Annotated in this window: 43 protein-coding genes and 1 pseudogene (1 of these 44 only partly in view); 19 read left to right on the plus strand and 25 right to left on the minus strand. The window is 58.3% G+C overall.

What is annotated here, in order from left to right:
* Positions 1-1,875, plus strand: the 3' portion of a protein-coding gene (pknB, locus tag HGAS_RS04270) for a Stk1 family PASTA domain-containing Ser/Thr kinase (protein WP_019126631.1). Its footprint begins 123 nt before the window's first position; the window shows 1,875 of its 1,998 coding nt (coding positions 124-1,998); its start codon lies beyond the left edge, outside the window; its stop codon occupies positions 1,873-1,875.
* Positions 1,876-2,010: 135 nt separating this feature from the next.
* Here the strand turns inward: pknB and HGAS_RS08840 are convergent, their stop codons facing one another.
* From HGAS_RS08840 to HGAS_RS04285, 3 genes are read right to left on the minus strand one after another with little or no spacing between them, the layout of a single operon-like run.
* A complete protein-coding gene (locus HGAS_RS08840) occupies positions 2,011-2,163 on the minus strand; it encodes a hypothetical protein (RefSeq protein WP_019126632.1) in 153 nt (50 codons plus the stop codon).
* 14 nt (positions 2,164-2,177) lie between these two features.
* Positions 2,178-2,924, minus strand: a complete 747-nt coding sequence (locus HGAS_RS04280) for a class E sortase (RefSeq protein WP_009408019.1) — start codon at positions 2,922-2,924, stop codon at positions 2,178-2,180.
* Positions 2,917-3,645 carry a DUF881 domain-containing protein gene (locus HGAS_RS04285; RefSeq protein WP_019126633.1) on the minus strand — a complete coding sequence of 243 codons (729 nt, stop codon included), beginning with the start codon at positions 3,643-3,645 and terminating at the stop codon, positions 2,917-2,919. Before HGAS_RS04285 ends, HGAS_RS04280 begins: the two co-directional genes overlap by 8 nt.
* Positions 3,646-3,977: 332 nt before the next feature.
* Here HGAS_RS04285 and HGAS_RS08895 point away from each other — a divergent pair.
* Positions 3,978-4,229, plus strand: a pseudogene (locus tag HGAS_RS08895) (cell division protein CrgA); the annotation flags it as partial.
* A 576-nt stretch (positions 4,230-4,805) separates the two neighbouring features.
* On the opposite strand, the gene HGAS_RS04295 reads toward HGAS_RS08895, so the two are convergent.
* Genes HGAS_RS04295 through HGAS_RS04305 form a run of 3 tightly spaced genes read right to left on the minus strand, consistent with a single transcriptional unit; the run spans position 4,806 to position 7,023 of the window.
* Positions 4,806-5,567 (minus strand): Rossmann-like domain-containing protein, encoded by a 762-nt coding sequence (locus tag HGAS_RS04295; RefSeq protein WP_019126635.1) that lies wholly within the window; start codon positions 5,565-5,567, stop codon positions 4,806-4,808.
* 11 nt (positions 5,568-5,578) lie between these two features.
* The gene (locus tag HGAS_RS04300; protein WP_019126636.1) at positions 5,579-6,481 is read right to left on the minus strand and encodes a rhomboid family intramembrane serine protease; all 903 of its coding nucleotides are present in this window, start codon (positions 6,479-6,481) and stop codon (positions 5,579-5,581) included.
* A 20-nt stretch (positions 6,482-6,501) separates the two neighbouring features.
* Positions 6,502-7,023 carry a peptidylprolyl isomerase gene (locus HGAS_RS04305; protein ID WP_019126637.1) on the minus strand — a complete coding sequence of 174 codons (522 nt, stop codon included), beginning with the start codon at positions 7,021-7,023 and terminating at the stop codon, positions 6,502-6,504.
* 151 nt (positions 7,024-7,174) lie between these two features.
* Here HGAS_RS04305 and HGAS_RS04310 point away from each other — a divergent pair, with 151 nt between their 5' ends.
* On the plus strand, positions 7,175-7,774 hold the full coding sequence (locus tag HGAS_RS04310) for a hypothetical protein (RefSeq protein ID WP_019126638.1): 600 nt from the start codon (positions 7,175-7,177) through the stop codon (positions 7,772-7,774).
* A 116-nt stretch (positions 7,775-7,890) separates the two neighbouring features.
* Here the strand turns inward: HGAS_RS04310 and HGAS_RS04315 are convergent, their stop codons facing one another.
* Together HGAS_RS04315 and HGAS_RS04320 are read right to left on the minus strand one after the other, a co-directional pair.
* The gene (locus HGAS_RS04315) at positions 7,891-8,271 is read right to left on the minus strand and encodes a hypothetical protein (protein ID WP_019126639.1); all 381 of its coding nucleotides are present in this window, start codon (positions 8,269-8,271) and stop codon (positions 7,891-7,893) included.
* Between the two features lie 75 nt (positions 8,272-8,346).
* Complete coding sequence (locus tag HGAS_RS04320) at positions 8,347-9,282, minus strand: HAD hydrolase family protein (RefSeq protein WP_019126640.1); 936 nt, start codon at positions 9,280-9,282, stop codon at positions 8,347-8,349.
* A 152-nt stretch (positions 9,283-9,434) separates the two neighbouring features.
* Here HGAS_RS04320 and HGAS_RS04325 point away from each other — a divergent pair, with 152 nt between their 5' ends.
* From HGAS_RS04325 to HGAS_RS04355, 7 genes are all read left to right on the plus strand, one after another.
* Complete coding sequence (locus tag HGAS_RS04325) at positions 9,435-10,892, plus strand: adenosylhomocysteinase (protein ID WP_019126641.1); 1,458 nt, start codon at positions 9,435-9,437, stop codon at positions 10,890-10,892.
* Between the two features lie 4 nt (positions 10,893-10,896).
* Entirely contained in the window at positions 10,897-12,273 is a 1,377-nt protein-coding gene (locus HGAS_RS04330) for an amidohydrolase family protein (RefSeq protein ID WP_019126642.1), read from the plus strand.
* A complete protein-coding gene (locus tag HGAS_RS04335) occupies positions 12,270-12,746 on the plus strand; it encodes a cupin domain-containing protein (RefSeq protein ID WP_019126643.1) in 477 nt (158 codons plus the stop codon). Before HGAS_RS04330 ends, HGAS_RS04335 begins: the two co-directional genes overlap by 4 nt.
* A gap of 176 nt (positions 12,747-12,922) precedes the next feature.
* Entirely contained in the window at positions 12,923-13,222 is a 300-nt protein-coding gene (locus HGAS_RS08475) for a hypothetical protein (protein ID WP_019126644.1), read from the plus strand.
* A gap of 225 nt (positions 13,223-13,447) precedes the next feature.
* Positions 13,448-14,329, plus strand: a complete 882-nt coding sequence (locus tag HGAS_RS04345) for an ABC transporter substrate-binding protein (RefSeq protein WP_019126645.1) — start codon at positions 13,448-13,450, stop codon at positions 14,327-14,329.
* 126 nt (positions 14,330-14,455) lie between these two features.
* The gene (locus HGAS_RS04350) at positions 14,456-15,304 is read left to right on the plus strand and encodes an amino acid ABC transporter permease (RefSeq protein ID WP_026066631.1); all 849 of its coding nucleotides are present in this window, start codon (positions 14,456-14,458) and stop codon (positions 15,302-15,304) included.
* Positions 15,304-16,086 (plus strand): amino acid ABC transporter ATP-binding protein, encoded by a 783-nt coding sequence (locus HGAS_RS04355; RefSeq protein WP_019126647.1) that lies wholly within the window; start codon positions 15,304-15,306, stop codon positions 16,084-16,086. The genes HGAS_RS04350 and HGAS_RS04355 overlap by 1 nt, the downstream gene beginning before the upstream one ends.
* Positions 16,087-16,159: 73 nt before the next feature.
* Here the strand turns inward: HGAS_RS04355 and HGAS_RS04360 are convergent, their stop codons facing one another.
* The 13 genes from HGAS_RS04360 to HGAS_RS08480 form a co-directional block, all read right to left on the minus strand.
* Positions 16,160-17,095: an alpha/beta fold hydrolase gene (locus tag HGAS_RS04360; RefSeq protein WP_019126648.1), complete on the minus strand. Its 936-nt coding sequence runs from the start codon at positions 17,093-17,095 to the stop codon at positions 16,160-16,162.
* A gap of 93 nt (positions 17,096-17,188) precedes the next feature.
* Positions 17,189-19,093: an ABC transporter ATP-binding protein gene (locus HGAS_RS04365; protein ID WP_026066632.1), complete on the minus strand. Its 1,905-nt coding sequence runs from the start codon at positions 19,091-19,093 to the stop codon at positions 17,189-17,191.
* Positions 19,094-19,235: 142 nt separating this feature from the next.
* Complete coding sequence (locus tag HGAS_RS04370; RefSeq protein ID WP_026066633.1) at positions 19,236-20,984, minus strand: ABC transporter ATP-binding protein; 1,749 nt, start codon at positions 20,982-20,984, stop codon at positions 19,236-19,238.
* Positions 20,985-21,394: 410 nt separating this feature from the next.
* Entirely contained in the window at positions 21,395-22,024 is a 630-nt protein-coding gene (locus HGAS_RS04375; protein ID WP_019126651.1) for a hypothetical protein, read from the minus strand.
* A 2-nt stretch (positions 22,025-22,026) separates the two neighbouring features.
* Positions 22,027-23,706, minus strand: a complete 1,680-nt coding sequence (locus HGAS_RS04380) for an ABC transporter permease (RefSeq protein ID WP_019126652.1) — start codon at positions 23,704-23,706, stop codon at positions 22,027-22,029.
* A 40-nt stretch (positions 23,707-23,746) separates the two neighbouring features.
* Positions 23,747-24,571 (minus strand): molybdate ABC transporter substrate-binding protein, encoded by an 825-nt coding sequence (gene modA, locus HGAS_RS04385; protein WP_019126653.1) that lies wholly within the window; start codon positions 24,569-24,571, stop codon positions 23,747-23,749.
* A complete protein-coding gene (locus HGAS_RS04390) occupies positions 24,568-24,984 on the minus strand; it encodes a TOBE domain-containing protein (protein ID WP_019126654.1) in 417 nt (138 codons plus the stop codon). Before HGAS_RS04390 ends, modA begins: the two co-directional genes overlap by 4 nt.
* A gap of 90 nt (positions 24,985-25,074) precedes the next feature.
* Positions 25,075-25,812 (minus strand): helix-turn-helix transcriptional regulator, encoded by a 738-nt coding sequence (locus tag HGAS_RS04395; RefSeq protein ID WP_019126655.1) that lies wholly within the window; start codon positions 25,810-25,812, stop codon positions 25,075-25,077.
* Between the two features lie 321 nt (positions 25,813-26,133).
* Positions 26,134-26,910 carry a respiratory nitrate reductase subunit gamma gene (gene narI, locus HGAS_RS04400; RefSeq protein ID WP_019126656.1) on the minus strand — a complete coding sequence of 259 codons (777 nt, stop codon included), beginning with the start codon at positions 26,908-26,910 and terminating at the stop codon, positions 26,134-26,136.
* Positions 26,911-26,915: 5 nt separating this feature from the next.
* Positions 26,916-27,605, minus strand: a complete 690-nt coding sequence (narJ, locus tag HGAS_RS04405) for a nitrate reductase molybdenum cofactor assembly chaperone (protein WP_019126657.1) — start codon at positions 27,603-27,605, stop codon at positions 26,916-26,918.
* Positions 27,602-29,152: a nitrate reductase subunit beta gene (gene narH / locus HGAS_RS04410; RefSeq protein ID WP_019126658.1), complete on the minus strand. Its 1,551-nt coding sequence runs from the start codon at positions 29,150-29,152 to the stop codon at positions 27,602-27,604. The genes narJ and narH overlap by 4 nt, the downstream gene beginning before the upstream one ends.
* The gene (locus tag HGAS_RS04415) at positions 29,152-32,922 is read right to left on the minus strand and encodes a nitrate reductase subunit alpha (protein WP_019126659.1); all 3,771 of its coding nucleotides are present in this window, start codon (positions 32,920-32,922) and stop codon (positions 29,152-29,154) included. The genes narH and HGAS_RS04415 overlap by 1 nt, the downstream gene beginning before the upstream one ends.
* A gap of 68 nt (positions 32,923-32,990) precedes the next feature.
* Positions 32,991-34,364, minus strand: a complete 1,374-nt coding sequence (locus tag HGAS_RS08480; protein ID WP_019126660.1) for an MFS transporter — start codon at positions 34,362-34,364, stop codon at positions 32,991-32,993.
* A 164-nt stretch (positions 34,365-34,528) separates the two neighbouring features.
* Between HGAS_RS08480 and HGAS_RS04425 the strand changes: the two genes are divergently transcribed.
* The 3 genes from HGAS_RS04425 to HGAS_RS04435 are packed head-to-tail and all read left to right on the plus strand — an operon-like array spanning position 34,529 to position 36,424.
* Positions 34,529-35,098: a MogA/MoaB family molybdenum cofactor biosynthesis protein gene (locus tag HGAS_RS04425; RefSeq protein ID WP_019126661.1), complete on the plus strand. Its 570-nt coding sequence runs from the start codon at positions 34,529-34,531 to the stop codon at positions 35,096-35,098.
* A 4-nt stretch (positions 35,099-35,102) separates the two neighbouring features.
* Positions 35,103-36,113 carry a GTP 3',8-cyclase MoaA gene (moaA, locus tag HGAS_RS04430; protein WP_019126662.1) on the plus strand — a complete coding sequence of 337 codons (1,011 nt, stop codon included), beginning with the start codon at positions 35,103-35,105 and terminating at the stop codon, positions 36,111-36,113.
* A gap of 8 nt (positions 36,114-36,121) precedes the next feature.
* Complete coding sequence (locus HGAS_RS04435; protein ID WP_009408050.1) at positions 36,122-36,424, plus strand: MoaD/ThiS family protein; 303 nt, start codon at positions 36,122-36,124, stop codon at positions 36,422-36,424.
* Between the two features lie 97 nt (positions 36,425-36,521).
* Here the strand turns inward: HGAS_RS04435 and HGAS_RS04440 are convergent, their stop codons facing one another.
* Positions 36,522-36,947, minus strand: a complete 426-nt coding sequence (locus tag HGAS_RS04440) for a molybdenum cofactor biosynthesis protein MoaE (RefSeq protein WP_019126663.1) — start codon at positions 36,945-36,947, stop codon at positions 36,522-36,524.
* Positions 36,948-37,008: 61 nt separating this feature from the next.
* On the opposite strand from HGAS_RS04440, the gene HGAS_RS04445 reads away from it, so the two are divergent.
* From HGAS_RS04445 to mobA, 4 genes are read left to right on the plus strand one after another with little or no spacing between them, the layout of a single operon-like run.
* Positions 37,009-37,746: a HesA/MoeB/ThiF family protein gene (locus HGAS_RS04445; RefSeq protein WP_019126664.1), complete on the plus strand. Its 738-nt coding sequence runs from the start codon at positions 37,009-37,011 to the stop codon at positions 37,744-37,746.
* Positions 37,747-37,795: 49 nt separating this feature from the next.
* Positions 37,796-39,046, plus strand: coding sequence for a gephyrin-like molybdotransferase Glp (glp, locus tag HGAS_RS04450; RefSeq protein WP_019126665.1), 1,251 nt, complete (start codon positions 37,796-37,798; stop codon positions 39,044-39,046).
* A gap of 47 nt (positions 39,047-39,093) precedes the next feature.
* On the plus strand, positions 39,094-39,579 hold the full coding sequence (gene moaC, locus HGAS_RS04455) for a cyclic pyranopterin monophosphate synthase MoaC (RefSeq protein WP_019126666.1): 486 nt from the start codon (positions 39,094-39,096) through the stop codon (positions 39,577-39,579).
* Entirely contained in the window at positions 39,558-40,184 is a 627-nt protein-coding gene (gene mobA / locus HGAS_RS04460) for a molybdenum cofactor guanylyltransferase (RefSeq protein ID WP_026066637.1), read from the plus strand. Before moaC ends, mobA begins: the two co-directional genes overlap by 22 nt.
* A 72-nt stretch (positions 40,185-40,256) precedes the next feature.
* Here mobA and ndk read toward each other — a convergent pair whose 3' ends face one another.
* The 3 genes from ndk to HGAS_RS04475 form a co-directional block, all read right to left on the minus strand.
* Complete coding sequence (ndk, locus tag HGAS_RS04465; RefSeq protein WP_019126668.1) at positions 40,257-40,727, minus strand: nucleoside-diphosphate kinase; 471 nt, start codon at positions 40,725-40,727, stop codon at positions 40,257-40,259.
* Positions 40,728-41,026: 299 nt separating this feature from the next.
* A complete protein-coding gene (locus tag HGAS_RS04470; protein WP_019126669.1) occupies positions 41,027-41,692 on the minus strand; it encodes a hypothetical protein in 666 nt (221 codons plus the stop codon).
* Between the two features lie 109 nt (positions 41,693-41,801).
* Positions 41,802-42,602 (minus strand): NADPH-dependent oxidoreductase, encoded by an 801-nt coding sequence (locus HGAS_RS04475; protein WP_019126670.1) that lies wholly within the window; start codon positions 42,600-42,602, stop codon positions 41,802-41,804.
* 212 nt (positions 42,603-42,814) lie between these two features.
* Between HGAS_RS04475 and HGAS_RS04485 the strand changes: the two genes are divergently transcribed.
* Together HGAS_RS04485 and HGAS_RS04490 are read left to right on the plus strand one after the other, a co-directional pair.
* On the plus strand, positions 42,815-43,171 hold the full coding sequence (locus tag HGAS_RS04485; protein ID WP_019126672.1) for a pilus assembly protein N-terminal domain-containing protein: 357 nt from the start codon (positions 42,815-42,817) through the stop codon (positions 43,169-43,171).
* Positions 43,172-43,348: 177 nt separating this feature from the next.
* The gene (locus HGAS_RS04490) at positions 43,349-44,107 is read left to right on the plus strand and encodes a GntR family transcriptional regulator (RefSeq protein ID WP_019126673.1); all 759 of its coding nucleotides are present in this window, start codon (positions 43,349-43,351) and stop codon (positions 44,105-44,107) included.
* The last annotated feature ends 36 nt before the right edge of the window (positions 44,108-44,143 follow it).

The following is a 44,143-nucleotide window of genomic DNA, read 5'->3' on the forward strand; positions in this document are numbered from 1 at the left end:
AAGACTCTTCGCACCGACTTGGCGATGGATTCCGTCTTCCAGGCGCGCTTCCGTCGCGAGGCCCAGTCCGCAGCTTCGCTTAATCACCCAAACATCGTTGCGGTTTACGACACCGGTGAAGAGCCAACCATCCTCCCCGACGGCCGTCGAGTGTCGATTCCGTACATCGTCATGGAATACGTTGACGGGCGGCCGCTGAAGGACCTGCTCTCTGACGATGCCGGTCCCTTCCCCATTCCCGAGGTCGTCGACATTGTTGCCGGCGTTCTCTCTGCGCTGGAGTACTCGCATTCCGCTGGCCTGGTTCACCGCGATATCAAGCCCGGCAATGTCATGCTGACTTCCAAGGGCGAAGTCAAGGTCATGGACTTCGGTATTGCCCGCGCAATCGCCGATTCTCAGGCAACAATGACGCAGACGAACGCAGTTGTCGGCACCGCTCAATACCTTTCCCCCGAGCAGGCACAGGGTAAGCCCGTTGATGCGCGCTCAGATTTGTACTCAACGGGCGTCCTGCTCTTCGAGCTTCTCACCGGAAAACCCCCATTTACAGGGGATTCTGCGGTAGCCGTCGCCTACCAGCACGTGCAGACTCTCCCGCCGCTTCCTTCCTCTATCGCGCCCGATGTTCCGCCGGAAATGGACCGCGTCGTCATGAAGGCCTTGGCGAAGAACCCCGATGATCGCTATTCTTCAGCGGCTGCAATGAAGGCCGACCTTCTGCGCGCGGCTCATGGCTCTCATGTGAACGCGCCCGACACCGCGGTGTGGACGACCCAGGCGACGCAGACGCTTCCCGCTGTTGCTACGCCTCCGGCTTTCCCTGCAGCGTCCTCACCCTCCGAGGCCCAGGAGACCCAAATTCGACCTCGTGGGGCTGCGGCAACTGCGGTTCGTCAAAATGATGAGGAGCAAGAGGACGAGAAGAAGCGTCCTGCGGCTCTGATTGTGGGAATCATCGGTGTTGTTCTGGTTGCGGTTATTGGTATCGCGTGGCTTTTCCTGACGCATACTCAAACCGATTCGACGACAGAGGTGCCCAACGTTGTCGGCCAGACCCAGGCCGAGGCCATGAAGACCATTACGGATAAGGGCTTCGAGTGGGCTGTTGCGAACGAGCAGGTTGCTTCTGACAGCGTTCCTGCCGGTTCCGTTGTTTCAACCGATCCGAAGGCCGGAACCGCTGCCAAACCCGGTTCCCGCGTGATCGCAACGATTTCTTCGGGTCCTGCGTCCATTACTCTGCCGGACAACCTTGTCGGCATGACCCCAACGCAGGCTCAGCAAACTGTTGAAGCTTTGGGCTTGAAGTGGACTCTGTCCGACCAGAAGGAAGCCTCCGATTCGGTCGAAAGCGGAAAGATTGCACGCGTCAGTCCTTCTGCAGGCTCGAAGGTCCGCGCCGGATCAACCATTACCGGCTACGTGTCCTCTGGCTCTGAAAAGGTGACAATCCCCGATGTCACCGGCATGAGCCAGGATCAGGCTCGTACTGCACTGACTCAAGCCGGCCTGTCGGTTGGAAACGTCAATACCGTCGATGAGGGCGGTGCCCAGCAGGGCCGTGTCGTCTCGACCTCTCCGGCTGTGGGTTCCGAGGCCAAGCGCGGCGATACCATCGCCCTGAACATCGCTTCGGGTAACATCACCGTTCCTCAGAACCTGACGGGTGCAAACTACACCGAGGTCGCCTCTCAGCTTGAGGCCTTGGGATTGCGCGTGACCGTCATCCAGATGCCCGACCGTAACGCAGCCGCTGGTGTTGTCACCGGCGTGACGCCCAGTGAGGGTTCTGCGGTGCGACAGGGCAGCTCCATCACTCTCTACGTGTCACAGGGTGGGTCTTCGGCCTCCCCTAGCCCCTCAGGCCACTAAGGCTCACGAGGCCCGCTTCAGACTGACAAACAGTTTACTTGGGGGCCTCGTCCGAAGGGCTGACAATCTGAACTGAATACACTGTGGGGGGGCCGGCAATGCCGGCCCCCCCACTCTATGCTCATTTTCGGTCAATCAGACCGCAGCGCCACCCAAGCCAAAGAAACGCTCTGCCCATGGGAAGACATAGGCAAAAAGCACGGCGACAGCGAAAGCGGCAATCACCAGGCACAAGAAAACTCGGAACCACGTGGGTCCCGGAAGGTGGCGGAAAAACCATCCGTACATATTGAATTCCTTCCTTACTCCACGGGCTCATCAAGTAGTTCGGCGGGGACACCCGTACTCTTCGGTGTCCACGATTCCAGCTTGAGATGAACGATAAAACGCTCAGAGTTGCCGTACTCGGGGTTGCAGGTCGTCATTGTCATCAGACGTTCAGTCGGCTGCTTTGAGAAGGTGAGATCACCAGGAACCGGGGCAATGACACGGATATTGGTTTCATCGCTAGCGGGGACGATCTCATTGGACTGGTAGGTGTAGACCAGATAGACGTTATCGGTCTCGACAACAACCTTGTCATTGTCCTTGAGCAAGTCAATGAAACGGAATGAATTGCCGTATGAACGACGGTGCGCGGCAACCGAGAAGTTACCCACCTGGCCGGGCTGCGCGGTGTCCTTGTAGTGGCCGGCCCAGCCCTGATCAATCACGCTACCCGTCGTACCCTCACCCAAGGGGATCTTCATCCAGTTCCATGAAGGAACGTGGATCACTCCATAGAGTTCATCGATTGCCGGGTTCAGGGTGAACTCCGGCGGATCGTCGGTATGGCGCTCACCCAGGGTTCGGTTCGATGGGTGCTTGCTGGAGAAGTCTGCGACTGCTTGCGCGCGAGGGCCTTCTACCTTGTATGTCGTCCAGTACAACTGCCAAACGGCAAATAACCCCAAAATGACGGCAATCGTAATGAGGAGCTCGCCGATGACCGAGAGGAAGGTGACGCGATAGCGACGGGGGGCAGCCGCTTCTTTCACGTGTTCACCCATTCTCTTTCACCACCTGTGCGTATCGAAGGGATAGGTCTTGATCTGATGCCGGAAATTCCAGTTTGTCTGAAGTTTTCAACTCCCAGCCCAATCCGTAGCGTGCCACATAACGCTGATAGTTGACGACTCGAGGGTTCGTTTCGACTGAATTTCGGAGCTGATTCACATTTCCGATCGCCGAAATCTTGTAGGGCGGAGAGAAGGATGTCCCACCGACCAAAATGACGTTTCCAATGCAGCGCACAACGGTACGCGGGGCAATGCGTACACCTTGGACGGTCATCGCCTCTGCACCGCCTTCCCACATTGCATTCATGACATCGTCGATGTCTTGCTGGTGAATGACCAGATCATTGGGGTTGACGTTGTCCGGGATGCTGTCTGTAGGCGCATCTGAAAGGGTCACCGTAATACCCGGACCCGAGACGGGAACTTTAGAGAGCTCACCGACGTTATCGCTGCTCTGCTGGCCAGCTGCCGGAACATGGCCCGCAATCTGATCTTTCAGGCTGCGGACCCCGTCTTGGAGTTCTTTCACTTCGTTTTGACGGTTTGCGACAAGCCCGGCCAGATCAACAGCACTTTGTGAGCGGGTTTCCGCGTTTGAGCGTGCACTGGCGACAAAGAGCATTCCCGAGGCCGTGGTAACGATGAGAACAGACAGAGCCGAGCGCAGGGTACGACCCGTCGGGCGGGTAAGCGGTCGGCCGAAGAGTTTCACATCATCTCCTGTTGGCGAATAGGTGTACTTCTAGTATCCCTTGTTTAAGGGTGCAACGCCCAGTTGCTTTTGATGTTTGGCTCAGTCCCGCTAGGCTAGAGGAAGGCCGCCTGTCGCGGCGTTTCCCGGGAAGATCCCGACACTTGCCGCATGAAAGGAAAATCGTGGCTGAGCCGAAGAAGAGCGAAGAGCGCGAGGAAGAGAAGAAGGACGCACAGACCGAGGAGCGTTCCGAGAAGCGCGAAGAGCGTCACGCTCACGAGGAAGAGAAGAAGAAGGACTCGAAGCGCGAGGAACACGGCAAGCGTTCATCAAGCAAGAAGCGCGATCACGAATCTCGCGTTGAGAAGCGCGCAAAGGCCGAGTCGGATAATGAGATCCACGCGTGGACCGATGGCATTCCGCTCTCACCTGTGTGGTGGGCACCCGTCTTTACGACCCTGATGATTGTCGGTCTGCTGTGGATTGTTGTCTTCTACATTTCCGGAGCCACCTACCCGATTCCGAAGATCGGGCAGTGGAACTTGGCAGTGGGTGGCGGTATCGCCTTTGTCGGCTTCCTTATGACTATGCGTTGGCGCTGAGCATGTCGCCGAACGTGAATTCTCCTTTCTGATGAACTGAATTCACGGTTGAGTCTCAAGGGGGCTGGGACACCCGAAAGGGTGTCCCAGCCCCTTTGCTTTCACGCATCACAAGATTTTTCTTCGTCAGATCTTGGATATCGACGATTTTGGGCGATTTAGAGGCGTGAATCCACATCCACAGCCAAAAGTTATCCACAGGCAAATCCACAGCTGGGGACAAATACCATCGATGTAATTACCCAGCATCGATTCCCAGATTTACTAATGAATTTAGTTTCATGAAGATTGAATTGAAACTTCAGACTTGCGGTATATCAACGAAAACTCACTTTTTTGCCACAAAAACAACAAAATGATGTCCGGCAGCACACTTTTCAGCTTCGCACAATGATTTCGCGCTGTATCCACACGTTATCCACAACATCCACAGGCAAAATGAGCAAGCTTCCATTTAGCTTCCAGCTTTCGCCCAGAATGAGCTAAGAAGCGGCCAAAACGAAGCCATGCACGGACATGCAGCGGGTCACTACACTCCCCGCATCACCTCGATGTGGGGCAATAACTCCACGCAGACTAGGCGTGGAACTCGATACGCCGACCGGCCTCGTACATACCCCCAAGGCGCTGGCCACCCAAAGCGGGCTGGAAGGAAGCAATATCCGTCGTCGAGAAGGTCGTCAGCGAATTCATGCCATATTCGGCAAGCAAGGTCGCAGCGGGAGCCGAAGGGCCAACAATAATCGTCTGCGCACGTCGGGAAAGCTCAAGGAGACGCGGCATCGTCTTATTCACAAAGGCAGAGCCCGTAATGAAGACGTAGTCACAGGTGGGAAGAACATACTCTGCGGCGGTGTCTGGCAAATCTCCATCCAATACGTTGCGCTCAAAGATGAAGAGCTCAGATGCGGCAGAAAGGGCCGCAGCAGCGAAAGGGAAATGCCCAATAACAGCAACGCGCTTGCCGGCAACCTCAGTCGACCAGGGGTCAAAAAGGTTCTGCCAGTTATTCACCTGGCAAGGAACAAAACCTGCAGCTTCGGCCCGCGAGGGAAGCGCATACCAAGAATTCACAGCAGCCATCCCCAGTGCGGCCTCGGCGAAATTCCAACTCTTCGCATAGGCGGCAACCTCGCGCAGACTCATGCCAGAGGGGTCGGCGGGAAGACGGCGAGCAATCGACTCAACGGGCATGTGGAAGGCCATTCCCGCGCCGGCCTCGGAATTCTCAATGAAAGCCCACTTACCAAAACGTCCGCTAGCCGTGACTTGCACGGCTGGGTCGATCTGGTCAATCAGCCGATCATAGATCTCCCACGGATTCCACAGGTCCAGCATCGAAACTCCACTCAGATATTGAGAAGCACCATGTAGGTGACAACAAGGATGACAAGCTCCGCAAGGAACATCCCCGCGATACCAAGATACAAACGGCGGCGTTGTTTCTTCGCTGTCATCCCGGAACGCGGCTTACCCAAGGCAAGCATCCCCCAGGTTGCGAGCATCCCGAAAAGCAAACCACCAAGATGAGCCTGCCACGACACTCCTGAAACGATGAAGCCATACAGGAGGTTGACCGCAAGAAGGCCGACGACGGCGCGCACATCAATCCCAGCGGCACGCTGCAGAACGAAAACAGAGCCAAAAAGGCCGAAAATTGCGCCCGAGGCACCGACGGTCACCGTCAAGGCAGATGAGGGGTCAATCAGCACCCATCCCAAAACGCCGAGGGTTCCACCCAGAGCACTCAAAAGATAGAGACAGAAGTAGGGACCGCGTCCCAGCGCCGGCTCCAATGCCCGTCCAACTGCATAGAGCGAAACCATATTGAAGGCAATGTGCATGAGGTTCACATGCAAGAACGCCGTCGTCAGGATTCGCCACGGCTGATACAGGCCATGAATCGGTGTGAATCCCAGGTATTGGGTGATTACGCCCTTGGTGAGAATGTCGCCTACCCACAGAGCCACACACACGCCAATGATTGCGTAGGTGACGACAGGGGTTTGTGCACTGACCCGGACGCTCCCCCATTGACGAGGCCGGGCGGCGCGGGCGCTTCCGAAAAGGTTGCCTCGGCCTCGGCCCGCGCAGTCCACACAGATCGAACGGACTTCCGTAGGGACGACACACTGGGTGCACATGGGCCGATTGCAGCGCTTGCAGTAATCGACGCTGCGCACGCCGGGGTGGCGCGGGCACTCGGGTGCAGCGTAGGGATCAGAACGCTGACCGTACAGAGGCTGAGACATATAAACCTTCCAGTTTGTGGTCACTCAGTGATGTCGATCGATTCGATGACGACATCTTCGACGGGACGATCGTTACGACCGGTGCGAGTCGTGGCGATCGCATCGACAACTCGCTTGGAGTCTTCGTCGATGACTTCACCGAAAATGGTGTGGTTTCCGTTGAGCCACGGGGTGGGCGCAACGGTGATAAAGAACTGAGAGCCGTTGGTTCCCTTGCCCATACGCTTACCTGCGTTTGCCATGGCAAGCAGGTAGGGCTTGGAGAAGGTCAGATCCGGGTGAATCTCATCGTTGAACTGGTATCCGGGACCGCCGGTTCCGGTACCGAGGGGGTCACCGCCCTGAATCATGAAGCCGTCAATGACGCGGTGGAAAATCGTGCCGTTGAAAAGGGGGCGCGAGGTGGGCTGACCGTTAGTGGGGTCAATCCATTCGCGTTCACCCTGTGCAAGTGAGGTGAAGTTTTTGACGGTGTTGGGGGCTTGCTCGGGGAAAAGCTCGAGTCGAATATCGCCCTTATTGGTGTGAATTGTTGCTTCCATACCTCCATGGTTCCAGATTCAGGTGAAATCGGCACGCTATTTTGCTCGATATTCACTTGATGAAGCTGCATCTAATGGTCAAAGAGTGCACAATAGAAGGGTCCATGCGTTCGCTTAACGGACGCGAATTTTTTACAGATTCGGAGACATCATGGCAAGGACCCCGAACATCGACACCGAAAAGCTCAAGGCACAGGGCCTGCAGCTCCGCGACGCAGCGGCTGTGCACGCGGGACGTCTCGCCGTGCGAGCCGCCGATCTGGCAGAGCAGGGACTGGACTGGGCAGCTCCTCGCGCACAGGCTGCGCTCTCAAGCGCAATTGAGCGCGCGACTCCCCTTGTTGAGTCCGCAAGCGAACGTGCACAGTCTGTTGCCGACCGCGCTCAGCCCTTCCTTTCCGACATTCACGGCCACGTCGTGGACGACTACCTGCCTCGCCTGAACAAGGCAGTGTCCGAGTCCGCCACTGCTCTTGCTGCCGAGGGCGACCTGAGCTCGCGCGCACGCGCCGCTCGTTCCGCATCCGCAAAGGCCCTGACGACTCCGGCTCGTAAGAAGAAGTGCTGCAAGAAGGGCCGCCTGCTTCGCGCCCTCTGCTTCACCGCATTGACCGCTGCAGCTGCTGGTGCAGGCTACGTCCTGTGGAAGCGCAGCCAGCCGATCGAAGATCCGTGGGCCGAGGATTACTGGGCAGACCTCGAGGTCGAAGACTACAGCGCTGACCAGAACCAGGAAGCTTCTGCCGAGTAAGACAGAGCGCCTCTGAGAAGGCTTAACGTTTTGGGGGTCGCGACGCAATGCGTCGCGACCCCCAAACATTTCTCTGTCCAGATCTTCGCAGGCGAAGATACTCAGCTGAAAATGCGCTAACCGGCGATGAAGAAGAGCCCCACGAATCCAAGGATTCCCAACGCCAAGGAACTCACATTCAGAACGATCGCCCACACATTGAGCGTGCGCTGTGGCGCCGAGATCTGGACTGCGCGACTCGGAATCGATAAGACCACGCCGAGGATATTAATCGGGCCGATTAGGCCGACCCACATGATCAAGATCAGGATCCACACCCAGCCGGCACCTTCGGGATGTCCGCTCTTGATAGCGTTTTGGATGATCATGTAGGGGAACAAAAACGAACAAATGACAAGAATCCAGCCGATGACGCCAAGGATCAGCGGGAAACGCTTAAGTTTCGCTTCACCTTGTCCATACGGCGTTCCAAGCTTTTGACCAGCCGGCTGCGGCATGCTCACCTTCTCCTCCTCGTGGATATTTATTCCGACGACTGAGACTAGCGAAGGCTCGAGGCCCTGTAAAGGTGACTACTCAAGAAAAGAGCTGAGCACCCGCACAACCCCGGCCTCGTTATTCGAAGGCGCAACAAAGCGAGCTGCGGCAAGGATATCGGGGGACGCATTCGCCATCGCAAAGGAAAATTCAGCGCGCGACATCATGCCAAGGTCGTTTCCCGCATCTCCAAATACTGCGGTTTGTGCAGGTGAGACCTCAAGATACTTCTGCAGCTCGCTGATAGCTTGGCCCTTATCGACTCCACGCATCTGCAAATCAGCCCAGTTATCGCCAGAAAGCGCGAATTGATGACTTTCCTTGAAGCTTCCCAAAGTTCGTTCAGCCAAGGGCTTCACATCTCCTGCACTGCGCAGAGCAAGCTTGATGATTGCGTCATCCAATTCACCGCGTTCAATCTCATCAAGTACCTCAATCAGGTCTTCAACAACCTGAGTCCGCGCGTAATACGGCAAGATTGCATGCAAGAAAGACTCATCGCTGCGCTCGATATACGCTGACTTCTTCCCGCAGACGACAAGGCCACCGTCCCACTGTGCAGCTTCTACGTCCTGAGCTTTCCCGTCTTGAACATCGGTACGCGCAGCAAAGAAACCGCCCTGACGCACGTGATGACGGACTAACTCAACACAGCGGCGCACAGTCCCTAGGTCAAGGGGGCTTGAGGATATCTCTTCCCCATCACGCATAACAATCGCGCCATTTTCACCGATAAAAGTCATCCCCACGCGCCCCGGGAACATATTGATCAGAGTCCAAATTTGCCGACCTGACGCGGGCGCAAAAGTCACGCCACGCGCCTCCATAGAATCGAGGAGCTGCTCCAATCCCACGGGGAAGTTTTTCTGATCATCCAACAAAGTCCCATCCATATCGACCGCTGCCAGACGGATATCAGCATCCGCATATGTGGCGGGATTACTTGCCTGCGGCATTGACGCTTCGCGCATGTGTAGTACTTCCTCACGACCGAAAATGACGTCCTCCAGGGCACCCATTGAACAGAAAAGGACCTGAGACCAGACTAACAACCACGCCTTTCGTGGACCTAATACCGCCTACCCGTCAACCTTGTGAAGGCTCATCTGCTAGTTTGAACGGCATGACCCATGCGCAAGTGCTTCTGCGGGCATACGCCCGCGCAACAAATATGTTGATCGCGGGACGACGTTTCGTCACTTCAGACCCTGAGCTCGCTTCTCTTCTTGAGGCCTTCGGCGCTCAGGTCACTCCCGAGCCCAGCGGGGAAGGTGCCACCGGCCTCGAGACAGTATTTGATCTCTCAGACCAAGCACGCCCCCACCCGGGTGCAATCACCGTCGTAGCGCCCTCCGGCACCTTCGAGGGCGTCTACTCCCCCGACGGATCCCAAATTTCTGGGCCCGGGGACACCGAGCGCATTGCCTGGGCACGAATGCACATGCCCGTGACCGAGGCTGCGGTTCGCCGCATTGCCCACCTGCTCCCGAGCCGCCGCATCGGCCTCGCCCTAGTTTTGGAGCCCAAGACCGCTGCGCTTGCTTTGATGCTTTCCGAGGCCGGAGCCGAAGTTTCCGTTTTTGGGCACGCAAGTGAAACTCGCGATGACGTTGCCGACAAACTGCGCCGGGAGGGACTGAAGGTTTTCGCCGACTCCCAAGCAAGCCCCGAGCAGGAGGAAGTACTTGCCCGTGAGTTCCTTGCCGAAAACATCGAATATCTGTTGGACGACGGCTCTCATTTGATCCGCATGGCGCACGACCCCAAGCGCGCACCGACAGCACTGTCAGCCATGATCGGTGCGGCCGAGGAAACAACGTCAGGCCTGCGCCCACTGCGTCATTTCCCCTTGAGCATCCCCGTGATTGCCAGCAACGACGCGCGCTCAAAGACGCTCTTCGATAATGCCTACGGCACCGGCCAATCATGCTGGACAACTGTCCTTGACATCATTGACCCCGATGGCGTTGGCGCCCCAATTCCTGGGATGAAGGTCGGAATCATTGGCTATGGAGATGTCGGAAAGGGCTGCGCGCGCTTTGCTCGTGCCCTGGGGGCACGTGTCAGTGTCGTTGAGCTGGACCCCGTCCGCGCGCTCCAAGCACGCATGGATGGTTTCACCGTCGCTTCCCTCGGCGAGCTTGCCTCCACGGCGGGGCTTTTGATGTCCGCTACGGGAGAGCCCTCGACCATTCCCCTCAGTGCGCTTGAAGCTCTTCCCGAAGACGCGATCGTCACTGTCGCGGGCGGCGTGGTCGGTGAAGTTGAGGTCGAGCAGGCGCTGGCCGCGGGGTGGACCCTGAGCGAGGCGGGCGACCCCCATGTGCAAAGACTGGCCGATCCGAAGGGTAAGTCCCTGCGTCTTCTGGAAAAGGGTGAAGGCATCAACTACACAGCCGGCGAAGGAAACCCCATCGAGATCATGGACATGAGTTTCGGGGTTCAGGTTGCCGCCCTCACCGAGCTACTGACTCACGGAGACGAACTCGCACCCGGTCTCCATAACCTTCCCGTCCACGCTGATGATGCGGTATCTCGGGCTGCGCTTGATGCACTTCGTGGGACAGGCAATGCACAATAGTTCTATGACTTCGACGCTTTCCCAGGATGACGCAGAGATCCTCAGCCCACGCCCGCATTCCGACGTCGTCGAGGTCTACTCAGCTGGGCTCGTCATTCCGATCACGGCCCCATCCGTCTTGGACGGTGCTATTGCGGTTTCCGGCGGGCGAATCGAGCACGTCGGTTCGCGCGATTGGGTGCTCCACGCACTGGAGCAAGCTGGACGTTCTTTCGTCGAGTACCACGTGGACGGGGTACTCATGCCGGGCCTCGTCAACGCACACACCCACCTGCAGTACACGGGAATGGCGGAAGTTGGGGCAAAGCGTTACACGGGTTTCCCTTCCTGGGCGCAGGCTTTCGACGCGGTTTACGACCATACCGAATTCGATTGGAAGGCCGAAGCCGAGCGGGGTGCTCGCCTTTCGATCCGTTACGGGACAACCAGCGCTGCCGACGTTGTCACCGACCCCGAGGCCGCGAGCGCACTCCACGACTTGGGCCTGCACGGCGTCGCCTACTGGGAAGTCATGGGGTGGTCGAACGAGGATTGGGCGGCTCGCGGTCCGGCAAGCGTCAACGCTTCCTTGGATGCGATGCCCACTCCCCCGCAAATCGGTATTTCCCCGCACGCCCCGTATTCCTTGGATGCGGAACCCCTTTTGGATCTTCCCGACCTCGCACGTCGGCGTAACCTCCGTCTGCACATCCACTTGGGAGAGTCCCATTCCGAGGCCGAGTGGAAAGAAGGCCGGACCGCGCAGTTGGACGATTTGTGGCGCAGTGGAGCGTCGACCTCCTTCACAGAGATGCGTTCCTTGGGTGGGGGTTTCTCAGCAACACAATTCGTTGATCAACTGGGTGTCTTGGGGCCTGATTGTCATGTGGCACATGGCGTCTACATGACCGCGGATGACCGACGTCGCCTACGTTCTCGCAATACTGCTGTTGCTTTGTGTCCGCGCTCGAATCGTGTCATCGGCTTGGATGCGCCTCCCGTTGCCGCCTACCTGAATGAGGGCAACTTGTTGGCCGTGGGCACGGACTCTCTGTCATCCTCACCCAGTTTGGATGTCATGGAGGACGTTGCGCTGCTTTATAGGATTGCGCGCGCTCAGGGATATTCGGAAAGCGATTTGGCTCGCCGTCTTCTGCATGCCGCAACCTTGGGCGGGGCCGTCGCATTGGGATTGTCGACGGGTTCTCAACGCGTGGGCCAGCTTCAGTCTGGCGCGGTCGCAGACATGGTGTTTTTCGATGTACCCGTAACGACAATCGTCGACACCATCGAAGAGCTCGTCCAAACCGGTGCTTCCCGCCAGATTGCGACGATTATTGACGGAAACTTTCGCTGGGTTGATCCGCGTTTCAGCGATATTTTTGAGGGAGAAGTGCAATGACTACTCTCAGCCCACTCGCTTCCACGCTTGTCAAGCAACTTGACCTTGCACCCCACCCCGAGGGCGGTCACTTCCGTCGAACCTGGACCGCACCCACGCATGTGGAAACCCCTCGCGGCCAGCGAGCCACGGCCTCGGCAATCCTCTTCGTGCTGGATCGCGACGAGGAGGCTGCTTGGCATCTGGTGCACTCCGATGAGCTGTGGATTTGGTCGGGCCCGGGCGCGCTTGAGATTCACCTCGGCGGAGATGACGATGCTCCAAGTTCCGAGCCGGAGATCGTCATCTTAGGCTCGCCGGCTGCTGAGGAAGAGGAACTCTCCCCTTCTGAGCCTTCGAACCCCGTGCAATTCCTTGTCCCCGCCGGTTCGTGGCAGCGTACCTTTGCTCGAGGCCAAGCGGCGCTGGCCACTTGCGTTGTCTCGCCCGAATTCTCTTTTGAGGATTGGAAATTGGCTTCGGCTGGTCAGTGAAAGACTTCGTGTTTCAGAAGGATTCACAGTAGACGTGTCCTTTTAGGCGCAAATATACGTGATCTATCACTCAAGTATCCTTTAAACATTAAATATATCGACAAGAACACCTCCATGCCCTAGGCTGAAAGGACGTTCCGGTTAGAGCTGGAAACCCCACTATTGAAGGAGTCATCGTGGATCTGGAAAACCTGAAGAAGCAGGCCGAAGAAGGCTTTGAAGCTGCAAAGGATAAGGTCGGAGACGTCGTCGAGGCAGTTAAGGACAAGGTCGGAGACGTCGTCGAGGCAGTTAAGGACAAGGCCGAAGACGCGAAGGACAAGGCTGAAGACGCCGTCGACGCAGCTAAGGACAAGGCCGAAGACGCGAAGGACAAGGCTGAAGACGCCGTCGACGCAGCTAAGGACAAGGCCGAAGACGCGAAGGACAAGGCTGAAGACGCCGTCGAGGCAGCTAAGGACGAGCTTGGTAAGTGACCATTAGCGTCAAATAAATCAGAGGGCAGATCCAATTGGATCTGCCCTCGGTTATTAGATCAATCATAGCGAGGATTCACGCAGGCCATATCTCACATCTCAAGTTTGAGACTATCTCTTTCCATTACCGCGTAGTTGCCCTTAGCCTTAGAGCGTGGGTGCTTTACCCATGGGTTGACAAGCACTCAAAATTGTTCTGTCCCAATATCTTCATAGGGAGCACACGTGGTTCGTCCCAAGATCCGTTTCCGCAAGTCCGCACTCGTCGCAATCGCAGCAACTGCCGTCATGGCGCTGGGTGCATGCGCGGGCGGAACCACTTCCAGCAACACAACTTCCGCAACCGCCGATGCTAACGCAACCGGCGAAGCACTCCCCACCGTCACCAAGGGTAAGCTCACCATCGCCACCGGCGATCCCGCTTACACCCCTTGGGTTCTTAACGACGATCCGGCCTCCGGTGAAGGCTACGAGGCCGCAGTTGCCTACGCAGTCGCCGAGAAGCTGGGCTTCTCCAAGGATCAGGTCGTATGGAAGCGTACGACCTTCGATTCGGCAATCGCTCCTGGCGCAAAGGACTGGGACTTCAACATCCAGCAGTTCTCCATTACCGATGCTCGCAAGCAGGCAGTGGACTTCTCCAGCCCCTACTACACGACCTCCGAAGCAGTCGTCGCTGTGAAGGGTACCCCCGCTGCCGAGGCCAAGAGCCTCGAAGACCTGAAGAAGCTGAAGTTCGGCGTTCAGACCGGCACGACTTCTCAGAACTACGTGATGAACAAGCTCAAGCCCAGCACCGATCCGCTGATCTTCAACGGTTCCGCTGACGTGGTCCAGGCCCTCAAGGGCGGCCAGGTTGACGCAATCGTCGTGGACCTGCCCACCGCATTCAACGTCATCGCAACCCAGGTTGAGAACGGCACCGTGGTTGGCCAGTTCACCGCGAACGAGGATGGCAACAACTTCGGTCTGCTGCTTCCTAAGGGAAGCGCCCTGACCCCCGCGGTCACCAAGGCAGTCGACACGCTGCGCGATAACGGCACCCTGGCCGAACTTCAGAAGAAGTGGCTGGCCGACGCCGCATCCGCTCCGATCTTCGAGCAGTGATCTTCTTCTCCGGCTTGGGATTCGTCCCAAGCCGGAGAATTTTCATCCCCCTTGTCCTGATTGCTTCACGCATTCGAAACCCACGCAGAGGACCCCGTGCTCACCGATTCCCACTCAGCAGACCCAATGGCTGAATTCCCAGTCTCTGAGGTCGAGCGCCAGCGCCGTCGTTACCGGCGCGCACGCACCACTCGCTCACTCTTGATCTCCGCGATCTCCACTCTGATCATCGCGGCGCTCATCGTCGTTATCTTGGCCTCGTCTCCAGGCTGGAAGACAACCCAACAAACCTTCTTCAACTGGGAATACGCGAAGAGCTCCTTCCCCGCAGTCCTCTCTGGCATGTGGCTTAACATCCGCATGCTGCTGGTTGCAGCAACGGGCGTTGCGATTTTTGCAACCCTCCTTGCTGCAGCACGTACCTTGGGCGGACCGGTATTCTTCCCGATCCGTTTCCTTGCTGCCGCATACACGGACATCTTCCGAGGCGTGCCCTTCATTGTGGTCCTGTACATCATCGGTTTCGGTATTCCAGCTTTGAATCCCTCCCGGCGCATCGATGTGACGCTCCTGGGGACCATCGCCCTGGTCATCACCTACACCTCCTACGTTTCCGAGGTTCTGCGTGCTGGCCTCGAATCGATCCACCCCTCACAGCGCTACGCAGCGCGTTCGCTGGGCCTGACCCACGGACAGACCATGCGTCACATCATCGTGCCGCAGGCAGTTCGTAAGGTGACCCCGGCTCTGATGAACGACTTCATTTCCATGCAAAAAGACGTGGGCCTGATTTCTGTTCTGGGCGCAACTGACGCAATCCGCGCTGCACAGGTTCAGCAGGCAACGACCTACAACTTCACCTCCTACGTGGTTGCGGGCCTCCTTTTCATCGTCTTGTCTTTCCCCTTCATTCGCTTGTCCGATTGGTACACGGCGCGACTACGTAAGCGCGAGCAGATGGGAGGCACCGTCTGATGAGCACGGAAACCACCACCCCCGACGAAAGCTTGGCAACCTCCGCGGAGCACCCCGTCCTTTCTGTTCAGGGCGTCGTCAAGCGCTTCGGTTCTAACATCGTTTTGCGCCGCCTCGACCTTGACGTTCACCGTCACGAGGTCGTCGTACTCTTGGGAGCCTCGGGCTCGGGTAAGTCGACCCTCCTTCGCTGCGCCAATCTGCTTGAGCGCGTCGACGACGGCCAGATTTTCCTCTCCGGAATGGACATCACCGACCCCAGCGTCAACGCAGATAAAGTTCGCGCACAGATCGGTGTCGTCTTCCAGCACTACAACCTATTCCCACACATGTCAGTGATCGATAACGTGACACTGGCTGCGCGTAAGGTCCACGGATGGGCGCCTGAACGCGCAACAAAGCGTGGATTGGAATTGCTGGAACGTATTGGTCTTGCTCAAAAAGCCGAGGAATACCCCGACCGACTTTCAGGTGGTCAGCAGCAGCGCGTCGCTATTGTTCGCGCACTTGCAACCAACCCCGAGCTTCTTCTGCTTGACGAAATAACTTCAGCATTGGACCCCATGCTGGTTGGTGAAGTTCTTGACCTCGTCCGTGAAGTCAAGGATTCGGGTTCCACGATCCTCATGGCAACCCATGAAATCGGTTTCGCCCGTCAGGTAGCAGACCGCGTGGTGTTCTTGGAACGCGGAAAGATCGTTGAACAGGGTACCCCTGAGGAAGTCATCGATAATCCGAAGATGCCTCAGACTCAGGAATTCCTAGCTCGCGTCTTCCACTGAGCGTCCATATAGCACTGTGTCCCTCTTGTGAGCGGTTCCAAAGCCGCTTGCAAGAGGGACATTGTTTAAGCCCTCAGTTTCTCCCAGCCTCGACATCAGCCCAGAAGGCAGCACAAACATCCGCCAAAGCAGTCGGATTTTCTAATTGAGCGCTGTGTTTCGCGTCGGGTATCACCTCATAGCGCGCACCCAATAACATAGCTTCTTCACGATGCATCTGCTCCGGCCAAACCGTGTCCCCTACGCCGTGAGTAATCAAGACAGGAAGCCCACTTTGACGGAGGGGAAGCGATACATCTGGATAACGAGCCAAAATGAAAGCCGCTCCCATGAGCGAGTCCTCGCTGGTGGCCATCGCGCGCTCGGCAATCAGCTCATCCCTGGGATCACTGCTCAGGAACTGGGAAATGTACCATGCCGATAGTTTCTTTCCTGTTGTTGAGGACAAGAGACGCTGACGCAGGGGCGTCCAACGCATCGATTCAGGCGGCCGAGGGCCCGTAGAAAACAGCGTCACGGAACGGAATAGTTCAGGCGCAACCACTGCAGCCTGCCGGGCAATCACACCGCCAAATGAATGTCCCAGAAGGTGAATTGGCCGCTCGCTCGCGCCCATCGCGCGCGCAACCTCAATCAGGTCACCCACAAAGTCAGCCAAGCGGTAATTCTCAACGCCTTCGGGCGCCGCAGAATCTGCCTGCCCGCGCTGCGAATAAGCGCAGGCGCTTCGACCGCGCTCGGCCAGATACGGCAGGAATGGAGTGAAATCTTCCTTAGAGCCCGTAAACCCCGGAACTAGAAGCGCCGGAACAGACTCGAGCCGATCGCCAGCGCGAGGCCCCTCATGGACCAGCGACGCGCTCTCCACCTCGGGAGCAATGCCGGCCACGGCCTCGTCAATGAAAGCGCCAGTCAGCACTCCCACGGACGTAGGGATCCCCACACAGGTCACTCCCTGCGGAAGTTCCCCCGCAAAAGCTTCCTGCGGGACAGCACCGCGAATCTGCATTCCAACCCCCTAAAGGTGAAGCCGGCGGAAAACCGCCGGCCCCACACAGCATCTGCATCCCCTCAACGTATTCGTTGCAGGGGAACCATCCGATTACTCGAGCTCGAAAGCACCGGTGTACAGCTGGTAGTACACGCCTTTTTGAGCAATCAGTTCGTCGTGGCTTCCACGTTCAATAATACGGCCGTGGTCCAGAACCATAATGGCGTCGGAGTTACGGACTGTTGACAATCGGTGCGCAATGACGAAGACCGTACGGCCTTCCATGAGGTTATCCATACCCGCCTGGACCAGCGACTCGGTACGCGTATCAATCGATGAGGTCGCCTCGTCCAAGATCATTGCCGGCGGATCGGCAACCGCTGCACGCGCAATCGACAGCAACTGTGCCTGACCCTGCGAGAGGTTTGAGCCATTGCCGCTGAGCTCGGTCTGGTAGCCATCGGGAAGGCGCTCAATGAAGGAATGAGCATTCGCAAGCTTTGCTGCCGCGATGCATTCCTCATCGGTCGCATCCAGTCGCCCAAAGCGGATGTTATCCATGACGGTACCGGTAAAGAGCTTCACATCCTGAAGCACGACGCCCAGCGAGCGACGCAGATCAGACTTGTGGATCTTCCTGATGTTGATGCCGTCAAAGCGGATCTTGCCGTCATCGATATCGTAGAAACGATTGATCAGGTTAGTGATAGTCGTCTTGCCGGCGCCCGTTGCACCGACGAAAGCGATCTTCTGCCCAGGCTCTGCCCACAGCGAGATATCGTGAAGAATCGTCTTTTTCCCGTCGTAGGAGAAGTCGACGTCTTCCATGACCAGCTCACCGCGTAGACGCGTGTAGGTGACCGTTCCGTCGCTGTGCGGATGACGCCATGCCCATACACCCGTGCGTTCTTCAGTGGGATGGACATCGCCATTTTCATCGACCCGCGCGCGGACCAGGGTCACGTAGCCCTCGTCTTCTTCACTCTCTTGCTCCATCAAGGCAAAGACTCGGGAAGCACCCGCAAGACCCAGGGCGATCATCGGGACCTGCATCGAAGCCTGTCCCAGCGTCTGTGTAAAGTTACGGACCATCCCCAGGAAGGAAACAACGACGCCAACGGTGATTGCGCCCATACCCGCGAAGCCGAAATTCGGAGTCTGGAGCTCAACCATGATGCCGCCGACCAGGGCAACGGCAACATAAAGGATATTCCCGATATTGCCCAGGGTTGGCATGAGCATGTTGCCGTATTGGTTCGCACGTTCTGAATCGTTGAACAGTTGGTGGTTGTAGCTCAGGAAATCATGCTTAACAGCATCTTCGTGATTGAAGACTTTAATGACCTTCTGGCCATCCATCATCTCTTCGATGTAGCCCTCTTCTTCAGCCAGCGAGCGCTGCTGCGCAACCATGAACTTCGCTGAACCGCCGCCCATTTTCTTTGTCACGCCAAACATCGCGACAGTCGACGCCGCGACGAGAAGAGTGAGCCACAGCGAGTAACTGAGCATGGTGATTGTCAACGCGAGGATCGTGAGTACGGACTGGATCAGGGTCGGGATCGATTGGCCAATAAGCTGGCGAATCGCGTCAGTATCGTTCGTGTAGGTCGACATGACCGCACCGTGAGGGTGCGTATCGAAGAACTTCAGCGGAAGCGTCTCCATGCGATCGAACATGTCATCACGCATCTTCTTGAGCGTGCCCTGAGTGACGATTGCCATCAGACGCGTGTAGATGAAAGCGCACACAATACCCGAGCCAAAGATAATGCCCATGATCACAACCAGTCGCACTAGCTGCGACATCACGGCAGGGAGCCCCTGGCTCATACCGGGAATAATCACGGTATCAACGATCTGCTGGAGGAAGATCGCGCCAACCGCAGATGCGATACCAGAAATCACAATGCAGATGCCGACAACACTTAAGTGGATCTTATAGTTCGCCCACAGATAGGCCATCAGCCTTCCAAAAGGACGCGGCACTCCATCAAGCTTGTTGGGGTCTTTCATTCCCGAGGCCGCGCCTTCTTTTTGTTTTTGGCTTTCCTCGCGTGCTTTCTCAGCTTGATCCTGCGGAAGCACCTCTACCGATGCGGAAGCGTGAGTGGCAATCTGATCTGCTTGTTCTTCTTCGTAGCGTTCAACCGACATTTCAGGCCACCTCGCTTTCATTTGTACTGTTTTGAGTGTCGTAAAGTTCGCGGTACTCGCCACCCAAATCAAGGAGTTCCTGGTGAGTGCCGTGCTCCTTGATACGCCCGTCATCCAAAACGATGATTTGATCGGCATGCTGGACTGAAGAAATGCGCTGCGCAACGATGATTGTTGTCGTATCCGGGATTTCCGTTTCGAAAGCCTGACGAATCAGCGAATCGGTTCGTGTATCAACCGCACTAGTTGAGTCATCAAGGATCAAGATCTTGGGCTTCTTCAGCAAGGCGCGTGCGATGCACAGACGCTGCTTTTGGCCACCCGAAAGGTTCGACCCGCCCCTTTCGATCATGGTGTCATAGCCATCGGGGAACTGACGGACAAATTCGTCGGCCTGTGAAAGCTCGCAGGCTCGGATGATTTCTTCATCGGTTGCATCAGGGTTACCCCAACGGAGGTTTTCCTTGATCGTTCCAGAGAAAAGAATGTTCTTCTGAAGAACAACGGACACTGCATCACGCAGGGGTTCGAGTCGGTAGTCGCGCACATCGATCCCACCAACGGTGACCTTACCTTCCGTCACGTCATACAGTCGTGGAATCAACTGGATCAAGCTGGTCTTTCCCGAACCAGTTCCACCGACGACGCCCAGCGTCGAGCCTGCGGGGATATCCAAAGTGATGTTTTCAAGCGCGGGGCGTTCAGAGTCTTCGCGGTACTTAAAGGTCACGCCTTCAAAGGTGATATCACCGGTGGGTACTTCACGGATTCCATATTCGGGGGATGTCAATGGAGATTCGTACTGAAGCACCTCGGCAATACGGTGTGCGGACTCTGCAGCGATCGTCACCATAACGAAAATAAAGGCCAACATCATCATGGCCGTGAGGATCTGAATACCGTAGGTGATCAGTGCTGATAGTTGACCGGTGGTCAATTCACTGCCGCCTGACGCCACAATCATCTGCGCACCAATGAAGTCAACCAGCATGATCGCACCAAAGATGAAGAACATCATGACGGGGGTATTGAGAGCCATGATCTTCTCCGCGAAGGTGAAGTCTGCTCGTACTTCCTCTGAGCGCTTGGCGAAACGAGTCTTTTCATACTCTTCGTTGACGAAGGACTTCACAACTCGGATACCTGCGATGTTCTCTTGGACCGAGTTATTCAGAGCATCGTACTTCTTAAAGATTCGCCGGAATACCGGGAAAATGAAGATGATGATCCCGAACATGATTGCCGCTAGGAACGGCAGCATGATGAGAAAAATCAGGGACATGTGCCAGTTGATGCGAATTGTCATGACGATCGAGAAGACGACCATGAGCGGGACGCGGACGGCAACGCGAATAACCATGCCATAGGCGTTTTGGACGTTGGTCACGTCCGTTGTCATGCGGGTAACCAGGGAGGATGTCGAGAAACGATCGACGTCTCCGAAAGAGAAGTCCTGAACCTTGAAGAAGAGGTCTTGACGCAGGTGCTTTGCCAACCCCGCTGCTGCGGTCGCACCGAAGCGGGCGGCGAGGATGCCGAAGAGGAGGGAGAACATCGCCATGACCAGCATAAAAACGCCAAGGCGGACAACTGGAGTGAGCGCACCACCCTGAAGGTGATCGACCAAGGACGCCATAAGCAAGGGGAGGAAACACTCAAGAATGACTTCTCCCGTAACAAACAGCGGTGTCAGAAGCGAAGCGCGACGATACTCACGCACGCTTCTCAACAAAGTACGAACAGTCGACATCTAGCGCTGGACCCCCGAAAAGTTACTGCGTGTAATAGGAACCTACCCGTAGACCTTCAAAAGAATGCATCTTTGCGGCCGGGGTAGGCGGATTAATCATTTGATGTAGATCTCCCCATGTTAGCCGCCTTTCCTAACGGCGGCGATACCACCTAGGCAATGACGCGATGGGCGAAATCTAACGCTGCACAAGCACAAGGTTTCATAGCTGATTCATAGCTTTAACCCACATCAAGTACAGATTACGCCCGTAGATTTTCAGTATCAGACATCGGGGGTCGCAAGGCCCCGTCTCCTTTTACCTGTTGAGGGACGCTGTTTAGAACGCATATTGTGTTGATGGGATGCACGTGGGGCCGGCTTTGCCGGCCCCACAGTGTTTTTGTAGCCGCACGAAGACCAACAAAGACCTATCCGCGGACCTCAGTGACGCTTGTGATCACACGTGTTCGGGGATACATCGAAACTGTAAATTCATCCTCGTAGGCGCAGTGCTTTCGAAGCTGTCTATATGCATGAGTATTCGTGTAGTTCGTACCGTCAGTGAACTTCACATTGATCTCTTCGCCCGTCTCCTTCAGCAAGGTGACATAGGTGATGAATATGCGAACCTTTGAGCCTCTCTTTCGCATAACGGTTGAGGTCTCTTCTCTATGCGCCAGGCAACGCACGCTCAGTTCCTCACTCCCCGACACCGCATCTGCCACCACCTGAGCGGATAAGACGGACCCCATTCCAATAAGACCGCAGTCAATGGTTACCAGCGCAACACATAACACCTTGGACATCCGTGGAGACAAGCGACGCCGAAACCTCACCGCATCTTGCACACTTCCCTGTGCACAGCGTTTAATCACCGGAATCAACACGATCGCAACAACAATGGGCGTCGCGCACACCAGAGCCCAGCTCAGCAAAGCGAAAGACCATAATTTTGGAGACTCCAGGTAGAAGAGTGGCCCCGCGATCACAGCGATAATGAAAACCCACAGGTGGACCGAAGCGCGCCGGCTCATTGAACGAAGCGACAGCGTTTTCACCTTTACTCCTGTCCGAGCGCCCTCTCTAATGCACTCAGCCCCATTGCCAACAGCGCCGAATCGCTCTCATCCGCACGCGACATCGACTGGTTGATCAACTCTCGCCACGGCCCTTCGCGAAGCAGGCGGCCACCCTTCAAGACGATGATATGCGCATCGAGTGCCGCAGCATCCTCAATCTGGTGTGTCACCATGATGACAGTTCGCCCAAGGAATCGTTGCGCAATCAACTCACGCAGGCCACGTGCGGCCTCGACATCGAGCGCCGCCATCGGTTCATCGAGCAACAAGACATCGGGGGCAACAACCAGCGCACGAGCCAAAGCGGTCCTCTGCGCTTGCCCACCAGACACCTGCGCCGGACGACGCTGCGCAAAAGGCGCCAACCCCACAGAGGCCAGGGCCTCCTGTGCGCGGGACTCGGCCTCGGCAGAGGAAACGCCAGCGCAACGTAATGGGAAGGCAACATTGGCAAGCAGGCTCATGTGGGGGAACAAAACGGGCTTCTGCTCTAAGGTTGCAATCTTTGGCCGACGACCTGAGACACCATCTGGCCACTCCCAGGTGCAGGCCATCTGCGGCGCATCGAGGGCACCAGAAAGCACCGATAAGAGAGTGCTCTTTCCCGCGCCGTTATGTCCCATCAAGGCCGTGACGACACCGCCTTGGCAGGTAAGGTCAACGTCGATGTGCCTCTCGGGAAGCGTTCCAGCAATCCGCACGCCGGGGGCAGGGACGCGCGGAAGCTGAGCCTGCGCGTCTGCCTTCTCATTCCCGAGGCCGTGGCTGGGCTCCGTAGCCAAGTGCGAGGCCGCGGGAACTTTCGCCTCGTCGGCGGAAGCATCGGGAGAAAGCGAAGAAGCTTGCCCCCCGCTCAGAAGGCGCGAATACCACCACTGCGAAAAGGCCGAAGCACCGCCAACCAAGACAAGTGCGACAAAGACCAAGATGACAGACAGCATCAGGGCCATATCGGTTGATTCTTCGCGCTGAAGGTAGATTTCCAAAGGAAGAGTACGGGTTACTCCGGCAAGGGAACCCGCAAATGTAATGGTTGCGCCGAACTCTCCCAGGGCTCGCGAGAAGGCCAAGGCCGTCGAAGACACCAGAGCTGGGATCATCAACGGCAGGGTGACAGACCACAGCGTCCGAGAAGGCGAGGCTCCCAGCCCACTCGCAACGCGTTCCTCATTGAAACCGCGAGTACGCAATGCACCTTCAAGTGAAGAGACAAAGAAAGGAAGGGATACGAAGGTCTGCGCCATAATGACCGCGACCGTCGTGAAAGCAATATTGATGCCGAAGATTTGCAAGTAAGCACCGATCAGGCCTCGGCGACCCCAGGTGATCAAGAGCGCCAAGCCCGCAACGACCGGAGGAAGAACCATGGGCAAGGTGACCATGGAGCGCAAAACTCGCGACCACCATGTATCGCGGGCTCGGGCGCACACCAGCGCTAAAGGAAGCCCGACGATAATGCAGGCAAGGGTCGAGGCTAGGCAGGTGCGAAGCGAAAGCGCAAGGGCCTGGGAAGCCAGCGCTTGAGTGAATAGATGGGGAAATTGAACCCAATCAATGCGTATGAGAAGCGCGATGAACGGAACAAGAAGAAATAGAACAGCACAGGATGCAGGGAGTGCGATCCAACGCGGGATCCCCGCATGCCTGTGCTTGTTCGTCATGAGATTATTCCGAAACTACAGTGCGTAGTCGAAGACGATTTCAGCCCTTATCCGCGGAAGTCGGTGCGGAGAAGCCATACTTCTTCAGCACTGCCTGTCCCTTTTCGGAAAGAACAGCGTCAATGAACTTCTGTCCGGCTTCCTTGTTCTTTGTGGAAACGGTCAGAGCGATGGGGTACGAGTTCACGACCTCATTCGCGCGGGCGATTTCAACGACCTCGACCTTATCGCCAGCAGCCTTTGCGTCGGTTGCGTAGACCAGGCCGGCATCGGCTTCGCCGCTCTCAACCTTGGCGCGCACATCCGTCACCTTCTGCTCCTCAGAGACGGGGCTAAGGGTGACGCCAAGCTTATCGGCCAATTGCTTGGTCGCATTGCCACAGGGGACGCCCTGCGCACAGACAACGAGCTTCTTGCCGTCAAGAGAGGAATCAAGTCCGGTGATCTTGGCAGGATTTCCCTTGGGGACAATCAGTGTCAGGACATTAGATGCGAAGGGCGTCGGCGTATCCACAAGCTTCGCATCGCTTGCCTTAGTCATGTTCTTCTGGTCTGCAGAAGCAAAAACATCGGCGGGTGCGCCTTCCTTCATCTGGTCAACCAGGGTGGATGAGCCCTGGAAGTTGAAGGTCACCTTGATGTTCGGATCGCTTTCTTTGAGGACCGTATCAGCGATCTCGGGGAATGCCTTGTTCAGCGAGGCAGCCGCGAAAACGTTGAGTTCAACCGGTGCTGCGGCTTCTGTCGAAGCAGATGCCGAGGCGCTTGCAGACTTATCTGCAGATGCGCTGTTTCCGCCTGAGCAAGCGGTAAGTGCAAGAAGGCTAGCCGCGGCTACCGCGACGATTCCCTTGTAGTGCTTCACAGGTTTCCTCCATTTGGTACCTGAAGAGAGACGTTTGTTGCCTTAATTTGTGCCATAGCGATGGAACCCACTTCGATTCCCAGCTCGCGGACGCTCTCGGTCGAAACCAAGGAAACGACACGGTAGGGTCCGCACTGCAGATCAACCTGGCTCATCACCGGATCAGAGTGAACGGCAATAACCAGACCTTGGAGGTGGTTACGAACAGACTGAGTACCCTGCCCAAGAGCAAGCTGATGCACATCGGGTTGACTGTTAATCAAAGCCGCTACCGATGCGCCATCGATACGAAGCGGCCCCGAGTTCTCACCGCTATCTACACGGGTGACGAGCCCGTCATCAAGCCAGCGACGAACGGTGTCATCACTCACGCCAAGCAGAATTGCAATAGTCGAAACTTTGTAATGAGGCATGAATTAATTTTAACGGATTTTGCCGTTTTTTGTAATTAATCGACAAAAATAGACAAATTTCTCCGTAGACGCGGAACAGCGTCGAATGAATTATTCGCCCGAGGCCTTTCGCACCGGGATATCCTCAAAGAAAACCTGGCAGCCGCAGCTATTGCCGAAGGGCACCAGAGTCATGCTCATACCACCATCACTGAGCTCTTCAACGATCTGACGAATAGCAGCACCATGCATCTTGCACACAATGCTTTGGATCTTATCGTTGCCGATATTGAGGTAGGGGCAGGATTGGATGGACAGACCACCATCTTCTGCATTTAACGCACGGAAACCGCGCGTTGAAAGGAAAACTCGAAGAAGCGAAAGTAGGGCTTCCTCATCGTCATGGGCGGCATCAAGCGCACCGGAAGAGCGGATGAGATCAACGTACTGTTGCCCCCAATTCCGCCCCATGATGTCAGCGAGCTGTTCGCCGCCATCCGAAGTTTGAGCCATTGCCGAGGCCGCGGCAAGAAGAAGTTCCGAAGACTGACGTTGAAGACGCGCTGCATCCCCGATGACCGCGATCTCATAGTACATCGCGGGGCGGCCTCGCCCTTCGGGATTGTGAGTTCGACGCACAACTAAGCCCTGTTCGACCAAAGGAACAAGAGTCTCACGAACCGAGTTCTTATGGATTCCCAAACGATCTGCGATTTCAACAACGGTTGCTTCGCGACCAATATCGGTAAGGGTGTGCAGAACCTTACGCTGCGCCGGGGATGCGGTCGCCAACTGGGTGATCATGTATTCGATACCAATCGGACCGGCTTTCACCTCGCCGTTAGTCACAGCTACTCCTTGTCTTGAGGGACTTGGTTGACATTCTAGTGCACAGACAACAACTAGCCGTCATTCGTTTCAAATACTGGGGCCTGTATGCGCAGGTCAGCACATACAGGCCCCAGATCACATCACCACAGATCAGGCACCCGCACGCCCAATACCAACAGTCGGTCGCATTACGCGGGGTCTATCGGTGTATTCATACAGGTGAGAACGCGGGAACCACGATAAAGAGCCGGGGCGAGCATGCGCTCGCCCCCGGCTCGACCGTTGACCGCGCCAGGGCCTCGCCTGGGAGCGAGGGGCCGCGGCGGGCACGGCCATCGATCAGTCCGACATACCGCCGCGCGTCATCTCGTGCGTGCGGCGCTCGTCGCGCGACCGGTAGATCACCGGGGGACGCGCCACGTAGCCGACCGGCGCGCTCACCGCGTGCACGAGGCGGGTGAACGGCCAGATGCAGAAGAGCAGCAGACCAGCGATGATGTGCAGCTTGAAGCTGAGGGGCACGTCGACCATCAGGTGCGCCTGCGGGTGCAGGTAGAAGATCGACCGGAACCAGACGGAGATCGTCTCGCGGTAGTCGTAGCCCTCGTGACCGCCGAGCACCTGGTTGAGCAGGGTCGCAGCCCCGCCCAGGAGCACCGGGATCGCCAGCATCACGTAGGTGACGATGTCCATGCGGGTCGTCGCCACGCGCACCGACTTGACCACCAGGCGGCGGTAGATCAGCAGCGCGAGGCCGACGATCGTCATGATTCCAGCGATCGTACCGGGGATCGTCGCCATCAGGTGGTAGACGTGCTGAGGCACGCCAGCCGCCTCGGTCCACGTCTTCGGGATCACGAGGCCGAGGATATGGCCCATGAACACGAAGAGGACGCCGAAGTGGAACAGCGGCGACGCCCAGCGCAGGATGGTCGGCTCATTCCACTGCGAGGAACGAGAGGTCCACCCGTACTGGTCGGTCTTGTAGCGCCACGCGAGGCCCACGATGAGGATCGCGAAGGACACGTAGGGCAGGACCACCCACAGGGCAATGTCCAGGAAGGACAGCGACTGCGTCTCGGCTGCAGACGCGGCATGCAAAAGTGCGGATTCCATGAACGTTACCGTCCCATCGTTGAATCGGAAGTCGGGAAGGGCGTCGCGGACAGATCGCCCACGCCCACCAGTTCGGTGGGCGGCCCCTGGCTAATGAGCTTACGGAAGCCCGCAATGGTCTTTTCGTCCGGCTCGGGCAGCGTCGCGACCAGCGCATCCAGCAGCGGCGCGTACGGGGAGTCCGCGGCGCGCAGCGCCGTGCGGATCACCTCGATGCCCTCGCGGTTGGAGCGCAGCAGGCCCTCGGCCGTGCCGGTCTCGTCGAAGGCCGCGAACTCCAGGACCACCGGCAGGTGATCGGGCAGCTCCTCGCGTTCCATCTCGAAACCGGCGCGGCGCAGGATCTCCTTGAAGGCCAGGATGGCCTGGCCGCGTCCGCGGGTGTCGCCGTGCGTGTAGTACGTCAGGCCGAGCGCGCAGCGTCGGCGCTGGTCGAACGTCTCCACGTAGGTGGTCTGCATGGCGCGCAGGCCAGCGGCGCGAGCGTAGCTCACGAACGTGGCCAGGGACGCCGAGGCCGGCTCCGGCAGGTCCGCCAGAGCCTCCTCAACCGCGTCCAGCTTGGTCTCGAAGTCATCCCCCGGGTAGTCCAGGAGGACCGAGACCGCCATCCGCACGCCGCGCGCGTCCTGCGGATCCATCTCCGTTTCCGGAGCGGCCGTAGGAATACGCGGAATGCCGACGAAAGTACTCATCGAATTACCTCAAGGGGGAGCATCTGGCGTCCCTCCGGCGACGAGCCACCCATCGGGCGGTTCGACGTGGCGGGGGCCAGACCGTGGAAGGCCTCGACATCGTAGGACACCGGGCAGCCCTCGAGCTCCTTGATGCCGCGCGGCATCTCGGGGTGGGCGGTCGGGATGACGAAGCGGTCATCGTACTTGGCGATAGACAGCAGTCGGTACATCTCCTTGACCTTCTCCGGGGTCATGCCCACGGAGGCCGGGATCTCCTCGTTCGTCGGGTTGTCGACGAACACGTCGCGCATGTAGGAGCGCATCGCGGCGAGGCGACGCAGCGCCAGCTCCACGGGAGCCGTGTCTCCGGCCGTGAACAGGCCGGCCAGGTACTCCAGCGGGATACGCATCTGCGAGATGGCGGACAGCAGGACCTTGTGGTCCTCGCCGTCGCTACCGGTCGCGGTCACCTGGTCGACGACCGGGGACAGCGGCGGCACGTACCAGACCATCGGCAGGGTACGGAACTCGGGGTGCAGCGGCAGGGCGACCTCGTACTCGGTGATGAGCTTCCAGATCGGGGACTGCTGGGCGGCCGTGATCCACGAGTGGGGAACGCCGTTGGCCTGAGCCTGGGCGACCACCTGCGGGTCGTTCGGGTCGAGCAGGATCTCGCGCTGGGCGCGGTACAGGTCGCGCTCGTCCTCCTGGGAGGCGGCCCAGGTGACGCGGTCCGCGTCGTAGAGCAGCACGCCCATGTAGCGCAGGCGACCCACGCAGGTCTCCGAGCAGATGGTCGGCTGGCCGACCTCGAGGCGCGGGTAGCACAGCGTGCACTTCTCGGCCTTGCCCGTGTTGTGGTTGAAGTAGACCTTCTTGTAGGGGCAAGCGGACACGCACATGCGCCAGCCGCGGCACTGATCCTGGTCGACCAGGACGATGCCATCCTCGGAGCGCTTGTACATCGCGCCCGAGGGGCACGCCGACACACAGGTCGGGTTCAGGCAGTGCTCGCAGATGCGAGGCAGGTAGAACATGTACGCGTCTTCGATGGTCTTGGCGACCTGGAGGTTCATCTGGTGCAGGACGGGGTCCTGATCCAGGGTCTCCATGGAGCCACCGAGGTCATCGTCCCAGTTCGGGCCCCACTCGGGCTTGTCGATGTGCTCGCCCGTGATCTTGGACTTCGCGCGGGCCGTCGGGATCGCGCGGGAGTTCGCGGGCGCCTGGAGCAGCATGTCGTACTCGTACGTCCACGGCTCGTAGTAGTCCTTCATGGTCGGCTGCGTCGGGTTCGCGAAGATCTTCGCGAGCGAGGCGACGCGTCCGCCCTGACGGGGAACGAGGCGGCCCGTGGCGGTGCGCTTCCAGCCACCCTTCCACTTCTTCTGGTCCTCCCAGCCGCGGGGGTAGCCCACGCCGGGACGGGTTTCGACGCTGTTGAACCAGATGTACTCGGTGCCCTCGCGGTTCGTCCACACCTGCTTACAGGTGACCGAACAGGTGTGGCAGCCAATGCACTTGTCGAGGTTCATCACCATCGCGATCTGAGCCATGACCTTCATCAGAACTGCACCTCCTGGGAGCGGCGGCGGATAACCGTGACCTCGTCGCGGTTATTGCCGGTGGGACCGTAGTAGTTGAACGCGTAGGCGAACTGCGCGTATCCGCCGGCCAGGTGGCTCGGCTTAATGAAGATTCGGGTCAGCGAGTTGTGCGTACCGCCGCGCTTGCCGGACTCCTCGTTCAGCGGGGTGTTGATCTGGCGATCCTGGGCGTGGTGCATGAACACCGTGCCCTCCGGGATGCGGTGGGAGACAACGGCGCGAGCCGACACGGTGCCGTTACGGTTCCTCGCCTCGATCCACTCGTTGTCGCGCACGCCGATCTTCTCGGCGTCCTGCGGGCTCATCCACACCGTCTGGCCACCACGACCCAGCGTCAGCATGTACGGGTTGTCGTAGTACTGGGAGTGGATGGCCCACTTGTTGTGGACCGTCAGGTAGCGCACCGCGACCTCGGCCTGACCCGGCTGACCGGGACGATGGTCGCCGACGGGGCGCTCACCGTAGATGTGCGCCAGGTCGAGCGGGGGACGGAAGATCGGCAGGGACTCGCCCATGTCCATCATCCAGTCGTGGTCGATGTAGAACTGCGGGCGACCCGTGAGCGTGTGCCACGGCTTGCGGCACTCGACGTTCTGCACGAAGGCGCTGTAGCGGCGTCCGCCGTGCTCGGAGCCCGACCACTCGGGGCTGGTGATGACGCTGCGCGGTTGCAGGACGGTGTCCTGGTAGGTGATCTTCTTTTCTTCGTCACCTTCGGCCAGGAACGCCATCTCGTTGCCGACGCGCTTTTCCAGCGTGCGGAAGCCCTGAACGGCCAGCGAGCCGTTCGTGGTGCCCGAGAAGCGCAGCGCCATGTTCGCCGCCTTGATGGCGGTGTCGCACAGCGGCATGCCCTCGCCGGCGTTGCCGTCCATGGGGGCGCGGCCGTTGAGGTCGCCGAGCTGCTCGTACGCCTCCTGCATGTTGTACGCCACACCCTTGGAGGCCAGGCCAGCCTTGGGCACGAGCGGTCCGATGCGGTCGTACTTGTAGCCGACCTGCGTGTAGTCGCGCTCGATCGCAACCAGCTTCGGCATGGTCTTGCCGGGCGTCCACGTCTGCTCGGGAACGACGCCATCCGCCATGGTCATGGCGTCCGGGGAGTCGTGCCCCAGCGGAACCGCGACGACGTCCGTCTGGGTGTCCAGGTGGCCGGGGGCCATGCGGCCGACGAGGCGAGCCAGGGTCTGGAACACCTCGAAGTCAGTGCGTGCCTCCCACGGCGGGTTCACGGCCTCGTCGAAGCAGTGCATAAAGGGGTGCATGTCCGTGGAGGACAGGTCGTGCTTCTCGTACCACGTGGCGGCGGGCAGCACCACGTCGGAGTGCAGCGTCGTCGAGGTGTTACGGAAGTCCGCGACCCACATGAGGTCGAGCTTGCCGGGGTGAGCCTCACGCCAGTTGACGGACGCGGGACGGTTGCCCTCTTCCAGCTCCTCGGCGTTGACCTCGTTGCCGGTACCCAGCATGTGACGCAGGAAGAACTCGGTGCCCTTCGCGGACGAGCCGAGCAGGTTCGTACGCCAGTTCGCGAGGATCTTCGGGACGTTGTGATGGGCGTCCGGGTCCTCGATCGCGAACTGGAGGCGACCCTCGCGCAGCTCCTGGGACACGTATTCCGCGGGGGCCATGCCGGCCTCGGCGGCCTCGCGGCCCAGCTGGGTCGAGCCCTTGGAGAACGTCGGGTAGCAGGGCATCCAGCCGCGCTGAACCGACTCGACGAGGGTGTCGACCAGCTGCTTGCCGTCCAGGTTCGAGGACTTGATCGGGTTTCCCATGGCCGAGGCCGCAGCACCGTCGTAGCGCCACTGGTCCGTGGTCATGTAGTACCAGCCGGTGGAGATCATCTGGCGCGGCGGGCGCGCCCAGTCCAGGGCGAAGGTGAAGGAGCCCCAACCCATGATCGGGCGGACCTTCTCCTGACCCACGTAGTGGGCCCAGCCGCCGCCGTTGCGGCCCTGGGTGCCACACATTTCCGTGAGCGCCAGGAACGTACGGTACATCTCGTCGGAGTGGTAGTAGTGGTTCGTGCCGGCGCCCATGAGGATCATGGAACGGCCCTGCGTCTCAACCGCGTTCTGCGCGAACTCGCGGCCGATCTTGATGGCTGCGGCGGCGGGAACCGACGTGAACTCCTCCTGCCACGCAGGGGTGCCCGGCGTGGAGGCGTCCATGTAGTCGGTGGGCCACTCACCCGGCAGACCCTCACGCTCGACGGCGTACTGGGCGAGCAGGATGTCGAACACGGTCGTCACGAGGCGACCGTTGACGCGGCGCGCGGGCACGCCACGCTTCACGTAGCCACCGCCGACCGAGGCCTGGCCGGGGGCCGCGGGCAGGTCGAAGCGCGGCAGGGCAATCTCGACGGCTTCCCACTCGTCCGTGTCCATGATGGACATGACGGGCTCGACGCCATCCAGGTTGAGGTTCCAGTGGCCGGCGCCCTCCTCACCGAAGCGATCGGCGAGCGTGCCGCCCGGGTCCTTGACCGTGCCGTCGGCCTCGATGACGAGGGGACGGAACTGGTTGTTCTCGGTGCGCTCGGTCGTGCCTGCGGGCATCTTGGCGGCCGTCAGGAACTTGCCGGGGACCAGGGTCGTCGGGGCGACGCCCTCGTGGGCACCCTCGCCGACCTCGTTAATCTCCACCAGGAACGGGGAGTCGGTGTAGCGCTTCATGTAATCGAGGAACATGGGCTCGCGCTTGCCGACGTGGAATTCCTTGAGGATGACGTGGCCCATCGCCTGCGCCAGGGCGCCGTCCGTGCCGGGCTGGACGCGCAACCAGTCGTCCGCGAACTTCGTGTTGTCCGCGAAGTCCGGGGACACGACGATGACCTTCTGGCCGTGGTAGCGGGCCTCGGCCATGAAGTGGGCGTCGGGGGTACGGGTCAGCGGCAGGTTCGAGCCCCACATGATGAGGTACTGCGAGTTGAACCAGTCGCCGGCCTCGGGCACGTCGGTCTGGTCGCCGAAGACCTGCGGCGAGGCCGGGGGCAGGTCCGCGTACCAGTCGTAGAAGGACAGCATGGTCGCGCCGATGAGCTCGTGGAAGCGGGCGCCCGCACCGTAGGAGATCATCGACATGGCGGGGATAACCGAGAAGCCGGCGATGCGGTCGGGGCCGTACTGCTTGATCGTGTGCACGTAGGCGGCGGCGACGATCTCCATCGCCTCTTCCCACGACACGCGGACCATGCCGCCGCGGCCACGCTGCGACTTGTAGGCGCGAGCCTTCTCCGGGTCCTCGACGACCGCGGCCCACGCGTCGACGGGATCCCCGAGGCGCTTCTTGGCCTCGCGGAACATGTCGAGCAGGACGCCGCGCACGTAGGGGTACTTGATACGGGTCGGCGAGTACTCGTACCACGAGAACGCCGCGCCACGCGGGCAGCCGCGGGGCTCGTACTCGGGCATGTCCGCGCCGGTCGACGGGTAGTCAGTCTGCTGGGTTTCCCAGGTGATGACGCCGTCCTTGACGAAGATCTTCCACGAGCAGGAGCCCGTGCAGTTCACGCCATGGGTGGAGCGCACGATCTTGTCGTAGCTCCAGCGGTCGCGGTAGAAGGAGTCGCCGTCGCGGCCGCCCTCGAGGAAGAGCTGGCGCGCGTCGGCGGACGCCTTGCCGCGACGCAGCCACGAGCCGAGCGCAAACAGGGTTGCGCCGGTCGCAGGCTTGACCTCGCCGCCGTAGGTCGGGAAGGTCATATCGGATTCGAGATTCGTCATGGGGTGCTCCTAAGAGTCGATTGACGAGGCAGTGGCAGGTCCGTCGGCACCACGCAGTGCCGGGTGGATCAGCCGGGGAACGGGGCGTTCTTGCGCGCGTACATGATCCAGCACAGGACCGAGCACAGGGCGCAGAAGATGGCGCAGCCCAGGAAGAAGGCCCATGCGCCACCGGTGCCGACCGCGGAGAGGGCGACGCCGACGAGGAAGGGGCCGAGGGATGCGATGGCGGAGGTGAAGCCGATGGCGCCGCCAGCCTGGCGGGCCGGCATGATCATCGGCATCTGCTTGAAGGTACCGGCGTTACCGAAGCCGGAGAACAGGAACATGGTGAGCATGAGCGCCATGAAGATGTAGAAGTCGGTCCAACCCGTGGGGTTGTACAGGACCCAGGCGATACCGGCCAGCGTAATGGCCATGCCGACGCCGGAGATGAAGGTCCAGATGGCGCCGCCCATGCGATCGCAGAAGATGCCCCAGGACATGCGGATGATCGAGCCGATGAGGGGGCCGAGGAAGGCGAAGGTCGCGCCCAGGACCGGCAGGCCGAGGGAGGACTCGCGGCCGAACTGGTTGTTGATGAGGAGAGCGAAGACGGCGGAGAAGCCGGAGAACAGGCCGAAGGTCATGACGTAGAGGATGGTCATGTACCAGGTGTTGGGGTTGGAGAAGATGTCCAGCTGCTGCTTGATGTTGGCCTTGACGGGAACGTCGCGCAGCCAGATGAAGGCGAGGATCGCAGCGACGAGGCACCACGGAACGAAGAAGATCGCTGCGTTGTAGACCCAGATGTTCTCACCGGCGTGGTCGCCGGATACCTGCCGCTGCGGGGCAAGCCAGGTCATACCGAAGAGGCTGAAGCCCATGAGGATGGGGCCGACCAGCTGGATGACGGACATGCCGAGGTTACCGATGCCACCCTGCAGGCCGAGCGCCGTGCCGGCGAGGCGCTTGGGGAAGAAGTAGCCGGTCGAGGGCATGTAGCCGGAGAACGAGCCGCCGCCGATTCCACACATGAAGGCCAGGGTCAGCAGGACCCAGTAGGGGGTCGTGTTGTCCTGGACCGCGAAGAACCAGCCGAGCATCGGAATGATGCACAGCAGGGAGGTGATGCCCACGAGCTTGCGTGTGCCGATGAGCGGGGGCAGGAACATGTAGATGAGGCGCAGGATGCCGGCGGCCAGACCCGGAAGGGCGGTCAGCCAGTAGAGCTGAGACTTATCCAGGTTGAAGCCGAGAAGCGTCAGCTTGGGCGCGATCGTGCTGGGCAGGAACCACACGCAGAAGGCCAGGATCAGCGAGTAGGTCGTGATCCACAGCGTGCGCCACGCGAGCTTCGAGTCCCACTTTTCGGGGTTGTTCGGCTCCCAATCCTGAAGGACATATTTACTGGCTCGCTTTTCCGCGGGTGCGGCCGACGATTCAGCATGTGAGGTAGTCATTGACACTCTCCCTTTCCTACCTAAACGCATACTTGTCGCTAATATATAAGGGACAACTCGTTCTAATTGAGAATTGCGTGAAATTACGCGAAAACGCTTGCAAGAACGTCGATTCCTGTCAACTGTAAAAACGCCATTTAAGGACCTATTTCGGGAGGTTTGTTTTGCGTAATAGCTCTGACGCTCAGCCGGTACGTCCCGACCCCCATGCGAAGATTCAGCAGAAGGGTTTGCAGAAAATGGAAGGAACTGTCGCAGGTGCGGTAATTACCGCTTCAGATCGTTGCTTCCGCGGAGAAACTGAAGATAAATCAGGACCTCTAGCTGCTGCTCTTTTGGCCGATTGGGGCGTTATTGTCGATCAGGTTCATGTTGTCCCCGATGGCATCGCTTCTGTGCGAAACGCGATTCTCGATGCAATGGCTCAGGGCGCGCGCGTCATCGTGACCACCGGAGGAACCGGCGTTACGGATCGCGACCTTACTCCCGAAGCCACCGCTCCCCTTCTGGACGCACGCATGGACGCAATCGCCATGCAAATCGCGCAGGTCGGCTTGGTCAACACACCTCTTGCTTCACTGTCTCGTGGCCTAGTCGGTGTCAGCCGCCAGGGCGAAACTCCGTGCTTCATCGTGAACGCTCCGGGTTCACGCGGAGGCGTGAAGGACACGATCAGCGTGATCGGCCCCCTGGTCCCCCACGTTCTTGAACAGCTCGACTTGGTTACTGACTAATTTGATGTACGAACCTCTTCTTCTGGACACCTTCGGTCGAACGGCTACAGATCTGCGGATCTCGGTCACCGATCGATGCAATCTTCGCTGCGTGTACTGCCTGCCCGAAAAGGTGACGGACTGGCTGAAGCGCAGCGACCTCTTGCGTCCGGAAGAATTCCGTCGCCTGGCAAAAATCGCTGCGACTCTTGGCGTCACCCAAGCGCGTATCACCGGCGGCGAACCCCTGTTGCGCCCCGATCTTCCCCAGATTGTCGAGGCCGTTCGCGAGGGCTTCGAAGACGCCGGGGTTGAGCCCGACTTGGCCTTGACGACGAATGGCATTGGCCTTGATCGAGTCATCGATTCCCTGGTAGACGCTGGTCTTCAACGTCTCAATGTGTCCATCGACAGTTTGGATCCGATCCGCTTTGCCGAGCTTTCACGCCGCAAACGCTCAAGCGATGTCCTACGAGGCCTTGATGCGGTCGATGCATCCGCGCTTCCCGGAACCGTCAAACTCAATACTGTCGTCGTTGATCAGCAGTCTCTGGCGGAAATCCCTGCCTTGGTGACCTTCGCCTTAGAGCGCGGCTATCAGTGGCGCGCCATCGAATTTATGCCGATCGGCCCCTTGGCTGCCTCCTTCTCTTCCCGCCCAACGGCGCATGACATCCAGCGGGTTCTTCGCGAATCCTTCGAGCTGACCGATGTCATTACCGCAGCCTCGGAACCTGCGCGTCGTTGGTCAGTTGCTCCCAGCGACACCCATCCGGGAGGCATCATCGGTGTGATTGCCTCGATGACGTCTCCCTTCTGCGCCTCGTGCACCCGAACCCGCCTGAGCGCGGATGGAAAGATCTATTCCTGTCTGTTCAGCGTCGACAGTGTCGACCTGCACACTCCCATGCGCGCGGGTGCAAGCGATGAAGAATTAGCCGAGCTATGGAAGGATGCCATGTGGGCTAAACCCGCTGGTCACCAGCTTCTTGCTCCGGTCCCCCAGTCCTATTCCATGTCGAAAATTGGAGGTTGAAAGTCCCCATGAGGATCACGATCCGTTATTTCGCTGCCGCGAGCGCTGCAGTAGGCACAGAGAGCGCAGTGATCGAGGTTGCGGACGACTCAAACGAGACAGTCGTCGACCTTGTTCGTCGCTCGACTGATCGCGATATCGACGATCTCCTGGCGGCCTCGTCCTTCCTGGTGAACGAAGAACTTGTTGACGCTCAGGCAACTCTTGCCCAAGCCTTGGGCGCCTCATCCCTGAGCGACGAGGCCGTGGTCTCCGTGGCCGATCGCAGCGGGATTCGTCTTGACGTCCTTCCGCCTTTTGCCGGCGGCTGAGACGCGCAATCGGGCTGAGCAACACGCTCAGCCCGATTTGTTATTTCCGCTTAGTTCCTTAACCTCGTGTCTTTGGCATTGAGGAGGAACATTTGGGTCACGGAGTATTGCTCCACTCGTTGTGACCATCGCTGAAATACTGATCTTTCCAGATCGGTACGCTGGCTTTAATGTCGTCGACAATCTGACCGCACAGCGCGAAGGCTTCCTTGCGGTGGGCACTATCGACGACAACAAGAAGTGCGACATCACCAATTTCTAGGTGCCCCACACGATGACGGACGTAGATACCATCAACCTCAGGATTTCCCAGTGCCTCAAGTGATTTCTCGACACTTGCGCGAAGGAACTTGGCAGCTGCGGGATGAGCAGAGTATTCCAAGTAGTGAACGCCTTCGCCACCGTCGTGATCGCGAACAACACCTTCAAAGACGACGCGCGCACCGGAATGAGCTGGAATAAGGGGTACTTCCCCCGAGCACATCTCCGTTGGAACAGAGACAATATCGGTATCAATAATCACGGGACTCCCCTTATTTAAATGGTCGTGAAGGGACACAGACATGGTAGCGCAGCGAGACATAATGACCGCTCGTATCCCCGGAATCGGTGAGAGCGGCATCGAAAAGATCCGCGCTGCGAAGGTCCTTGTTGTCGGCGCCGGTGGCCTGGGATCGCCCGTCTTGGCCTATCTGGCGGCAGCGGGGATTGGAACGATCGGCATCTCTGACCCGGACAATCTGGAGGAATCTAACCTCCAGCGACAAGTCATTCACGGCGTCGCACGATTAGGAATGAATAAGGCCGAATCTGCCAAGATGACTGTCCTTGCTCTCAACCCTGACATCCAAGTCAACATCGAACCGAAGATTATTGATGGCCTAAGTGATGAGACCGTTGCGGCCTACGACTTCGTTGTCGATGCGACCGACAATTTCACCGCAAAGTACGCAATTTCAGATACCTGTGCGCGCGTTGGACGCCCGCACATGTGGGGCACTTTGGTGTCGATGTCCTTCCAGGCCTCACTTTTCACCGATGGCCTGACTCTTCGCGATGTCTATCCCGAACCCCCCACCGTCGAAACGATGAGTTCAAAAACCGTCGGTGTTCTGGGTGCTGTCTGTGGGCAGGGCGGATCTGTGCTTGCCACAGAATGCTTGAAGTGGGTCACCGGAGTTGGTGACCCCTTAATCGGGCGCTTGCTCATTGTTGACACCGCCGCAGGCCGCTGGAACGTTGTTCCATTCCGACCTCGATCCACCCCGGCGAAAGTTCCCTCGGTAACTCCCGCCGAAGCCACCCCCGAACCGATCGAATAAGCCATAAACTGAGCCATGGCCCCATGCGGACCGCGCGAAGGAGACTACGATGCAACTTCTTGAAGACTATTTGAACTCCATCTTGGGGCGTGTACACCCCCTCTCCCCCGTCGAACTGCCCATTGATCAGGCACTTGATCACGTCCTGGTCGATGATCTTGTCGCGCGCTTCGCAGTCCCTCCCTTCTCGAATTCGGGAATGGATGGCTATGCACTTCACCTCGATCACGATCTCGAGGCCTCCCCTGAGCACCCTGTCACCATCGCAGTCGCTGGCGACATCGCCGCAGGAGATAACGAGTCCCACGTTCTTGAACCGGGGACCGCATGGCGCATCATGACGGGTGCTCGCATTCCCGAGGGCGCAAACACCATCGTGCCCGTGGAAGATACCTCCGAGGAACCCGGTCCCCACCCCCTCCCCGAAAGCATCAGCATCTACGCCCCCGCAAAGGTCGGCGCTCACGTGCGCCGTCAGGGCGAGGACTGCACTCCCGGAGACGTCATTCTGCATGCCGGCGACGTTCTTACACCCGCAGCCATCGCCTCGGCAGTATCGGTTGGTTACGCAAGCGTAAGGGTCTACCCCAGCCCCCGCATCGCCATCGTCTCAACGGGTGATGAACTGCGCGCACCGGGCGAAGAGCTCCAGGGCGCTCAGATTCCTGATTCAAACTCCGTGATGATTGCTGCGCTGGCTCGCCGCGCGGGTGCCCAGGTGACGGGAATTTTCCGCTCCAACGACGATCCTGCTCACTTTGCTGAAGTTTTGCGCCAGGCAGGTGATGTCGCTGATCTCATCATCACTTCGGGAGGCGTCAGCGCCGGAGCCTACGACGTCGTCAAGGAAGTTGGCTTGGGCAAGGGAGTGGACTTCGTTCGCGTCGCCATGCAGCCCGGGAAGCCGCAGGGATTTGGCGTCCTTCAGGCAAGTGACGGTCGCGATGTCTACTTGGCGACTCTGCCGGGCAACCCGGTATCGGTCTTCGTTTCCTTCCACATGTTTGTTCGCCCAGTTCTGGCCGAATTTACCGGTCTCAACGGGCGCGAACTGCTGCGTCCCATTGTCGTCACCACACCGAACGGCTGGATTTCGCCCGAAGGTAAGCGCCAGTTTGTACCGGTCATTCTTTCTGAACCCGATGGCCCAGAACAGACTCCGATTGTGGTTCCGACACACAGGTTGGGTTCGCGTTCTCACCTTGTTGCCTCTTTGCACTCGGTGAACGCGCTGGCGATCGTCCCCGAAGATGTCACTTCGGTTGAACCCTGGTCGATCCTGACTGCGGTTCGAGTCTGATCACTTTCCCATTCTTTTCCCGTCAAACGAGCGCCGAAAGGCTAGACATGAGCGAAACCAGTCCATTCACTCACCTCACCGAGCGCGGTGAGGCACACATGGTTGATATCACGGCGAAAACACCGACCGTACGTCAGGCGCGAGCACGCGGCTTCGTCGAATGCTCACCAAAAATCATGGCGGCCCTCCGCGATGATTCGGTCCCCAAGGGCGACGCTCTTGCAGTCGCACGAATTGCGGGAATTCAGGCCTCGAAGCGCACTCCCGAGTTACTCCCCCTGGCACACCCGATCGCCGTTCATTACTGCGCGGTCGATCTATCATTGGCCGAAGACGGAGTGGAGATCCGTTCGACCGTTCGAACCGCAGATCGAACGGGCATCGAGATGGAGGCTCTGACCGCCGTAACCGTCGCTGCGCTGACCATCATCGACATGGTGAAGGGCATCGATAAGTTGGTTGCGATTCGTGAGTGCTATGTCGAAGAGAAAAGCGGCGGTCGGAGCGGAACATGGACTCGTCCCAACGCCTAGCACTCAGCGGATTAGTAATCCTCGGCGGGGGGACTGGCCAGCGGCTGGGAGGGGCGTCAAAGCCCGACCTCGTGGTCCGAGGCCGACGTGCGCTTGAGTGGGCACTCGCCTCTGAGCCCGGGATTCCTCACGTATGCGTGGTGCCTGAGACCGTCACAGTTCCACGCGACGTTATCCGCGTCATGGAGGAACCTCCGCGCTCTGGCCCTGCCGCCGGGTTTATTGCAGGCGTTCAGGCACTTCTTAAAGTTCTCCCCGAGGACACAGAGTCTCGCTGGATTGGCCTTGTTCCCGTTGACGCCCCCTTGGCGACCCTGACTTTCCCCCTCCTTCTCGAGGCCGTGGAAGAGTCGATTGCTCAGGGACGTCGCGTAGATGGCGTACTTGCCTGCGCGGCGGGACACCGGCAAAACTTGATCGGTGTTTTTTCTCTGGATGCGCTCCGCAAGTTCTCGGTGTCCCAGTGGGTAAATCGTTCGATGCGTGCGCTACTGGAAGAACTCAACACGATCGATGTTGAGGTCCCAGAATCATGGGTCGCAGATATCGATACTCCAAGCGATCTTGCCCGCGCACAGCTGGCCGAAAACGGAGATTATTGCTAGCAAATCTAAGAGGGCTAGGAAGCGCGTACTCCCTAGCCCTCTTTGGGCCTCAATGGGCCTCTCTATTCCAAATCAGTCGATTTCAGGGAACCAAATCTGAATCTCACGAAGGGCAGACTCTGCGCAATCCGAACCGTGGATGATGTTCTCCATGTTCGGGGTGTCCCATGCGCGACCCAAGTCGCCGCGGATGGTGCCCGCGGGAGCGGTTGTCGGATCGGTGGAGCCCATCATGGTGCGCATACCTTCGATGACGCGCTGGCCTTCAACAATGATGGCAACCAGCGGACCCGCACTCATGAAATCAAGAAGCCCTTCAAAGAAAGGCTTACCCGCGTGGTCACGGTAGTGCTCTGCGAGGATTTCGCGCGAGGCAACCATGATCTTCAGGCCCTTGATGATGTAGCCCTTCGCTTCAATGCGGCGCAGGATCTCACCGGTCAAACCGCGGGCATAACCGTCTGGCTTAACGAGGATGAGAGTGTGTTCCAAAGAGGGATCCAACAGGTGCTGACGTGTAATCAGAACGGAATCGGCGCTCACAAAATCTCCTTTGCTTGAGTGAGGATGCTTCAGCATAACTGGGGAAGGACCGAAAGTCATAGCCCTACATGACAAACGAAAAAGGACTGACCGCCATGGTCAGTCCTTTTTCGTTATCCCATCAACACAGAGCAGTCTTCCCAGAAAGTCTTCCGGAGAGATACGAGCAACTTTCGTCGCTCGTTGTCTGATGTAGATAGTTTATGAAGTCTTACTGCAAGAAAAACGCGCGTTTACTGGGACTTTTCTGAACGAATTTTGCGAAGTGTCAACTTCGCTACCAGAGCGTCTACATCCACTTATAAATTCGCGTCATTTTGCTGAGAAAAATGATCTTCCACAAATGCTGGGCCTTCATAACCATGACGACCAAGAGTTTGGAAAATATCATCCATAATCTGCGATGGTTCCAGCAATCCCGCGGAAAACTCAGGGTGCTGAATTTCGATCGCCGCGAATCCGGCAGGGTCGGAAACTGGCTGAGTATCGTACTTTTCTCCCAGAAGACGGTTGACTTCTTGCAGATCGGATGGGGAACCAAAAATCCAGGTCGTTGCGGCAGGCCCCTCGCTTGAACGCCCAAGGTAGAGGCGCATCAGCACAACCTTCTTGCCAGCACGCGGGAAACTCTCACCGACACGCGTGAAAAGATGAAGGTCCAAGTCCCCCATTGAGCCATCGACGAGGCAATATGCATAGGCACCAATGCCTCGGACACTCAAGGCATCAGCAAGAATCCCCAAGAATTCATCCGGGAAAGCATCCTCTTGGAAGTAGATTCCTTCTCCGCGTTCGGGGGCATGCTCGCCCATGATTTTGATGGGGAGCCCCGCCTCTTCAAGCGCCTGCGCGACAAGAGAAATATTGTATTCGGGGAAAGGATGAAGAATTGCGGCATTCTTTCCCAGTCTTTCGACAAAAACGTAGGTTGAGAATCCCAATTCTTTTGTAATCTGCGTGCTCATTCTTCCTCCTCTAGTGCCCCTTCAGCAGGCGTATCCGCTTAGACATAAAAACAAAAATTACCGAGGCCGGGAAAGACCCAAGGGCACGCCCGGCCTCGGCAATTCTCAATCAGTTCAGGCACAACCCCTGAGAGTGCAAAACCTCAAGGACGGGCGCGGTGTCGAAGGTATTTGGCAGGCCCATTTGCTCGCTAATCTGCTGAGTGAAGGCATTGGTCGCTCCCAGTCCAGCCTTACGCAGTTCGTAGTACGCGCGCACATCTTCGTCGTACTCGGCAAGCTCCTCGAGGTACGAACCTTCGACCACCGGGTAGGTGTTCTCGGAAACAGCAAGGTGCTTGGGCAGACGAGGCCGGTACGGGGGATCTTGAAGCGGGCGGCCAACCAAGAGGCCCAGAATTGGGAAGGTCATGCGCGGAAGCTTCAAGAGCTCGATTGTGCGCTGGGGTCCTCTCAGAAGAGAACCGAGGTAGACCGTGCCCAAGCCCATCGATTCGGCGGCAACTTCCATGTTGTGTGCAGCAAGGACCGCGTCCTCCATTGCAGCAAGGAAGAGGTTGGTCCGCTGCAAGGGAGCGATATCTAGGCCTGCTTCTTCACGGATACGCGCATTGCGGTACAGGTCAACGACGAACATAAAAAGATCGCCCTTGGAGGTGCCCACGTAGGGCTGCTGTGCAACCTCGGCAAGCTGATCGCGCAAGGCTACATCGGTCACGTGAATGATCGAGAACTGCTGACGGAATGACGAGGTGGGGGCGCGACGCGCAACATCAATCAGTGCATCGCGATCCTGCGCGCTCAGCGGAGAGTCCTCAAACTTACGAATTGTGCGGTGCGCACGCAGCACATCAATCGTTGGATTGGTCACTCCAACTTCGGGGACCTTGCGGTAGTCATCGGCCTGCATTTTTGCTCCTTTGGTGGCGACGCTTGCTCTTATTGTCCGTTTTTCGGCTATTTTTCGCCAGTGCATCCCACTTTTGCGTCAACCTCCGATTGTCCTCACCCCGGTTCTTTGGCTGCAATGCTTCATCACAATTTGGTCGCAGTTTCGGTGCAGACTTCCGAAATATGGAGTCTGAGATGGACGCTTTTTCAAGGATGGCTAGACTGAGAGGCATGCGTAAATCTCTCATTGCAACAATGTGCATTGCTGTCATGGCAGCAACCGGCCTCGCTGCTTGCTCCAGCGGTCCCCAGTCAGCAACCAACGAAAAGATCATCACTAAGGATCCCGCAACGGTGACTCAGACGGGCGTCACTCTTCCCGAGAAGCGCGACCTTGAGTTCAAGCTCAACGGTGATGCGTCTAAGGCCAAGGTTGAGGTCGCTGACACCGAGGTCGCCGAGCAGGTCAAGGGCTCAAAGAACCTCCGCGTCCACCCCAAGAAGCCCGGTGAAACCACTCTGAAGGTCACCGATGCCAGCGGCACCGAATACACGATCCCGCTTGAGGTCGTTGAAGGCAGCAACTGAGTCTCACGTCAATTCACACTTTCTCCCGGGGAATAGGGCATACCTATTCCCCGGGATTTTTGTCATTTCCATCGATTTCGCAACAATCTGTACGGAGATGCGGAGAACGTCTATTGACCTTTAGAGTGTGAGTCACCTAACATGGGCGCCTGTCAGCAATGTGCAAAGGAGCAACAGGTGACCAGTATTTCTCCTCCGGTATACGAGCAGATCGCTCAAGCGATCCGGCGTCAGATTCTGGATGGCGATCTTCCACCCGGTTCCAGACTTCCGTCCGAAAGTATTCTGTGCGAGCGCTTCTCCGTCACGCGCGGTACTGTACGCCGCGCTCTGCAGGTTCTGACCCACGAAGGCCACTTACGCTCATACCAAGGCAAGGGGACTTTTGTTACTGCGCAGAATGACAAGAGGATTCTGTGGGGTTTCGGTTCACTGACAGACCGCCTTCAGGGAAGCAGTGACCAGGCACGTGCTCGTGTCATTGAGCACGGCGTAGTCACCCGGCAAAATCGCCCATTCCTACGGCTCAAGCGACTTCGCTTGATCGAAAGCAACACGGGCGTATTCCCCGTTAGCCTTGATCTGTCGTTCATTCCAATCGATCTGCTGCCCGGTATCCAAGATATCGACTTCACAGATCTGTCCATCTATCACGTTCTACGTGACATCTATAAGAGCTCTCCAAAGTTCTCTGTTGTCTCACTGCGCGCCCAAAGCATCGACCAAGAAACCCGAACGATCCTTGGCGAACCGGCGGGTACCCGTTGCCTTCTTCACCTCACGGGCTCTACCTACGACCACAACGGGGCATGCATTGAGGAAAGCGAAGTCACCTACTCAACTCGGGTGCAAGCAACCTTGACCATCGACCAGGTCAGGGGCCACGCAGAACCGCTTACTCTCAATGAATCAGCATCCACCAGAGGTAAGTTCTAGCCTTCGCGCTCATACAAAAGTCCCGGGGCCACACTG

It is taken from the genome of Actinomyces sp. ph3 (assembly GCF_000308055.1).
Classification (GTDB): Bacteria; Actinomycetota; Actinomycetes; order Actinomycetales; family Actinomycetaceae; genus Pauljensenia.

What these genes read in the sequence shown, in the direction of transcription:
- moaA (WP_019126662.1), top strand. Translation starts at nt 35,103, where the DNA reads ATGTACGAACCTCTTCTTCTGGACACCTTCGGTCGAACGGCTACAGAT.
- HGAS_RS04310 (WP_019126638.1), top strand. Translation starts at nt 7,175, where the DNA reads ATGGCAAGGACCCCGAACATCGACACCGAAAAGCTCAAGGCACAGGGC.
- HGAS_RS04305 (WP_019126637.1), bottom strand. Translation starts at nt 7,023, where the DNA reads ATGGAAGCAACAATTCACACCAATAAGGGCGATATTCGACTCGAGCTT.
- mobA (WP_026066637.1), top strand. Translation starts at nt 39,558, where the DNA reads ATGGACTCGTCCCAACGCCTAGCACTCAGCGGATTAGTAATCCTCGGC.
- HGAS_RS04360 (WP_019126648.1), bottom strand. Translation starts at nt 17,095, where the DNA reads ATGCAGATTCGCGGTGCTGTCCCGCAGGAAGCTTTTGCGGGGGAACTT.
- HGAS_RS04355 (WP_019126647.1), top strand. Translation starts at nt 15,304, where the DNA reads ATGAGCACGGAAACCACCACCCCCGACGAAAGCTTGGCAACCTCCGCG.
- HGAS_RS04365 (WP_026066632.1), bottom strand. Translation starts at nt 19,093, where the DNA reads ATGAAAGACCCCAACAAGCTTGATGGAGTGCCGCGTCCTTTTGGAAGG.
- HGAS_RS04435 (WP_009408050.1), top strand. Translation starts at nt 36,122, where the DNA reads ATGAGGATCACGATCCGTTATTTCGCTGCCGCGAGCGCTGCAGTAGGC.
- moaC (WP_019126666.1), top strand. Translation starts at nt 39,094, where the DNA reads ATGAGCGAAACCAGTCCATTCACTCACCTCACCGAGCGCGGTGAGGCA.
- glp (WP_019126665.1), top strand. Translation starts at nt 37,796, where the DNA reads ATGCAACTTCTTGAAGACTATTTGAACTCCATCTTGGGGCGTGTACAC.
- narJ (WP_019126657.1), bottom strand. Translation starts at nt 27,605, where the DNA reads ATGAGTACTTTCGTCGGCATTCCGCGTATTCCTACGGCCGCTCCGGAA.
- HGAS_RS04445 (WP_019126664.1), top strand. Translation starts at nt 37,009, where the DNA reads ATGACCGCTCGTATCCCCGGAATCGGTGAGAGCGGCATCGAAAAGATC.
- HGAS_RS04475 (WP_019126670.1), bottom strand. Translation starts at nt 42,602, where the DNA reads ATGCAGGCCGATGACTACCGCAAGGTCCCCGAAGTTGGAGTGACCAAT.
- narI (WP_019126656.1), bottom strand. Translation starts at nt 26,910, where the DNA reads ATGGAATCCGCACTTTTGCATGCCGCGTCTGCAGCCGAGACGCAGTCG.
- narH (WP_019126658.1), bottom strand. Translation starts at nt 29,152, where the DNA reads ATGAAGGTCATGGCTCAGATCGCGATGGTGATGAACCTCGACAAGTGC.
- HGAS_RS04470 (WP_019126669.1), bottom strand. Translation starts at nt 41,692, where the DNA reads ATGAGCACGCAGATTACAAAAGAATTGGGATTCTCAACCTACGTTTTT.
- HGAS_RS04320 (WP_019126640.1), bottom strand. Translation starts at nt 9,282, where the DNA reads ATGCGCGAAGCGTCAATGCCGCAGGCAAGTAATCCCGCCACATATGCG.
- HGAS_RS04485 (WP_019126672.1), top strand. Translation starts at nt 42,815, where the DNA reads ATGCGTAAATCTCTCATTGCAACAATGTGCATTGCTGTCATGGCAGCA.
- HGAS_RS04415 (WP_019126659.1), bottom strand. Translation starts at nt 32,922, where the DNA reads ATGACGAATCTCGAATCCGATATGACCTTCCCGACCTACGGCGGCGAG.
- HGAS_RS08840 (WP_019126632.1), bottom strand. Translation starts at nt 2,163, where the DNA reads ATGTACGGATGGTTTTTCCGCCACCTTCCGGGACCCACGTGGTTCCGA.
- HGAS_RS04330 (WP_019126642.1), top strand. Translation starts at nt 10,897, where the DNA reads ATGACTTCGACGCTTTCCCAGGATGACGCAGAGATCCTCAGCCCACGC.
- HGAS_RS04390 (WP_019126654.1), bottom strand. Translation starts at nt 24,984, where the DNA reads ATGCCTCATTACAAAGTTTCGACTATTGCAATTCTGCTTGGCGTGAGT.
- HGAS_RS04370 (WP_026066633.1), bottom strand. Translation starts at nt 20,984, where the DNA reads ATGTCGACTGTTCGTACTTTGTTGAGAAGCGTGCGTGAGTATCGTCGC.
- HGAS_RS04300 (WP_019126636.1), bottom strand. Translation starts at nt 6,481, where the DNA reads ATGTCTCAGCCTCTGTACGGTCAGCGTTCTGATCCCTACGCTGCACCC.
- HGAS_RS04350 (WP_026066631.1), top strand. Translation starts at nt 14,456, where the DNA reads ATGGCTGAATTCCCAGTCTCTGAGGTCGAGCGCCAGCGCCGTCGTTAC.
- HGAS_RS04380 (WP_019126652.1), bottom strand. Translation starts at nt 23,706, where the DNA reads ATGACGAACAAGCACAGGCATGCGGGGATCCCGCGTTGGATCGCACTC.
- HGAS_RS04335 (WP_019126643.1), top strand. Translation starts at nt 12,270, where the DNA reads ATGACTACTCTCAGCCCACTCGCTTCCACGCTTGTCAAGCAACTTGAC.
- HGAS_RS04295 (WP_019126635.1), bottom strand. Translation starts at nt 5,567, where the DNA reads ATGCTGGACCTGTGGAATCCGTGGGAGATCTATGATCGGCTGATTGAC.
- HGAS_RS04315 (WP_019126639.1), bottom strand. Translation starts at nt 8,271, where the DNA reads ATGCCGCAGCCGGCTGGTCAAAAGCTTGGAACGCCGTATGGACAAGGT.
- HGAS_RS04280 (WP_009408019.1), bottom strand. Translation starts at nt 2,924, where the DNA reads ATGGGTGAACACGTGAAAGAAGCGGCTGCCCCCCGTCGCTATCGCGTC.
- HGAS_RS04325 (WP_019126641.1), top strand. Translation starts at nt 9,435, where the DNA reads ATGACCCATGCGCAAGTGCTTCTGCGGGCATACGCCCGCGCAACAAAT.
- HGAS_RS08480 (WP_019126660.1), bottom strand. Translation starts at nt 34,364, where the DNA reads ATGACTACCTCACATGCTGAATCGTCGGCCGCACCCGCGGAAAAGCGA.